This window comes from Pseudomonas sp. TMB3-21 (assembly GCF_054898145.1).
The window spans coordinates 4,579,657-4,636,001 of record NZ_CM142718.1 but is presented as its reverse complement, the minus strand read 5'-3'; the positions used below and the strand labels follow the sequence as shown (position 1 = coordinate 4,636,001).

At 59.1% G+C, this 56,345-nt stretch carries 48 protein-coding genes, 1 tRNA gene, 2 pseudogenes and 2 riboswitches (1 of these 53 running past the window's edge); of the genes and pseudogenes, 22 read left to right on the top strand and 29 right to left on the bottom strand.

What is annotated here, in order from left to right; translation table 11 throughout:
* Together ACYZTS_RS21020 and ACYZTS_RS21015 are read right to left on the bottom strand one after the other, a co-directional pair.
* Positions 1-1,214, bottom strand: the 5' portion of a protein-coding gene (locus tag ACYZTS_RS21020) for a PQQ-dependent sugar dehydrogenase (protein ID WP_028621327.1). 79 nt of this gene lie to the left of the window's left edge; 1,214 of the gene's 1,293 nt are visible here — the first part of the coding sequence; its start codon is at positions 1,212-1,214; its stop codon lies off the left edge, out of view.
* Positions 1,211-1,639, bottom strand: coding sequence for a DUF2231 domain-containing protein (locus tag ACYZTS_RS21015; RefSeq protein ID WP_028621328.1), 429 nt, complete (start codon positions 1,637-1,639; stop codon positions 1,211-1,213). The genes ACYZTS_RS21020 and ACYZTS_RS21015 overlap by 4 nt, the downstream gene beginning before the upstream one ends.
* A 377-nt stretch (positions 1,640-2,016) precedes the next feature.
* Here ACYZTS_RS21015 and ACYZTS_RS21010 point away from each other — a divergent pair, with 377 nt between their 5' ends.
* From ACYZTS_RS21010 to ACYZTS_RS21000, 3 genes and pseudogenes are all read left to right on the top strand, one after another.
* Positions 2,017-3,576, top strand: coding sequence for a diguanylate cyclase domain-containing protein (locus ACYZTS_RS21010; RefSeq protein WP_461991799.1), 1,560 nt, complete (start codon positions 2,017-2,019; stop codon positions 3,574-3,576).
* Between the two features lie 269 nt (positions 3,577-3,845).
* Positions 3,846-6,683 (top strand): PAS domain-containing hybrid sensor histidine kinase/response regulator, encoded by a 2,838-nt coding sequence (locus tag ACYZTS_RS21005; protein WP_461996505.1) that lies wholly within the window; start codon positions 3,846-3,848, stop codon positions 6,681-6,683.
* A 33-nt stretch (positions 6,684-6,716) separates the two neighbouring features.
* Positions 6,717-6,857 (top strand): annotated as a pseudogene (locus ACYZTS_RS21000) (MFS transporter); the annotation flags it as partial.
* A 98-nt stretch (positions 6,858-6,955) separates the two neighbouring features.
* Here ACYZTS_RS21000 and ACYZTS_RS20995 read toward each other — a convergent pair.
* Positions 6,956-7,210: a hypothetical protein gene (locus tag ACYZTS_RS20995; protein ID WP_461991798.1), complete on the bottom strand. Its 255-nt coding sequence runs from the start codon at positions 7,208-7,210 to the stop codon at positions 6,956-6,958.
* Between the two features lie 31 nt (positions 7,211-7,241).
* Positions 7,242-7,862, bottom strand: coding sequence for a TetR/AcrR family transcriptional regulator (locus tag ACYZTS_RS20990; RefSeq protein ID WP_461991796.1), 621 nt, complete (start codon positions 7,860-7,862; stop codon positions 7,242-7,244).
* Positions 7,863-8,007: 145 nt separating this feature from the next.
* On the opposite strand from ACYZTS_RS20990, the gene ACYZTS_RS20985 reads away from it, so the two are divergent.
* The 3 genes from ACYZTS_RS20985 (at position 8,008) to ACYZTS_RS20975 (ending at position 9,677) form a co-directional block, all read left to right on the top strand.
* Positions 8,008-8,448, top strand: a complete 441-nt coding sequence (locus ACYZTS_RS20985) for a hotdog fold domain-containing protein (RefSeq protein WP_461991794.1) — start codon at positions 8,008-8,010, stop codon at positions 8,446-8,448.
* 551 nt (positions 8,449-8,999) lie between these two features.
* On the top strand, positions 9,000-9,218 hold the full coding sequence (locus ACYZTS_RS20980; RefSeq protein ID WP_461991792.1) for a hypothetical protein: 219 nt from the start codon (positions 9,000-9,002) through the stop codon (positions 9,216-9,218).
* 213 nt (positions 9,219-9,431) lie between these two features.
* Complete coding sequence (locus ACYZTS_RS20975; protein WP_461991790.1) at positions 9,432-9,677, top strand: hypothetical protein; 246 nt, start codon at positions 9,432-9,434, stop codon at positions 9,675-9,677.
* 286 nt (positions 9,678-9,963) lie between these two features.
* Here ACYZTS_RS20975 and ACYZTS_RS20970 read toward each other — a convergent pair.
* Positions 9,964-10,051, bottom strand: a tRNA-Ser gene (locus ACYZTS_RS20970).
* A gap of 123 nt (positions 10,052-10,174) precedes the next feature.
* Between ACYZTS_RS20970 and ACYZTS_RS20965 the strand changes: the two genes are divergently transcribed.
* Positions 10,175-10,846, top strand: a complete 672-nt coding sequence (locus ACYZTS_RS20965; protein WP_028621336.1) for a Bax inhibitor-1/YccA family protein — start codon at positions 10,175-10,177, stop codon at positions 10,844-10,846.
* Between the two features lie 135 nt (positions 10,847-10,981).
* Here ACYZTS_RS20965 and ACYZTS_RS20960 read toward each other — a convergent pair whose 3' ends face one another.
* Complete coding sequence (locus ACYZTS_RS20960) at positions 10,982-11,422, bottom strand: Lrp/AsnC family transcriptional regulator (RefSeq protein ID WP_028621337.1); 441 nt, start codon at positions 11,420-11,422, stop codon at positions 10,982-10,984.
* Positions 11,423-11,557: 135 nt separating this feature from the next.
* Here ACYZTS_RS20960 and ACYZTS_RS20955 point away from each other — a divergent pair, with 135 nt between their 5' ends.
* Positions 11,558-12,454 (top strand): DMT family transporter, encoded by an 897-nt coding sequence (locus tag ACYZTS_RS20955; protein WP_461991788.1) that lies wholly within the window; start codon positions 11,558-11,560, stop codon positions 12,452-12,454.
* Positions 12,455-12,458: 4 nt separating this feature from the next.
* On the opposite strand, the gene ACYZTS_RS20950 is transcribed toward ACYZTS_RS20955, so the two are convergent.
* Together ACYZTS_RS20950 and ACYZTS_RS20945 are read right to left on the bottom strand one after the other, a co-directional pair.
* On the bottom strand, positions 12,459-13,499 hold the full coding sequence (locus tag ACYZTS_RS20950) for an FUSC family protein (protein ID WP_461996503.1): 1,041 nt from the start codon (positions 13,497-13,499) through the stop codon (positions 12,459-12,461).
* Positions 13,500-13,546: 47 nt separating this feature from the next.
* Positions 13,547-15,169 (bottom strand): NADP-dependent glyceraldehyde-3-phosphate dehydrogenase, encoded by a 1,623-nt coding sequence (locus ACYZTS_RS20945; protein WP_461991786.1) that lies wholly within the window; start codon positions 15,167-15,169, stop codon positions 13,547-13,549.
* Between the two features lie 185 nt (positions 15,170-15,354).
* On the opposite strand from ACYZTS_RS20945, the gene ACYZTS_RS20940 reads away from it, so the two are divergent.
* From ACYZTS_RS20940 to ACYZTS_RS20910, 7 genes are all read left to right on the top strand, one after another.
* On the top strand, positions 15,355-16,242 hold the full coding sequence (locus tag ACYZTS_RS20940) for a Dyp-type peroxidase (protein WP_461991784.1): 888 nt from the start codon (positions 15,355-15,357) through the stop codon (positions 16,240-16,242).
* Positions 16,243-16,406: 164 nt separating this feature from the next.
* Complete coding sequence (gene lexA, locus ACYZTS_RS20935; protein ID WP_028621342.1) at positions 16,407-17,024, top strand: transcriptional repressor LexA; 618 nt, start codon at positions 16,407-16,409, stop codon at positions 17,022-17,024.
* On the top strand, positions 17,024-17,641 hold the full coding sequence (imuA, locus tag ACYZTS_RS20930; RefSeq protein WP_028621343.1) for a translesion DNA synthesis-associated protein ImuA: 618 nt from the start codon (positions 17,024-17,026) through the stop codon (positions 17,639-17,641). Before lexA ends, imuA begins: the two co-directional genes overlap by 1 nt.
* A 7-nt stretch (positions 17,642-17,648) precedes the next feature.
* Positions 17,649-19,064 (top strand): Y-family DNA polymerase, encoded by a 1,416-nt coding sequence (locus ACYZTS_RS20925; protein WP_461991781.1) that lies wholly within the window; start codon positions 17,649-17,651, stop codon positions 19,062-19,064.
* Complete coding sequence (locus ACYZTS_RS20920) at positions 19,040-22,138, top strand: error-prone DNA polymerase (protein WP_461991779.1); 3,099 nt, start codon at positions 19,040-19,042, stop codon at positions 22,136-22,138. Before ACYZTS_RS20925 ends, ACYZTS_RS20920 begins: the two co-directional genes overlap by 25 nt.
* Positions 22,139-22,321: 183 nt before the next feature.
* Positions 22,322-24,433, top strand: a complete 2,112-nt coding sequence (locus ACYZTS_RS20915) for a hybrid sensor histidine kinase/response regulator (protein WP_461991777.1) — start codon at positions 22,322-22,324, stop codon at positions 24,431-24,433.
* Positions 24,434-24,586: 153 nt separating this feature from the next.
* Positions 24,587-27,217: an excinuclease ABC subunit UvrA gene (locus ACYZTS_RS20910; RefSeq protein ID WP_461991775.1), complete on the top strand. Its 2,631-nt coding sequence runs from the start codon at positions 24,587-24,589 to the stop codon at positions 27,215-27,217.
* A gap of 256 nt (positions 27,218-27,473) precedes the next feature.
* Here the strand turns inward: ACYZTS_RS20910 and ACYZTS_RS20905 are convergent, their stop codons facing one another.
* Genes ACYZTS_RS20905 through ACYZTS_RS20880 form a run of 6 tightly spaced genes read right to left on the bottom strand, consistent with a single transcriptional unit; the run spans position 27,474 to position 32,904 of the window.
* On the bottom strand, positions 27,474-29,420 hold the full coding sequence (locus ACYZTS_RS20905) for a response regulator (protein WP_461991773.1): 1,947 nt from the start codon (positions 29,418-29,420) through the stop codon (positions 27,474-27,476).
* Positions 29,410-30,285: a sensor histidine kinase gene (locus ACYZTS_RS20900; protein ID WP_461991771.1), complete on the bottom strand. Its 876-nt coding sequence runs from the start codon at positions 30,283-30,285 to the stop codon at positions 29,410-29,412. The genes ACYZTS_RS20905 and ACYZTS_RS20900 overlap by 11 nt, the downstream gene beginning before the upstream one ends.
* Complete coding sequence (locus tag ACYZTS_RS20895) at positions 30,278-31,288, bottom strand: ATP-binding protein (protein ID WP_461996501.1); 1,011 nt, start codon at positions 31,286-31,288, stop codon at positions 30,278-30,280. Before ACYZTS_RS20895 ends, ACYZTS_RS20900 begins: the two co-directional genes overlap by 8 nt.
* Complete coding sequence (locus tag ACYZTS_RS20890; RefSeq protein WP_461991769.1) at positions 31,285-31,689, bottom strand: anti-sigma regulatory factor; 405 nt, start codon at positions 31,687-31,689, stop codon at positions 31,285-31,287. The genes ACYZTS_RS20895 and ACYZTS_RS20890 overlap by 4 nt, the downstream gene beginning before the upstream one ends.
* Positions 31,686-32,048, bottom strand: a complete 363-nt coding sequence (locus ACYZTS_RS20885) for an STAS domain-containing protein (RefSeq protein ID WP_028621352.1) — start codon at positions 32,046-32,048, stop codon at positions 31,686-31,688. Before ACYZTS_RS20885 ends, ACYZTS_RS20890 begins: the two co-directional genes overlap by 4 nt.
* 4 nt (positions 32,049-32,052) lie before the next feature.
* Entirely contained in the window at positions 32,053-32,904 is an 852-nt protein-coding gene (locus tag ACYZTS_RS20880) for an STAS domain-containing protein (protein ID WP_028621353.1), read from the bottom strand.
* Between the two features lie 254 nt (positions 32,905-33,158).
* Between ACYZTS_RS20880 and ACYZTS_RS20875 the strand changes: the two genes are divergently transcribed.
* On the top strand, positions 33,159-33,434 hold the full coding sequence (locus ACYZTS_RS20875) for a hypothetical protein (RefSeq protein WP_461991767.1): 276 nt from the start codon (positions 33,159-33,161) through the stop codon (positions 33,432-33,434).
* A 61-nt stretch (positions 33,435-33,495) separates the two neighbouring features.
* On the opposite strand, the gene ACYZTS_RS20870 is transcribed toward ACYZTS_RS20875, so the two are convergent.
* Positions 33,496-34,017, bottom strand: a complete 522-nt coding sequence (locus ACYZTS_RS20870; protein ID WP_028621355.1) for a DUF4142 domain-containing protein — start codon at positions 34,015-34,017, stop codon at positions 33,496-33,498.
* A 218-nt stretch (positions 34,018-34,235) separates the two neighbouring features.
* Between ACYZTS_RS20870 and ACYZTS_RS20865 the strand changes: the two genes are divergently transcribed.
* Together ACYZTS_RS20865 and ACYZTS_RS20860 are read left to right on the top strand one after the other, a co-directional pair.
* On the top strand, positions 34,236-34,478 hold the full coding sequence (locus tag ACYZTS_RS20865; protein ID WP_461991765.1) for a hypothetical protein: 243 nt from the start codon (positions 34,236-34,238) through the stop codon (positions 34,476-34,478).
* A 106-nt stretch (positions 34,479-34,584) separates the two neighbouring features.
* Complete coding sequence (locus ACYZTS_RS20860) at positions 34,585-34,827, top strand: hypothetical protein (RefSeq protein WP_461991763.1); 243 nt, start codon at positions 34,585-34,587, stop codon at positions 34,825-34,827.
* A gap of 168 nt (positions 34,828-34,995) precedes the next feature.
* Here the strand turns inward: ACYZTS_RS20860 and ACYZTS_RS20855 are convergent, their stop codons facing one another.
* The 6 genes and pseudogenes from ACYZTS_RS20855 to ACYZTS_RS20830 form a co-directional block, all read right to left on the bottom strand.
* Positions 34,996-36,105 carry an SMP-30/gluconolactonase/LRE family protein gene (locus tag ACYZTS_RS20855; protein ID WP_028621358.1) on the bottom strand — a complete coding sequence of 370 codons (1,110 nt, stop codon included), beginning with the start codon at positions 36,103-36,105 and terminating at the stop codon, positions 34,996-34,998.
* A pseudogene (locus ACYZTS_RS20850) lies at positions 36,102-36,596 on the bottom strand (SRPBCC family protein); the annotation flags it as partial. The pseudogene ACYZTS_RS20850 and the gene ACYZTS_RS20855, both read right to left, overlap by 4 nt.
* Positions 36,597-36,699: 103 nt before the next feature.
* Positions 36,700-37,563, bottom strand: a complete 864-nt coding sequence (locus tag ACYZTS_RS20845; protein WP_028621359.1) for a LysR family transcriptional regulator — start codon at positions 37,561-37,563, stop codon at positions 36,700-36,702.
* A 133-nt stretch (positions 37,564-37,696) separates the two neighbouring features.
* Positions 37,697-39,544, bottom strand: a complete 1,848-nt coding sequence (locus ACYZTS_RS20840) for an amidohydrolase (protein WP_461996499.1) — start codon at positions 39,542-39,544, stop codon at positions 37,697-37,699.
* A gap of 300 nt (positions 39,545-39,844) precedes the next feature.
* Complete coding sequence (locus tag ACYZTS_RS20835) at positions 39,845-40,159, bottom strand: SCP2 sterol-binding domain-containing protein (RefSeq protein WP_028621361.1); 315 nt, start codon at positions 40,157-40,159, stop codon at positions 39,845-39,847.
* A gap of 65 nt (positions 40,160-40,224) precedes the next feature.
* Positions 40,225-40,935 (bottom strand): histidine phosphatase family protein, encoded by a 711-nt coding sequence (locus tag ACYZTS_RS20830; protein WP_461991760.1) that lies wholly within the window; start codon positions 40,933-40,935, stop codon positions 40,225-40,227.
* 202 nt (positions 40,936-41,137) lie between these two features.
* Between ACYZTS_RS20830 and sohB the strand changes: the two genes are divergently transcribed.
* Positions 41,138-42,166, top strand: a complete 1,029-nt coding sequence (gene sohB / locus ACYZTS_RS20825) for a protease SohB (protein WP_461991758.1) — start codon at positions 41,138-41,140, stop codon at positions 42,164-42,166.
* A gap of 68 nt (positions 42,167-42,234) precedes the next feature.
* On the opposite strand, the gene ACYZTS_RS20820 is transcribed toward sohB, so the two are convergent.
* The 4 genes from ACYZTS_RS20820 to metH form a co-directional block, all read right to left on the bottom strand.
* Positions 42,235-42,729 (bottom strand): DUF934 domain-containing protein, encoded by a 495-nt coding sequence (locus tag ACYZTS_RS20820; RefSeq protein WP_028621364.1) that lies wholly within the window; start codon positions 42,727-42,729, stop codon positions 42,235-42,237.
* Positions 42,713-44,371 (bottom strand): nitrite/sulfite reductase, encoded by a 1,659-nt coding sequence (locus ACYZTS_RS20815; protein WP_461991756.1) that lies wholly within the window; start codon positions 44,369-44,371, stop codon positions 42,713-42,715. The genes ACYZTS_RS20820 and ACYZTS_RS20815 overlap by 17 nt, the downstream gene beginning before the upstream one ends.
* A gap of 459 nt (positions 44,372-44,830) precedes the next feature.
* The gene (locus ACYZTS_RS20810) at positions 44,831-45,049 is read right to left on the bottom strand and encodes a DUF2970 domain-containing protein (RefSeq protein ID WP_461991754.1); all 219 of its coding nucleotides are present in this window, start codon (positions 45,047-45,049) and stop codon (positions 44,831-44,833) included.
* A gap of 67 nt (positions 45,050-45,116) precedes the next feature.
* Positions 45,117-48,827, bottom strand: a complete 3,711-nt coding sequence (gene metH, locus ACYZTS_RS20805; protein WP_461991752.1) for a methionine synthase — start codon at positions 48,825-48,827, stop codon at positions 45,117-45,119.
* Between the two features lie 155 nt (positions 48,828-48,982).
* Between metH and ACYZTS_RS20800 the strand changes: the two genes are divergently transcribed.
* From ACYZTS_RS20800 to nfuA, 3 genes are all read left to right on the top strand, one after another.
* Positions 48,983-51,277, top strand: a complete 2,295-nt coding sequence (locus ACYZTS_RS20800; RefSeq protein WP_461991751.1) for a fatty acid cis/trans isomerase — start codon at positions 48,983-48,985, stop codon at positions 51,275-51,277.
* Positions 51,278-51,449: 172 nt separating this feature from the next.
* Positions 51,450-52,484 carry an acyltransferase family protein gene (locus tag ACYZTS_RS20795; RefSeq protein WP_028621369.1) on the top strand — a complete coding sequence of 345 codons (1,035 nt, stop codon included), beginning with the start codon at positions 51,450-51,452 and terminating at the stop codon, positions 52,482-52,484.
* Positions 52,485-52,541: 57 nt separating this feature from the next.
* A complete protein-coding gene (gene nfuA / locus ACYZTS_RS20790) occupies positions 52,542-53,126 on the top strand; it encodes a Fe-S biogenesis protein NfuA (RefSeq protein ID WP_028621370.1) in 585 nt (194 codons plus the stop codon).
* A gap of 114 nt (positions 53,127-53,240) precedes the next feature.
* Here the strand turns inward: nfuA and cobM are convergent, their stop codons facing one another.
* The 4 genes from cobM to ACYZTS_RS20770 form a co-directional block, all read right to left on the bottom strand.
* Positions 53,241-53,987: a precorrin-4 C(11)-methyltransferase gene (gene cobM / locus ACYZTS_RS20785; protein WP_461991749.1), complete on the bottom strand. Its 747-nt coding sequence runs from the start codon at positions 53,985-53,987 to the stop codon at positions 53,241-53,243.
* A gap of 82 nt (positions 53,988-54,069) precedes the next feature.
* Complete coding sequence (locus tag ACYZTS_RS20780; protein WP_028621372.1) at positions 54,070-54,483, bottom strand: cobalamin biosynthesis protein; 414 nt, start codon at positions 54,481-54,483, stop codon at positions 54,070-54,072.
* A complete protein-coding gene (locus tag ACYZTS_RS20775; RefSeq protein ID WP_028621373.1) occupies positions 54,480-55,184 on the bottom strand; it encodes a CbtA family protein in 705 nt (234 codons plus the stop codon). The genes ACYZTS_RS20780 and ACYZTS_RS20775 overlap by 4 nt, the downstream gene beginning before the upstream one ends.
* Positions 55,185-55,195: 11 nt before the next feature.
* Complete coding sequence (locus tag ACYZTS_RS20770; protein WP_028621374.1) at positions 55,196-55,390, bottom strand: CbtB domain-containing protein; 195 nt, start codon at positions 55,388-55,390, stop codon at positions 55,196-55,198.
* Positions 55,391-55,508: 118 nt separating this feature from the next.
* Positions 55,509-55,735, bottom strand: a riboswitch (cobalamin riboswitch).
* 306 nt (positions 55,736-56,041) lie between these two features.
* Positions 56,042-56,255: riboswitch (cobalamin riboswitch) on the top strand.
* Positions 56,256-56,345 lie beyond the last annotated feature (90 nt).

The following is a 56,345-nucleotide window of genomic DNA, read 5'->3' as shown; positions in this document are numbered from 1 at the left end:
ACACCCACAGGCCGGCCGCGGGTCTTGCCGTCCGTGCCACGGAAGCCGGTGGCAAAGTCGACGGGCTCGCCCGCCGGCTTACCATTGCTGAACGGCACGAAAATGACCTTGTAGCCGACCGGGTCAGGACGGTTCCAGCTGCCGTGCTCACCGACGAAAACGCCATCGGCGAATTTCTCACCCATTTCCGGTATCGAGAAGTCGACGCCGAGCGCAGCCACGTGCGAGCCGAGGCTGTAATCCGGTTTGATCGCGGCCGCGACCTTCTCCGGATTCTGCGGTTGCGCACGTGAGTCGACGTTCTGGCCCCAATAGCTGTAAGGCCAGCCATAGAAGCTGCCTTCGCGCACGGAGGTCAGGTAGTCCGGTACCAGATCAGGCCCCAATTCATCGCGCTCGTTGACCACCGCCCACAGTTGCCCGGAATCAGGCTGGATGGTCAATGCAGTCGGGTTGCGCAAGCCGGTTGCGTACGGTTTGTGCGCACCGGTTTCGGCATCGATCTGCCAGACCATCGCCCGGTCGATCTCGACCTCCATGCCGCGCTCGGTCACGTTGCTGTTCGAACCGATGCCGACATACAGGAAGCGTCCGTCAGGGCTGACGGCCAGCGCCTTGGTCCAGTGGTGATTGATTTCGGCTGGCAGGTCAGTGACTTTGACGGGCGGTCCGCCGGCCTGAGTCTGGCCGTCGACATAGTCAAAGCGCACCAGCGCATCCTGGTTGGCCACGTACACTTTGTCATTGGCGAAAGCCAGGCCATACGGTGCGTTGAGATTTTCCGCAAACACGGTTTTGGTCTCGTACGTGCCGTCGCCGTCAGCATCGCGAAGCAGGGTCAGGCGATTGCCGCCCTTGACCTGAGTGTTGCCCTTGGCTTTGATGTAGCTGGCGATGACATCCTTGGGCTTGAGTTTCGCGGCGCTGCCGCCACGACCCTCCGCCACAAGAATATCGCCGTTGGGCAGCACCAGCGTCTGGCGCGGAATTTTCAGGTCGGTGGCGATGGCCGTAATGCTGTAGCCCTCGGGCACCGTGGGTTTTTGCTCACCCCAGGCCGCCGGTTCAGCAATCTTCATGCTCGGCAATAACGTGTGCTGCACTTCTGGCATTTTCGGGTCCGGCCCGCGTGCCTGGGTCTTGTCACCGTCGGCACCGCATGCGCTCAGCAACAGCGCCATACTCAAGGCAGTCAATGCGCCTGGATATCTCATCGCTCATCTCCCGAACGCAGATTGGTCAGCCCTGTCCATGCCGCGACGAAGGCCAGAAGAGTGACGATCACGGACAGCACCAGGCCCGAAGGCATGGCCGCCCAGGCGTCCTTGGCGTGTTCGAAGGCGTTCACCAGCCCCAACACCCAGGTCAGCAACAGCAGCAGAAAATACATGACCGGTCGCCCGGACTTGCGCTCCGCGCGAAACAGATTCGCCAGCGCAAACAACAGCGCCAAACCACAGAACAGCAAACCGCCGGCAATCAGCCACGAGGCAAAATTGCTCCACTGAATCTGGTAGCTCTTGTAATAAGCGATGTCGCTAAGCAAACCGCCGAGAAACAGCGGAACCGTGCCGGCGAGGAGGATGGCGTGAAGCGGGCCAGGCGTACTTCGGTAGGTCGGTTGGACGGTAACGGTCATGTCGACTCCTAATGGTTCTGCGACCCTGGGCTGAACCTCAGCGCTGATCGGGTCCATCAGTGGCGCGCAGGTTGCGCCTAGGGAATGATCGCCGCATGCGCGCGATAGTTCCCGCGGATTCTGACCGAGATGCTTGCAGGAGCTGGCTTGCCAGCGATGGCGCCGGCGAATCCATTCGCCTGAAACTCGACGCACCGCGCGCTACTCAATTAATCATCCCTATTCTTAACAGTGGCGCATTGCCTTAGAATCGGCCGCAAATATCCAGAAGCCGGGCACACCAGCCGCGTGAGACAGGGACGAGACGCTATGTGGAATCTGCATCCGGAAGTGGCTGGCCCGGGCATCCTGTTCGTTCCTGGCACGGGCACGTCGCAATGTTGACCAAGCGGCGCAATTCCCTGATTGGCTTCATTGTCCTCGCTGTCGGCCTGGTCGGGTTCTGCGCATTGCTGTTGCTGAAGTCCGAAACCCAGCGCAGGGAGACGCGGTTTTCGGAATACGTGCAGAATATTTCCGGCATCGTGCGCAACCAGCTCGACACCAACGAAGCGGTGCTGGCGGGGTTTTCCGCTTTCCTGCAAGCCGTCGATCAAAGCGATACGGAAGCCGCCGCCCGCTATGCCGCCGCTGTGTTATCCGCCTACCCGCACATTTACATGCTGGAAGCGGCGAGGGCAGTTCCCGTCGCCGAGCAAGCGGCGTTCGAAGCGTTGCTGCAACGCACCTGGCGAGCAGATTTCCAACTCAAGGATTTCCCGAGTCTGGCCGGACAGCCGGGTCACCCTCAGGTCTATCTGAAGGAAACATGGCCGGTGTTGTTCATGTACCCGTCGCTGCCGGAATCCAGTTCGATCTACGGCGTCCGGCTGGAAACCGTCGGCCACTTGTCGTACGCCCTCGCGTTGACCCGCCATCATCAAAAACCGGTTGTCTCGCCGGTTTTTTCGATGTTCGAGGGCGATAACGCTTACATCCTGATGCAGTCAGTCACACGGCCATCGCAGGCGCGAGAGCAGGCGCGGCCGAATTTCTTCGGCAGCACGATGATGTCGTTGCTTCTGGTTAAAACCGGAGCGCTGCTCGAGGCCGTGAACGATGCAAACATTGATCCGCTGGTGCGCATCGATGCCATTCTTAAAACGGCGTCCGGTACGCAAAGTCCGGTTTTTTCCACGCCACCGCTACAGGCCGGTGTGCTCGATCGTTTCTTCTTGCCGCGCTTGGCCGACCGGGTCGAAATTCGCAACAATTCCCAGCCCATGACACTGGTGTTCGAACGTCAGCTACGGTTCACAGACGTACTGACTGACGAAATGCTGATCATCCTGACCTTGCTCGGCGGAGTACTGATCTGCATGCCGGTGGTGTTAGTCAGGCACTTCAAGGCCATCGAGCGAGCCGACCTCGAGCATCAACGTTCTGCCTACCTTGCCACCCATGACGTGCTCACCCAATTACCCAATCGCTACCTGTTCGCCGATCGCTTTGATCAAGCCTGGTCAAATTGGCAGGAAAACGGAGTGCAGTTCGCCGTCTTGTTGATCGACATGGATCACTTCAAGGACATCAATGACCGGTATGGCCATGAAGCCGGTGATCAAGTGCTGCGGGCGGTGGCCAGCCGCATGCTGCAAGCCACTCGCTCATGTGACACGGTTGCCCGGTACGGGGGAGATGAATTCGTCATTCTGCTGTCCAGCCTGACCCCCCACGAGAGCGCCCAACTGTTGGCTGCGAGGGTATTTGAATCCATTGCGCAGACCGTTGTCACAAGCGCTGGTGAGCTATCCATTTCGTGCAGTATCGGCGTCTCGTTGTGCCCGGAACACGGGCAAACTCTCGACACGTTGCTCAAAGCGGCGGATCAGGCAATGTATGGCGTGAAACAAGTAGGGCGTAGCGGGGTCGCCATGACCGAACCTGCGACGCATTAAATCAACCTTGATATCCGCATGAAAAAGAGACGGTGCATCAGTTGGGGGACATCCTGAAACATTTATCCCGAGAGCAACTCGAAGCCGAGGTGGCGAGCCTTCGTCTGGCGCTTGAGGCTGCCAGACTCGAGGCGCAAACGCCGCCCTCCGGCCGGGATGATTCCCCGCGCAACGACGCCGGGTCTGCACCGCCATCCGCGGACACGGACGACGACGCAAACCAGCGACAGTCTGGCGCCGTGACGACCGAACGACTTGTTTCAGCGCAAATGCAGGCGGAGCTGGAGGCCAGTCGCTCGGCCCTCGCCAGCAGTGAGGCGCGTCAACGGGCAATCTTCGACAGTGCCATTGATTTTGCAATGATCCTGACCGACCCGGACGGCAAAATCACCGACTGGAACTCCGGCGCGACTCAGGTCACGGGCTGGACCGCAGCGCAAATGCGTGGCCGCAGCGCAGCGCGCTTTTTCACCCCGGAGGACCGCGCGGCCGGGCGGATCGAGCTGGAAATGGCCATTGCGCTACGCGATGGTCGTGCCTCCGATGAACGCTGGCATTTGCGCCAGGACGGGCAACGCTTCTGGGCCTCGGGGGAAATGATGCCGCTGTGGGGTGATCACGATGTTCACCTCGGTTTCGTCAAGATTTTGCGCGATCGCACCAATGAGCACCTCGCGGGCCGGGCGATCGAAGAAGCTCAGGCTCGCTACCGCTTGGCCGTCAAAGCCACCAATGATGCGATCTGGGATTGGGATTTGACCTCCAATCGTGTCCAGTGGAATGACGCGCTTGAGCAGGCTTATGGTCATCCTTTAGCCAATGTAGAGATGACCGGTGAATGGTGGATTGCGCAGATTCATCCTGACGACCAGCAGCGTATCTACGCTTCAATCCACGCGGTGATCGATGGCAACGGCACAGCGTGGAACGGGGAATACCGCTTCAGACGAATAGACGGCTCGTACGCCCAGATACTTGATCGAGGGCACATTATTCGCGACGAGGATGGCCGCGCCCTGCGCATGATTGGCGCGATGCTTGACCTGACCCGGGTGCGCAGCACAGAAGCCGCACTGCGCCAGAGCGAGGAGCGTTTCCGTACGATTCTGGAGACGATCGAGGCGGCGTTTGCCATCGTTCAGGTCAAGTTCGATGCCAACGACGAACCCGTGGACTACCGCTTTCTGGAAGCCAACCCGGCGTTCGAGCGTCAGGCAGGTGTCGACCTGCGCGGTCGATGGGTCACTGAATTCGCGCCCGATCTGGAGCGTTTCTGGTTTGAAACCTATGGCCGGGTGGCAAAAACCGGCGTGCCGGCCAACTTCGAGAGTTACGCAAAAGCATTCGGTCGCTGGTTTGACGTGCGCGCGGTGCCTGTGGGCGATCGCGCCGATCGGCAACTGGCGATTTTATTCAGTGACGTGACCGGACGCCGTGCTGCCGAAGAACGTCTGCGCCAGAGTGAAATGATTGCTCGGGCGAACGTCGAGCGGGTCCAGCTCGCACTCGCGGCGGGTGCAATCTTCGGCACGTGGCACTGGGATCTGACTAAAGACAGTTTCACCGTCGACGAAGCTTTCGCGCGCGCCTTTGGCCTCGATACGGCGTTGGGGCACGAAGGTTTGAGTCTCGAACAGGTGATCGCCACCGTTCATCCTGAAGATCGGTCCGGGCTGAAAGCGGCGATTGATGAAGTGATTGCACGTGGCGGCGCGTACGCCCACCAGTACCGGGTGCGCCGCGCAGACGGCAAGTATTACTGGATCGAAGCCAACGGCCGCGTCGATCACGCTGAAGACGGCACGCCGGTCAGTTTTCCAGGCGTAGTGATCGACGTAGAAGAGCGTCGCTCGGTCGAGGCGCAGCGTGACCGTGCCACCGCCGCATTGCGCTCGCTGAACGACCACCTCGAGCAGCGCGTCGCCGAGCGTACGGCCGAGTTGATGCAGGCCGAAGAGAAGTTGCGTCAGTCGCAGAAGATGGAAGCGGTAGGCCAACTGACAGGTGGCCTGGCCCATGACTTCAATAATCTTCTGGCCGGCATTTCCGGTGCTCTGGAACTGATGGCGACACGAATCGCTCAAGGGCGCTTGTCGGATGTCGATCGGTATTTGCTGACGGCTCAAGGGGCGACAAGGCGAGCTGCGGCGTTGACGCATCGATTGCTCGCGTTCTCCCGACGGCAGACCCTCGATCCGCGACCGACCAACGTCAACACACTGATCGAGGGCATGAGTGAGCTGATCCAGCGCACGGTCGGCCCCAGCATTTCATTGAAGACAGTCGGCGCCGACGATCTCTGGCCTGCATTGGTGGACCCCAGCCAACTGGAAAACGCATTGCTCAATCTGTGCATCAATTCCCGCGATGCCATGCTCAATGGTGGGCAGATCACCATCACCACCGCCAACCAGTGGGTAGGTGCGCAGGAGGCACCGGCGCTGGATTTGCCGGCCGGCCAGTACCTGACGCTGTGCGTCAGTGACACCGGAGCAGGCATGACGCCGGAAATCGTCGCAAAAGCGTTCGATCCTTTCTTCACTACCAAACCTATCGGGCAGGGCACAGGGCTCGGTCTTTCAATGATCTACGGATTCGCCAAACAGTCAGGCGGTCAGGCGCGCATTTCTTCCGAGGTCGGACGCGGGACCACGATGTGGATTTACCTGCCCCGGTACTTTGGTGACGCGAGCGTTCAGGAGCAGGCCGAAAGCGATATTGCACCTGATTTTGCAGCAGTCGGCGAGACGATCCTGGTAGTGGATGATGAGCACACCGTGCGCACGCTGCTGGTCGAAGTCCTGGACGAGTTGGGCTATCGCGTCATTGAAGCGGCGGACAGTGCCCAAGGGCTCAAGGTTCTACGATCAGGGGTACGTATCGATTTGCTTATCTCTGACGTGGGTTTGCCGGGCGGCATGAACGGGCGGCAGATGGCAGACGCAGGCCGAGAGGTTCGTCCCGGCCTGAAGACCTTGTTTATCACAGGCTATGCCGAGGCTGCTGCCATTGCCCAAGGTCATCTTGAGCCGGGGATGCATGTGCTGACCAAGCCGTTTGCAATCGATACGCTGGTTTCGCGGGTGCGCAGGCTGATGAGCGGATGAACCTGCCCGGCCGGGCAGCTCAATGTGCGGTTCTTCGCCATGGTCGTCTGGAAAAAATTGCCCGACCGTCCGAGCAAGGCGCCGTGGCTGAGCGCCGCTGAGGCCGAGCAGATCGAACGTACCCTGGCTGTAGAATCGGAGGAGGGTGCCGGTGCCAGTGGCCACTCGTTCAAGCAATGCACATCATCAACGTGCTGATATGACAAGGCCCTGAATATTCAGGGCCTTGTCATTTGAAGACAGAAATCGAGCATTGCTTGGCGATTTTGGCGCTAACTCGCTTCGGCTCGCGTAATCGTACCCGCTTTCACCTCGTCGGCGTAACCGCTGAGCTTGATTTGCTCAAGGCTCATCAGCTCGCAGATTTTCTTCAACGCCTGCGCCTTTGTGCTGTTGGCTTCGCTGCCAGCCATGTCGGACAGTTGAACCACTGCCCAGCCGATAATCGAGGCGGCATCCTCGAGGTCGTAAAACAGTTCTTGCCGGGCAGTTCGGGGGCCTTGGAGGCCGCGTATCAGATCAGTCATCTGTAGTCAGTCCTGATGGCGAGGGATAAGTTCAGGCCTGACCGCCCACTGCGCGCCAGGCCGCTTGCGCGAGCTGCTGCCTGTGAAGTTCAGGACTCCCTTTGACTCTTTGGGAGAGCCAGGCTCGGCAATAACTCTCTGCGCAACCGATGATGAGTGATGGCATTAATTCGAAGGGTAATTCCAATAGTTCCCGACGGTGGGCAGGGTCATTGAACCAGTCTTTCAGTTGAGCGTTTCGGCGCAGATTGGCTTCCTTCAGCTGATCATTAAAACTGCTTTGCGCGACGGCAAAGCGCGCCTGGTACTGAAAGCGCGCCCAGTCCGGCTGGCCAACTACCCAATCCACGTAGCTATAAACCAATGCTTGAACCCATTCCCTGGTCGTCGTGACCTCTGCCAGGTAGTTATCGCGAAGTCGTGCCTGGTCATCAAGAGCTGTCATATACAGCGCAGCTACTAAACCTTCCTTGTTCTGGAAATGATGATAGATGGCCCCCACGCTCATCTCGCTGGCGACCCGGATGTGGTCAATGGTGGTCGCTTCAATGCCCTGTTGGTTGAAGAGTGCGAGCGCGCATTTGAGGATGTGCCGCTTGGACTCGGCACGGCGCCCCGGATAGCAGCGCTCAAGGAGGTCATCAGGTTCCATTCTTCAGTCCAGGCAAAAAGGACAATGGTAATTCAAACGATGGTGGGGCACGAGCGATTGACTGACATGCTTTAACGGAATAATGTTCCGTAACAGAACAATATTCTGTTTGACGATATCGACTCATCCAAGCCAGAGGAATTCCATGAGCCAGACTCTCAGCATGTACCAAAGCGTTGGTTCGTCCGCGTTCAGCAGTATGGCCTGCCAGATGGCGCCGTACTTCAGCACCATCAATCCGGAGATTTCAGTTTTGACCCCCGGTCGCAGCGAAGTGAAAGTGCCGTTTCGCAAGGAAATCACCAACCACCTGGCTTCGGTCCACGCCATTGCGCTGTGCAACGCCGCAGAACTTGCGGGCGGCATGATGACTGAGGTGTCCGTACCGAGCGGCGCGCGCTGGATCCCGAAAGGCATGACCGTCGAATACCTGGCCAAAGCCAAGACGTCCATTCATGCGATCGCGGATGGCAGCGCAATCGATTGGGAAACGGCGGGTGACAAGGTGGTTCAGGTCGATATTTTTGATGAGGGTGAGGTAAAGGTGTTTACAGCGCGCATCACGATGAATGTCAAAATCACCTGAGCAGCTGCAGCCATTTGGCTGAACCGCTGATCCTGGATGCAATGGCGAGCCGTGGCGATTTCGACATGCGTGCGGCGTTTACCAGGAAAAATTTGCCAAACGGCAGAAACGAAAAAGCCCTGAATAATCAGGGCTTTTTCGTATAAAGATGGCGGCGGCGATGTTCTTTCACGGAGTCCATAAAAGAGCCCATCAATGTATCGGGAGGCCAGTTGTAGCATGACTTTTTGACACCTTGGCAGGCCCAGGTACCAATGAGGACGGAGACGGGTTGCGTTAGATGGTGAAGCCAAGTGTGCGAAATCCTGGATCTTGCGAATCCAACGGGCTGGAGTTCGCCGTGGGATGGGATAGGGAAAATTTCCTGACGTCTAATCAACGGCAACTCTTGAACAAAGAACTGACTGCTTTCCCAGGACAGGGGTGGAGACTCCTGCTGAATTTCTTCTCTTCCAGCTGAGGTGATTGAAATAAAACGCCATTCGTCGGCGTCTTTGGGCACTTTCGATAATTGGCAAAGTCGGTGTATTAGCCCAAAACAGTAGGTTTATATGCGATCCCTAATCCTCGATATGCCTAATGGGCGTGAGCTGATCGACGAGCTCGATTTAGCGACTGAGCTAATGATGTCTATCCCCGTCGACCAAGTAGATGGTCGGCAATGGCAGGATGCTTTCGATAGGCAGCAAAGGGCGTTTGCCGAATGGAGAAAATATCTCCTGCGGTTGGCAGATGGCCGTCTGGCGGACCTGGAGCTGCAAGTTGCATGACTCAAAGTAGTCGGCAGACTTCGCTCATTGACATCGGTTTGTTCCAGATGACGTGGTGTCGCAGATACCAGCCAGTGATCCATGAAGCTGTTTTGTACATTTTACTTGTACAAGTATTCTCTCGTTGTATAGGTTTTGTGCCAAACTTCAGGTATGGAGCATTAAGTCAGCAAAATCGGTCCATACCACAGCGCAAGTTAATCGAGCCTTACCATGATTGTTAAAGACGACTTCAGATTCCAATCACACGTTCTTCTTGTGGAGCTTGACGCTGCAACAACCCAGCTGATGATGCTGGTCGTTGCAGGCGAGCTGTCAGGAGTTCATTGGGATAAAGCGTTCGCACGACAGAGCGCTGCCTACTCGGCGTGGGTCAGCGCCGCAGCGGGCGTTCAAGTAGACCCCATGCCAGTACTTGATGGTCGTCCTGCTGACGGGTCGTTGACTCAGGAAACGTGAGCATCCATTGATGCGAGCCCTTGAGTTCAGGAAGGCCTGCACTTACAGGCGGTGGAGGGTAGATATTTTCCGCTATCTCGACAGCAGCGACAGCGTTCATGGCGCCGCAGACCTGATCAAGAACTTGATGTGCCCCAAGACAAGATCGACGTGGCGGCCCTGGGTGCTACTAAAACGCTTGCGCTGCGCGGATTGATTTTGTCGAGGTACGCAAATAAAACAGGTGGGAAACAGAAAGGCTTGAAAGCGAAAAGGCCCCATAAATGGGGCCTTTTCGATGCGAATATGGCGGAGGCGATGGGATTCGAACTCATGGACCTGTTACAGTCGACGGTTTTCAAGACCGTTGCCTTAAACCACTCGGCCACACCTCCGTTTGCGTTGCGGGCGCCATAATACCTGAATGAAACACACTGTCAAACTCTCTACGTAGCTTGTTACAGAGCGTCTGTTATGATCTTTGCGACTGAACGTTTCAAACCAACAGGAGTGTCGCCATGCGCGAACAGGATTACGCAGTTAATAACAGCGTGCAGGCTGGGCAGCTAGAGGTTAGCCGCGTCCTGCGCAACACTTATGGCTTACTGGCCCTGACCCTCGCATTCAGCGGCGTGATGGCGTATGTCGCCCAGCAGATGCGCGTTGGCTACCCGAATATTTTCGTGGTGCTGATCGGTTTCTACGGCCTTTTCTTCCTTACCAACAAACTCCGCGATTCCGCGTGGGGCCTGGTGTCGGCGTTTGCCTTGACCGGTTTCATGGGTTTCCTGCTCGGCCCGATCCTCAACCGTTACCTGGGTATGCAGGGCGGCGCTGAAGTCGTCAGTTCAGCCTTCGCCATGACCGCATTGGTATTCGGTGGTTTGTCGGCCTACGTGCTGATCTCCCGCAAGGACATGAGCTTCCTCGGTGGTTTCATCACTGCCGGTTTCTTCGTGTTGCTGGGTGCGGTGGTTGCGAGCTTCTTCTTCCAGATCAGCGGTCTGCAACTGGCGATCAGCGCAGGTTTCGTGCTGTTCTCCTCGGTCTGCATTCTTTATCAGACCAGCGCCATCATTCACGGCGGCGAGCGCAACTACATCATGGCAACCGTCAGCCTGTATGTATCGATCTACAACCTGTTCGTCAGCTTGTTGCAGCTGTTCGGCATCATGAGCCGCGATGATTGATCGCAGGCTTTAAGTAAAAAACCCGCTTCGGCGGGTTTTTTATTGTCTTCGTTTTCTGTGGGTGACAGATCTAAAGATCGCGGCCTCGCTTCGCTTGGCTGCTCCTGCAGTAGTCGGTCGTGCGGTTACCGCATATCACTGTGCCATCGGCGGCAACCGTCGCTTGACCGGAGTTTTCTTGACGATGGCGGTGTTGGTTTCGGCATGGCTGTTGAGACGGTCGAGGAGGGTGTCCAGCTGTTCCATCGACCGCACGTGCAAGCGGGCAATGAAACAATCGTCGCCGGTGACCTTGTCGCATTCGGTGAATTCGGGAATCGCCTGGATCTGCCGCTCGACCTCCTGCAACTGCCCCGGCAGCGGACGAATGCGCACAATGGCCTGCAACTGGTAGCCGAAGCACTTCGGATCAATCTCCACCGTGTATCCCTTGAGCACGCCGCGTTCCTCAAGCCGTCGCAAGCGCTCGGCGACACTTGGCGAAGATAAACCGCTGATGTGCGCGAGGGCCTTGAGTGAACGCCGCGAATCTTCCATCAGTGCAGCGATGAGCACTTGATCAATGTCGTCGGTCATTGCAAATCCCCGATAAGGTAATTGTTGGCATATGCCTTCATAAGAAAGGCAGATCTGAAGTTTAGCCTGATTTATACACTGGAGATGCCTGGAGGCGGATTGACATAATTTGCACTCAAACAGAGGAGTCAGATGATGGACAATTCGATTCGGCGCGGATCATTCGAGATGACCGCCGCCATGCTGATCTCCGGGACCATTGGCTGGTTTGTGCTGGTTTCCGGGCAACCGGTGCTGGACGTGGTGTTCTGGCGTTGCGTGTTCGGCGCCGTCACTCTGCTGCTGATTTGCGCGGCGTTCGGCTTCCTGCGCCCCGGCATTCTGACCCGCACCACCTTCTTGCTGGCGGTCATCAGCGGCGTGGCGATCGTCGGCAACTGGGTGCTGTTGTTTGCCTCTTATTCACGCGCCTCGATTGCTATTGGCACAGCGGTTTATAACGTTCAGCCGTTCATGCTGGTCGGATTGGCCGCGCTGTTTATCAACGAAAAAATCACCCTGCAAAAGCTGTTCTGGCTCGGCGTTTCTTTTTTGGGCATGCTCGCCATTGTCAGCGCCCATGGCCAACAGGGCGAAAGCGGCAGCGATTATCTGGTGGGCATTGCGCTCGCGCTGGGGGCTGCGTTTCTTTACGCCATTGCGGCGTTGATCATCAAACGTCTGACTGGCACGCCACCGCATTTGATTGCGCTGATCCAGGTCAGCACCGGCGTGCTCCTGCTCGCGCCATTCGCGCACTTTTCGGCGCTGCCACAAGCGCCGAGCGCTTGGGCCAGTCTGGTGACGCTGGGCATTGTGCACACCGGCGTGATGTACGTTTTGCTGTATGGCGCGATTCAAAAATTACCGACGGCACTGACCGGGGCCCTGTCCTTTATCTATCCGATTGCAGCGATTTTCGTCGACTGGTTCGCCTTCGGTCATCGACTGGAGTTTCTGCAATGGGTTGGGGTTGCCGCGATTCTGTTGGCAGCGGCCGGCATGCAACAAGGCTGGACTTTTAAATTTCGGCGCCCCGTCACGCAGTCATGAGGGCTCAGATATTCCAGCGCGGCGCGGTTTTGGCCAGGCGCTGGCGCAGCAGACTGATGTTGCTCGCCAGCTGCTGGACCAATAAGCGGTAGCCGTCGAGAGGGCTGAACACCGGCGCCTCCAGACTGGCTTCGGTTGACGCTTCCAGTGGTCGATTGAGTCGCTGCGAAGCACCGGTTTTCAACGCCCGCGCCATGCCAATCAGTTGCACGCGGACCAGTCGATGCTCTGCGTTCAGCGCTGCCTGCAGTTGCGCCATAGCGTCGATATCGCGGACATCCGGGCGGGTGTTGCCGAGGATTTCCAGGGTGCTGACACACATCCGCAAGTGCCGCTGAATTGCATCCAGTTCGGTCATGGAAATCTTTACCTCTTTGGACACCGACGGCATCAGCGAACGCAGCTGTATCATCGCCATGTTAAGACGATTCATGACTTTCACGTGCTCGTCATCGTTCACCGACTCGCCGTTGAGGATGCGCCCGTAAATCGTCGCGCAATCGCGCAAGGCATCCGCCAGGTTGTAGCGCCATGAATACACCGCGTACAACGGCAGGGCGAAGGAAAATGCCAGGGCCAGTGCGCAGCCAATCAAAATATCGACCCCGCGCCACAATCCATCGCTGACCGGATTGTCGCCATGCCCGGCAACAATGAACACGGTAATTGCCGCCAGCAGCGTGGTGTAGCCGCCCTTGCCGATGGCGTGATAGGAGAAAGCCCCGCACACCACCGACATGGCTAAATACGTCACCCACGGCATGCCCAGCCATGACTCCTGGGCCATCAACAGCAGACCGATGCCGGCGCCGAGCAATGTGCCCGTCGCTCGCTCGACGGCTTTTTTGCCGATGTTGCCGTGGTGCTGCAAGCCGCCGATCACCACCAGCATCGTCACCGACGCCCACTCGCCGTGGGGCAGGTTGATGCCGGTGGTCAGCAGTATCGAAGCGAGCAAGCCAAGCGACACACGCACCGCGTGAATCAGTTTGGCGTGCCGATAGCGCCGATAAGGGTCCAGTAACGGACGCAGTAATCGGCGCAGGAGCGGTGGCAGTCGGTGGCTGTTGAACGTGCTCAGGCGTGCTGTCCTCAGAAGATGTAATCGGTGGTCAGGAAACTCGAACTGCGGCCGCTGATGATCTCGCTGATGAGGTCTTTGTTGGTTTCCTGAAATTTGGTCGCGACCAGCGTGCGAATCGAAAATACCCGCAGCGCATCATGCACCGACAACGTCCCTTCAGCCGAGTTCTTGCGGCCGTTGAACGGGTAGGTGTCCGGGCCGCGCTGGCACTGGGCGTTAAGGTTGATGCGCCCGACCTGGTTGGCGAACGTGTCAACCAGTCGGCCGACCGCCACTGGGTTGGTGCCGAAGATGCTGAGCTGCTGGCCGAAGTCCGACTCAAGGACGTAATCAATCACCGTGTCCAGATGCCGGTACGGCACGATCGGCACCACCGGACCAAATTGCTCTTCCTGATAAACACGCATCTGCGGCGTCACCGGGTACAACACCGCCGGGTAGAAGAATGACGCGCGGGCTTCACCGCCGTTGGGGTTGACCACGGCAGCGCCTTTGCTTACTGCATCCGCCACCAGTGCGTGCAGGTAATCAACCTTGCCCGACTCCGGCAACGGCGTCAGCGCCACGCCACTGTCCCACGGCATGCCGGGTTTCAGTGTTGCCAGTTTGGCATTGAATTTTTCGATGAACGCCTCGACCACGTCTTCATGCACGAAAAGGATTTTCAACGCAGTGCAGCGCTGGCCGTTGAACGACAGCGACCCGGTGACCGCTTCGCTCACCGCATTGTCCAGGTCGACCTCGGGCAGGATGATGCCTGGGTTCTTCGCGTCCAGACCCAGGGCGGCGCGTAAACGGTGCGGTTTCGGGTGGAGTTTTTTCAGGTCGCTGGCGGCTTTGTTGGTGCCGATGAATGCAAAGATGTCGATCTTGCCGCTGGCCATCAAGGCGCTGACAGTTTCGCGGCCACTGCCGTAGATCACGTTGATCACCCCGGCCGGGAAGCTGTCGCGAAACGCCTCCAGCAATGGACGAATCAGCAACACACCTAGTTTGGCCGGTTTGAACACCACCGTGTTGCCCATGATCAACGCTGGAATTAGCGTGGTGAATGTTTCATTCAACGGGTAGTTGTAAGGTCCCATGCAAAGCGCGACGCCAAGCGGCACGCGACGGATCTGGCCGAGCGTGTCCTGTTCCAGCTCAAAGCGGCTGGAGCGGCGATCGAGTTCCTTCAGCGCGTTGATGGTGTCGACGATGTAGTCGCAGGTGCGGTCGAACTCCTTCTCCGAGTCCTTGAGGTTCTTGCCGATTTCCCACATCAGCAACTTCACCACCGCTTCACGTTGTTCGCGCATTCGCCGCAGGAAGGTTTCGACGTGCTGGATGCGCTCGGCCACGCGCATGGTCGGCCACAGGCCCTGACCGCGATCATAGGCGCGGACGGCGGCGTCGAGGGCAGTCAATGCGGTGTCGGCGTCGAGCAGCGGTGTGCTGCCGAGAATCACTTGTTCGTCGCCGGTTTCGCCGCTCAGGTAGACCGGGCTGCGGACTTGGGCGAGGGCACCGGCCCAGGTTTTCAGCTCGCCATCGACCAGGTATTCACGCTGTTCGGTGGGGCCGTCGAGGCGGTATTTTTCCGGAATGTCGCTGGAGTGTGGAAACAGGTTGCCAAGGATTGCTGTGGTCATTTCGCTACTCCATGTGAGGTAAGCCATGCATTGGCGGCTAGCCGTTCAGATTCACTTCAAAGGTTATACGCCTTATTGCTCGGACTTTTTAAGTGCCGATCCGTCGATCCCGCGATCTTTTGACCTGAGCACACACAACGGCCAGTGCTGCGGGTAAACTCCGCGCTCTTTCCAAAGGAGTTCATATGAGTCACTACCAGCCGGGCATTCTCGCCACCCCCGTTCCGCCTCATGCCCGTCATATGTTCTTCGCCCTGCAATCCATCGAGGCTCTGCCGGCCGCGCTCGACAAGCTGATGACGCTGGTGGACGGCAAGTCGGCGGTGGTGGGGTTTGGTGAGTCGCTGGTCAAGGCACTGCACGTGCAGATCGACGGCTTGCGGGTTTTCCCGGCGATGGCCGGCGTCGGCGTCGACAATCCCTCGACCCAGCAGGCGTTGTGGTGCTGGCTGCATGGTGTCGACCGTGGTGAGTTGCTCAACCGCAGCAATGCCCTCGAAGCCGCGCTCGATCCGGCGTTTCGCCGGGTGCAAATGAACGAAACCTTCCGCCACCAGACCGGCCATGACCTGACAGGCTACGAGGACGGTACTGAAAATCCTCATGACGACGCCGCGGTCGCAGCGGCCTTGTTGGGTGAAGGCGCTGAAGGTCTGGTCGGCGGCAGTTTCGCCGCGATCCAGCAGTGGCAGCACGACTTCAAAGGCTTCAACGCGATGTCCGCCCATGAGCGGGACCACATCATGGGCCGCCGTTTGAGCGATAACGAAGAGCTGGATGACGCGCCGGTTTCTGCCCACGTCAAACGCACTGCTCAGGAAAGCTTCGCCCCGCAAGCGTTTGTGGTGCGCCGTTCGATGCCGTGGATCGAAGGTGATCGCGCCGGTCTGATGTTCCTGGCGTTCGGGTTTTCCCTCGATGCGTTCGAAGCACAATTGCGCCGCATGAGTGGACTCGAGGATGGCATCACTGACGGCTTGTATCGCATGAGCCGTCCGGTGACAGGTGGCTATTACTGGTGCCCGCCGTTGAAGGACGGTTACCTGGATTTGCGGGCATTGCGTATCGGCTAATTGCCCGAACTCTGGTCGTAACAAAATCCCTGTAGCAGCTGCCGAGCACCGCGAGGCTGCGTCGATCAACCGAATCAACTCGTCAGCTCCTAAGGGTAAACATTCCATTGCACCTATAGAGCCTGACTAACGGCTCTTGCCGGAAAAAAAGCAAAAGAGTACAAATGTACTCCATGACTAATCTTACTCCTCGCCGTACCGCCATCCTGACCTTCATCCGTGATCGAATCGCGGAACACGGTCAGTCCCCGAGCCTCGCTGAAATCAGCGAGGCGTTTGGTTTTGCCTCTCGCAGCGTGGCGCGCAAGCATGTGCTGGCGTTAACGGAAGCCGGTTTTATCGAGGTCAATCCGCATCAGGCGCGGGGCATACGCTTGCGCGGCCAACCGGCGCGGGCAGGGTTGCTCGACATTGCGATTCTCGGCCGGGTGGCCGCCGGTGCGCCGATCGGCGCCGATGCCGAGGTGCACAGCCGTTTGCTGTTCGATCCCGCAATGTTCTCCCGTGTGCCGGATTACTTGCTGAGGGTTCAGGGCGACTCGATGATCGAAGACGGCATCCTCGATGGCGATCTGGTCGGTGTGCACCGTAATCCGGAGGCGCTCAATGGCCAGATCGTCGTGGCACGGCTCGATGGCGAAGTGACGATCAAACGCTTCCAACGCATTGGCGACAAAGTTCAACTGCTGCCGCGCAATCCGGCTTATCAGCCGATTCTTGTGCGCGCCGATCAGGATCTGGCGATTGAAGGCGTGTTCTGTGGCCTTGTGAGGCAAGGGTGATGGGCGCCGTCGTCGCGCTGGATACACTGTTCAATGGCGGTCAGGTCTGGAAGGGGCGACCTGCGCCACCGGCCGCCAGCCCACAACCGACCGGCCATACCGCGCTGGACGCGGCATTGCCCACGGGCGGTTGGCCGGAAGCGGCGCTAACCGAAATCCTCCTGGTCGGGCAGGGCGTTGGTGAGTTGCAACTGGTGTGGCCGGCGTTGGCGCGACTGTCGGCGGCCGGTGAGCGCATCGTGCTGGTAGCCCCGCCTTATGTGCCATACCCCATGGCGTGGGTTAATGCCGGCGTCGATCTGCGCCAGTTGTCGATCATCCAGGCCAGCGAGCGCGATGCCCTGTGGGCGGCGGAGCAATGCCTGCGTTCGGGCAGTTGCGGCGCGGTGCTGTGCTGGCCGCAAAAGGCTGACGACCGTGCTTTGCGCCGCCTGCAGGTGGCGGCGGAAACCGGTTCGACCCTGGCGTTTGCCTATCGCTCGATGCAAGAGGCGCTGAATCCTTCACCTGCCGCACTGCGCATTGCCATCGATGCCAGGCCCGCGCAGTTGCGGGTGCTCAAGTGCCGTGGCGGGCTGGCCCGATCCGCACCCATTGCCTACCCTGTGGGGCATTGAGGTTGCCATGCGCTGGGTTTGCATACTTTTCCCGCAATTGGCGCTGGACGCGGTGCTGCGTCAGCGTCCCGATCCCGAGCAGCCTCTGGCTTTATTGACTGGCCCGGCGCAGCGTCGGGTGTTGCAGGCAGTCAATGCATCGGCCCGCGCGCTGGGCTTGCGTCCGGGGCAGTCGATGACGGCTGCGCAAACCCTGAGCAAAGGCTTTGTCACGGCGGAATACGACAGCGCCGAGATCGAACACTGGCAGCAGTTTCTGGCCGCATGGGCCTATCGCTTCAGTTCCCAGGTCAGCGTGCACTACCCGCGAGCGGTGGTATTCGAAATCGAATCCAGCCTGGGCCTGTTCGGTGACTGGCCGCAATTCGAAGCGCGTTTGCGCAACGAACTCGGCGAACTGGGCTTTCGTCACCGGATCGTCGCCGCGCCAAACCCGGCAGCGGCGCGAATACTGGCCAATGCTTATGACGGTCTGGTGGTGCCCGACGATCGCGCCTTGCAGCATTATCTGGGGCAACTGCCTGTTGACCGCATCGGCTTGGAAGCAAGCGTCGCCACGGCCTTAACGCGCATGGGTTTGCGCACGCTGAATCAGGTACAGGCGTTGCCCCGGCAGAGTCTGGCCCGGCGTTTTGAAGTGCAGGTGCTCAAACACCTGGACACGTTACTCGGCGCAAGACGTCTCGCGCTTGCATTCTATTTGCCGCCAGACCGTTTCGACGTGCGCATCGAACTCAACTTCGACGTGCAATCGCATCAGGCACTGCTGTTTCCGTTGCGCCGCCTGACCGGTGATTTGTCGGCGTTTCTCTGTGGCCGCGACAGCGGTGTGCAGCGATTCGATCTGCACCTTGAGCATGCCGGGCTGGCGGACACTGTGATCAAAGTCGGCCTGCTCAGCGCTGAGCGCGATCCGGCCATGCTTTTCGAACTGGCTCGAGGGCGACTCGAACAGGTTCAGGTCGCGGCCCCGGTACGCGGTTTTCGTCTGCGCGCAGAAGACCTGCCGACCTTCATTCCGCAATACCAGGAGCTGTTTGACGATCGTCCCCAGCAGTCCTTGCCTTGGGAACAACTGCGCGAACGCTTGCGTGCTCGATTGGGGGATGAGGCAGTGCAGGGTTTACGCTTTCAGGCTGACCATCGCCCGGAATGTGCGTGGCAGGCGAGGGTCGACAACCAGCGCAATGAAGTGCTGCCGGGCGTGCAGCGTCCGGGATGGTTGCTGACCGAACCCCTGGCCGTTCACGAACATTCCACGCGTATTCTCATGGGGCCGGAGCGGATCGAGTCGGGCTGGTGGGATGGTGGCGATGTGCGTCGCGATTATTACCTGATCGAAACCCGTACCGGCCAACAAGGCTGGGCTTATCGTGCGGTAGGTGAGAATGGCCCGTTGTGGTTGCATGGCTGGTTCGCATGAACTTTGAATATGCCGAGCTGCATTGCCTGTCGAACTTCAGTTTCCAGCGGGGGGCTTCCAGTGCACTGGAACTCTTTCAACGGTCGAAAAAACTCGGCTATCAAGCATTGGCAATCACCGACGAATGCACCCTGGCCGGCATCGTCCGCGCCTGGCAAGCGGCCAAATCTGTGGAGCTGCCGCTGATCATCGGCAGCGAAATCAGGGTTGAAAATGGTCCGAAACTGGTCTTGCTGGTGGAAAACCTACAGGGTTATCAGAGTCTGTGTCGGCTTATCACTCTTGCACGCAGACGCACGCAGAAGGGTTTGTATCAGGTGCTGCGTGAGGATTTCAGAGAGTCAATGCCGGGGCTGTTGGCGTTATGGGTACCGGATGCACTCGATGATGTCGAGCAGGGCCAATGGCTCAGGCAAGTGTTCGCCGATCGTCTTTGGCTGGCCGTGCAATTGCATCGCGGGCAGGACGATCCGCGGCGGTTGAAAGGGTTGTTGATGCTGGCCAAAGAATTGCAAATCCCGGCCGTGGCCAGCGGCGATGTGCACATGCATTGCCGGGCCCGGCGGGCGTTGCAAGACACCATGACCGCGATCCGACATCACCTGCCGGTCGCGGAAGCGGGCATGCGCCTACACCCCAATGGCGAGCGGCATTTGCGCGGCCTCGATGCGTTGCAATCGATCTACCCGCAAGCCCTGCTCGACGAGACCATGACCATCGCCCGGCGTTGCACGTTCGACCTCTGCCAATTGCGTTATCACTACCCACGCGAGTTGGTCCCTGAAGGTCAGACTGCCACGTCCTGGCTGCGGGTGTTAACTGAACAGGGCATACAGTGGCGCTGGCCCGATGGGCCGAAAACCGAAGTGCTGACTCAGATCGGCAAAGAGCTGGAGCTGATCGCCGAGCTGGGCTACGAAAGCTACTTTCTGACGGTGCACGACATTGTGCGTTTTGCCCGTGAGCAGCAAATTCTCTGTCAGGGCCGGGGTTCGGCCGCCAACTCGGCGGTGTGTTTTGCATTGGGCATCACCGAAATCGATCCTGATCGCACCACGCTATTGTTCGAACGCTTTCTCTCCAAAGAGCGCAACGAGCCGCCAGACATTGATGTCGATTTCGAGCACGAACGCCGCGAAGAAGTCTTGCAGTATGTTTTCCAGCGCTATGGCCGCACTCGCGCGGCGCTGACGGCGGTGGTCAGCACTTATCACGCGGCGGGCGCCGTGCGCGACGTGGCCAAGGCCTTGGGTTTGCCGCCCGACCAGATCAATGCCCTGGCCGATTGCTGTGGTCACTGGAGCGATGAGACACCGCCGGTGGAGCGTCTGCGCGAAGGCGGTTTCGATCCCGAGAGCCCTGTGCTGCACAGGGTACTGAGCCTGACCGGGCAACTGATCGGTTTCCCTCGGCACCTGTCCCAGCACCCCGGAGGTTTCGTGATTTCCGAACAGCCGCTGGACACGCTGGTGCCGGTGGAAAACGCCGCGATGGCTGACCGCACGATCATCCAATGGGACAAGGATGATCTGGACGCCGTCGGCCTGCTCAAGGTCGACATCCTCGCCCTCGGCATGCTCAGTGCGATACGCCGATGCTTCGATCTGCTGCGTCGGCACCGTGATCTCGACCTTAGCCTGGCGACAATCCCGGCCGAGGACGCCGCCACTTACGAAATGATTACCCGCGCGGACACAGTCGGCGTGTTCCAGATCGAGTCGCGGGCACAGATGTCGATGTTGCCGCGACTCAAACCCAAGACCTTTTATGATTTGGTCATCGAGGTGGCCATCGTTCGCCCCGGGCCGATTCAGGGCGGGATGGTTCACCCTTATCTTCGCCGTAGAAATGGTCAGGAAGCCGAAACCTATCCCTCGCCGCAACTGAAAACAGTGCTCAAGCGCACCCTCGGCGTACCGTTGTTTCAGGAACAGGTGATGCAGATTGCGATTGTCGCGGCCGATTACAGCCCCGGCGAAGCCGATCAGTTACGCCGCTCAATGGCGGCCTGGAAACGCCACGGCGGGCTTGAGCCGCACAAGCTGCGTCTAGCGGCCGGGATGAAAAAAAACGGCTACACACCGGAGTTTGCCGCGCTGATTTTCGAACAGATAAAAGGCTTTGGCAGCTACGGATTTCCAGAGTCCCACGCTGCCAGTTTTGCCTTGTTGACCTACGCCAGTTGCTGGCTGAAATGCCATGAACCGGCGGCGTTCGCTTGCGCGCTGATCAATAGCTGGCCGATGGGGTTCTACAGCCCCGATCAGATTCTGCAAGACGCGCGCCGGCATCATCTGAAGATCCGTGCGGTGGATGTGCGAGCCAGTGACTGGGACTGCAGCCTTGAGAAAATCATTGGCGCACAACCGGCCATTCGTATGGGGTTGCGAATGATCAAAGGCTTTCGCGAGGACGATGCCCGACGCATTGAGTACGCCAGGGCGCAGGGGGCTTTCATCGACATCGCCGACCTCGGCGAACGGGCGCGCCTCGATGCCCGGGCCCAGGAGCAGCTCGCCGATGCCGGTGCATTGCGCGGGCTGGCCGGTGACCGGCACCAGGCACGCTGGGAAGTGGCGGGTGTACAGAAGCAGCTCGGCTTGTTCAGCGGGTTGCCCACTCAGGAAGAGCCCGCTGTCTACCTGCCCAAACCCTCCGTGGCCGAGGACCTGTTGGCTGATTACAACAGTGTGGGAACTACGCTTGGCCCGCATCCGCTGGCGTTGTTGCGCGGTGAATTAAAAGCCCGACGCTGCCGCAGTTCCAAAGAACTGCTGGAGGTCGAACATGGCCGGCCGGTGAGCATCGCCGGGCTGGTGACCGGTCGACAACGACCGGGAACTGCCAGTGGTGTCACTTTCGTTACCCTCGAAGACGAGTTCGGCAACGTCAACGTCATCGTTTGGCGCGACCTGGCCGAGCGACATCGGAAGGTTTTGGTGTGCTCACAGTTGCTCAAGGTCGATGGCCGCTGGGAGAGCGAGGGCAATGTCCGGCATTTGATAGCGGGGCGCTTGAGCGACCTGACGCCACTGCTGGATGGCATCAGTGTGCGCAGCCGGGATTTCCATTAAATCCCTGCGGCTGTGAACGGTTTGGTAGTGGCGACACACTCGGAGTCCAACAGGTCAGGCAATGCTCGGCTATAACTCTATGAAACCATTGGCAACCTTGGTGCTCGAAACAAACGGGCGCCCGCCGATGCCATAGGGTTAATATCGCGCCTGACAGCCACTTACAGGACACTGAGCCAGTCAATGCAGTTTCTATCCAATAACCACGGATGTGTGGGCTGGAATGGTGAAATGGCCGAACGCATCTGTGCGTTCGACTGGAGCCTGACCGATCTGGGAGACATCCAGCACTGGCCGAAAAGTCTGTGCTGCGCAGTGCAAATGTTGCTCGCTTCGCCGTTGCCGATGGTGATGCTCTGGGGCCGGGCCGGTTACATGATTTACAACGACGCCTACTCGGAGTTTGCCGGGGGCCGTCATCCGTATCTGCTTGGAGCTCCGGTGGAACTGGGTTGGCCGGAAGTCGCCGAGTTCAATCGCCATGTGGTCGACACCTGTCTGGCAGGCGGCACGTTGTCTTTTCGCAACAAGGAACTGGTGTTGCTCCGCGATGGCGTCCCCGAAGACGTCTGGATGGATCTCTATTACAGCCCTGTTGCCGATGACGAAGGGATCCCCGCTGGTGTTCTGGCGATGGTGGTCGAGACGACCGAGTACGTGATCTCCGAGCGGCGCCGGCGCGAAGCCGAAGATGCTTATCGGGCCGATAATGAGCGGGTGCGACTGGCACTCAATGCCGGGGCATTACTTGGCTCCTTTGTCTGGGACATCAAGGGCAATACGCTGTCCGGCGATGAACGTTTCGCCCGAACTTTTTCATATCCTGCCACGCGCAACCTCGCTGACCTGTCCTCCGAAATCGCACAAGCACTGATTCATCCGGATGACCGTCGCTGGGTCCAGGAACAAGTCGATCAATCCGTGGCCAGCGGCGCACCTTTCAACGCGGAATATCGGGTGCAGCGCCCTGATGGCGCTTACCTGTGGGTGCTGGCCAGTGGTTGCTGCGAGTTCGATGAACAGGGCGAACCGTTCCGCTTTCCGGGTGTGCTGATCGACATACACGAGCGTAAAACTGCCGAAGAATCATTGTTGCGATTCACTCGTAACCTTGAGCAACGGGTTGCCGATGAAGTGAAAGCCCGCCTGGACACCGAAGAACAACTGCGTCAGTCGCAGAAGCTTGAAGCCATCGGCGGCCTCACGGGCGGAGTGGCCCATGACTTCAATAATTTGCTGCAGGTCATTGCGGGCAACCTGCATCTGCTCGCGCGGCATGAGCCGGACAACGCCAACGTCCAGCGCCGGGTCAGCGCGTCGATCGCAGCGGTCGAGCGCGGCGCGAAACTGTCTTCTCAGCTACTCGCGTTTGCCCGCCGCCAGCCGCTGACGCCGGCCGTGTGCAATCCCTGGCAAATCTTCGATGACCTCGGCGAGCTGCTACAGCGCGCGCTGGGTGAAACGATCCAGATCAACGTGAACCTGCCCGACGAGCCATGGCGGATTTTCGTTGACCGCCATCAAATGGAGAATGCCATTCTCAATCTGGCGATCAATGCCCGAGACGCCATGAAAGGTGAGGGCGTAATTGTGCTCGGTGCGGATAATGTCTGCCTTGATCACGAATTTTGCGCAGGCAAGGGCATTTTGGCCGGCGACTATATTCGCGTAGAGGTGGTGGACTCGGGTGTGGGCATGGCGCCGGAAGTGCTCGCCCAGGCGTTTGAACCGTTTTTTACCACCAAGGCTGATGGTCAAGGGACGGGGCTGGGCTTGAGCATGGTGTTTGGTTTCGTCAAACAAAGCGGGGGCCACATCGAAATGTCCAGCGAGGTCGGGCAGGGCACTCGCGTGCAGCTGTATTTTCCACGAAGCCTGCGTCCGGTGCCCAGTGAAACTACGACTCAGGATTCACCGCAACGCGGTGGACACGAGACCATTCTGGTGGTGGAAGACAACGAAGCCGTGCGTACGTCGGCGGTGGAATTGCTGCTCGAGGAGGGTTATCAGATTCTCACCGCTGCCAACGGTGACGCAGCGATGCAGCTGTTGCTGGAAGGCGTAGAGGTTGACTTGATTTTTACCGATGTGGTCATGCCAGGCCTGATCAAAAGTTCTGAACTGGCCGCCTGGGCCAAGGTGCAAACACCGCCCGTTGCGGTGCTGTTCACTTCGGGTCACACCCGCGACATTATCTCGCGCAACCATCAGCTCAGCGCCGACACCTGGCTGCTGAGCAAACCTTATGGTCCCGAAGCGCTGCTGAGCATGATTCGCGATGTGCTGGGCGGCTGAGTTTTCACCGGCTGCGCGACACGTATGCTCGTCGCCTGTAGGAGCAAGCTTGCTCGCGATAGCTATGGACCTGATAAGTCGCCATCGCGAGCAAGCTTGCTCCTACAAGCAAAGTCCCGGGCAATTCATGAACCTTTCAATCAAGGTCTACCAATGACTTCCAAGCGCACCTCGAACCCTCCTTCCGGCATGGTCAGAGTGCGTGGCGCTCGGGAACACAACCTCAAGAACGTCGATGTCGATATTCCCCGCGATGCCCTCGTGGTGTTCACCGGAGTCTCCGGTTCGGGTAAATCCTCACTCGCATTCTCGACCCTGTACGCCGAAGCGCAGCGTCGTTATTTCGAATCCGTTGCGCCTTATGCGCGACGCTTGATCGATCAGGTCGGCGTGCCTGACGTTGATTCCATCGAAGGCTTGCCGCCTGCGGTTGCATTGCAACAGCAGCGAGGCACGCCGAGCACGCGGTCTTCGGTGGGCAGCGTGACCACTCTGTCCAGCCTGATTCGTATGCTGTATTCCCGCGCCGGCAGTTACCCGGCGGGTCAGCCGATGCTCTACGCCGAAGATTTTTCGCCCAACACGCCGCAAGGTGCCTGCCCGGAATGCCACGGACTGGGTCGGGTTTATGAGGTCACCGAAACGTTGATGGTGCCGGATCCGAGCCTGACCATCCGCCAGCGCGCAGTTGCTTCGTGGCCTACAGCGTGGCAGGGGCAGAACTTGCGCGACATCCTCGTGACCCTCGGTTACGACGTCGATAAACCCTGGCGCGACCTGCCGAAAAAGCAGCGCGACTGGATTCTGTTCACTGAAGAAACCCCGACGGTGCCGGTGTACGCCGGGTTCACACCGGAGGAAACCAAAGTCGCGCTCAAACGCAAGATGGAGCCGAGTTATCAGGGCACCTTCACCGGTGCGCGGCGTTACATCCTGCACACCTTCAGCCATTCGCAAAGTGCGCTGATGAAAAAGCGCGTTTCGCAATTCATGCTCGGCAGCCCATGTCCGCTGTGCGATGGCAAACGGCTCAAGCGCGAAGCGTTGTCGGTGACGTTCGCCGGCTACGACATCGGTGAGTTGTCGCAGATGCCCTTGCTGCAGGTCGCTGAAGTGCTGAGACCGGTCGCCGCACGCAGCTACCTCGAACAGGCTGAAGAAGCCGGCGAGGTGTTGACCCATGATCAGACCCGCGAAGCGCGCCAGCAACGCGTGACCCATGGCGCCAGTGCCCATGCCAATGCACCTGACGTGCGCCACACACCCAACCTGTCGGTGGAAAAACGCCTGGCCGCGCAACGCATCGCTCAGGATTTGCTGGAGCGAGTCAGCACACTGACCGATCTTGGCCTCGGTTATCTCGCGCTGGAGCGCAGCACACCGACACTGTCGTCCGGTGAGTTGCAGCGGTTGCGTCTGGCGACACAACTGGGTTCGCAGTTGTTCGGGGTGATTTATGTGCTGGACGAGCCGTCGGCCGGTTTGCATCCGGCGGACGGCGAGGCGTTGTTTGAATCGTTGCAACGGCTGAAGGCTGCCGGCAATACCTTGTTTGTCGTCGAGCATGATCTGGAAACCATGCGCCGCGCTGACTGGCTGATCGACGTCGGCCCCGCAGCCGGCGAGCACGGCGGTCGTATCCTCTACAGCGGGCCGCCATCCGGATTGGCGCAGGTAGCAGACTCGCAGACGCGTGCCTACCTGTTCGCCGATCAGGTCACGTCACCGCGCGCCCCTCGCAAGGCGACCGATTGGCTGCGTCTGGAGGGCATCACCCGCAATAATCTGAATAACCTCAGTGCAGAGTTTCCGTTGGGCTGTTTTACGTCGGTAACGGGTGTGTCGGGTTCCGGCAAATCGAGCCTGGTCAGTCAGGCCTTGCTAGAGTTGGTGGGTGCGCACCTTGGGCGGGCGAGCCGTGAGAGCGAGGCCGAGGAGCTGAGCCTTGAAGACGATGCACCGCAAGTCAGCGGTGGTCAGGTGACGGCCGGGCTGGAATCGATCAAGCGCCTGGTCCAGGTTGATCAGAAACCCATCGGCCGTACACCGCGCTCTAACCTGGCGACCTACACCGGACTGTTCGACAGCGTGCGCAAGTTGTACGCCGCTACGCCGCAGGCGCAGGCCGAGGGCTACGACGCAGGGCAATTTTCGTTCAACGTCGCCAAGGGGCGTTGCCCGACGTGCGAAGGCGAGGGTTTTGTCAGCGTCGAATTGTTGTTCATGCCGAGCGTCTATGCGCCATGTCCGACCTGTCACGGCGCGCGCTACAACCCGCAAACACTGGCGATCAGTTGGCAAGGCCTGAATATCGCGCAGGTTTTGCAACTGACCGTAGAAGAGGCCGTAGAGGTGTTCGACGGGCAAGCGGGCATCCGTCGGTCTCTGGAGGTGCTGCGTGACATCGGGCTGGGTTATTTGCGTCTAGGCCAACCGGCCACAGAGTTGTCCGGCGGCGAAGCCCAGCGCATCAAACTGGCGACCGAGCTGCAACGCAATCAACGTGGCGCAACCCTGTATGTGCTGGATGAACCCACCACCGGATTGCACCCGCGTGATGTTGATCGCCTGCTCGAACAGTTGAATACGCTGGTGACGGCAGGGCACACGGTGATCGTCGTTGAACACGAAATGCGCGTGGTGGCCCAGAGCGATTGGGTGATCGACATCGGACCGGGGGCAGGGGATCAAGGTGGCCGCATCGTCGTCGCCGGCACACCGCAGAAAGTCGCGAAAACCAAAAAAAGCCGAACCGCGCCGTTTCTGGCGAGGACATTGGGGTGAGTGAGCCTACACAATGCGCCCTTGTAGGAGCAAAGCTTGCTCGCGAAGGCGATTTCAAATCCAGCATCAATGTCGCCTGACGCACCGCCATCGCGAGCAAGCTCTGCTCCCACAGTTAACCGAGTTAGGTCTTGAGGATCGAGCATTATCAAGTCCGCCTTCGCGAGCAAGCTCTGCTCCCACAATTAACCGGGTTGGCCGCTGGACCAGTGGTCGACATAAAACTTTGTAGGAGCCAGCCTGCTGGCGATTCGGGTTAAGCAGCGCCGTCGAGCGAGCGGCGGACTTTGTCCAGCAGTTCGCTGATCTGAAAAGGTTTGATCAGCATGTCCATGCCGTCGCCGAGGAACACCTGGCGATTGACGGCGTTTTCGGCATAGCCGGTCATGAACAGAATCGGCAAGCTTGCACGCCAGCAGCGCGCGACATCCGCCAGTTCACGCCCGTTCATGCGGGGCAGGCCGACGTCGGTGAGCATCAGGTCGATGCTGGTGTCGTTCTGCAGGCGGTCGAGTGCGCTTTCGATATCGCCGACCTGCGTACACCGGTAACCGGCATCCAGCAGCACTTCTGTGACGAACATGCGCACCGCCGCCATGTCTTCGACGATCAGCACATGTTCCCCCGACCCCTGCGGATCTACCGCGCTCGGCGTTTCCTCAACCGGAGTCGGATCGGCAGTGGCCGGCAGCATAATGGTCACTTCCGTGCCGCGCCGGGCGACGCTGCGAATGTTCGCATCACCACCCGATTGCCGGGCGAATCCGTAAATGCTCGACAGCCCCAACCCGGTGCCCTGACCCAACGGTTTGGTGGTGAAGAACGGATCGAACACCTTGTCGATCACGCTGTGTTCAATGCCCGTCCCGTCGTCACGAACCGACAAGGCGACATAGGCGCCGTCCGCAATCTTCAGGTCGCCGTGTGAGTACGCGGCATAGGTGGTGACCCAGATATTGCCGCCGTGCGGCAGCGCATCGCGGGCGTTGATCACCAGGTTGAGCACGGCACTTTCCAGCTGAATCGGATCGACCAGCGCGATGGCCGCTTTGGACGTCAGTTCGAGCTTGAGCGCAATGTGTTCGCCGATCGTTCGCACCAGCAACTCTTCCAGCGAGCGAATGTGCTCGTTGATATCGACCGGGCGTGTATTCAGCGGTTGCTGACGGGCGAACGCCAGCAGACGATGGGTCAGGGAAGCGGCGCTCATGGCTGAATTCAGCGCCGCATCCGCGTAAAACTGAACCTTGTCTGTGCGCGAGTCCGCGATACGTTTCTGGATCAATTCCAGACTGGTGATGATGCCTGTCAGCAGGTTATTGAAATCGTGAGCGATGCCGCCGGTCAACTTGCCCAACGCATCCATTTTCTGCACTTGCAGCAGCTGGGCTTCGGTGCGTACCCGCTCGGCGATCTCACGTTCGAGCTGCGACGTCGCATCATCAAGTTGCGCAAGGTGCGAGCGCTCACGGCGGCGATGCTCGGTCACATCCTCGACGAACACCAGGCTCAACTCGGGCGTATGGTACGGCGAGATCTGCCATTCGGTTTCCCGCAGTTCGCCCTCCACGCGCATATTCAACGTGCCTTTCCAGCGCTCGCCAGCCGTCAGGCGCAGGCGCAGCTCACCAAGAATCGAGTCTTGCTGATCGGCGAAACATTCGCGCAAGGCATCAGGGTCAAGGTTGTCGTGAATCAGTTGAGCGAACGCATGGTTGCACTCGTGCACCTTGAACTGGGCGTCGAGCACCGCGATCGGCGCCGATACATTGACAAAAATCTCGCGGAACCGCGCCTCACTTTCGCGCAGCGCGTTTTCCGTGTCGCGAACTCGCAGCAGGGTGCGCAGAGTCGCGAGCAGCACGTCCGGGTCAACGGGATGAATCAGGTAAGCGTCGGCACCGGCGTTCAGGCCAGTAATGATGTCGCCGGTCTGGATCGACGCGGCTGAAACGTGGATCACCGGGAGCAAGGCAGTGGCCGTTTCGGAGCGCAGTTTGCGCACAATGTCGAAGCCGCTCACGTCCGGCAGATTGACGTCGAGGATCAGCGCATCGATCGCTTCGCTGTCGATCAGCGCGAGGCCTTCGCCACCGGTACCGGCTTCGAGCACGATGTAGTCATGGCGCTCCAGACGTCGACGCAGGGCGTAGCGCGTGGCGACGTTGTCATCGACGATCAGCAAGCGGATGTCACGTTTCATCAGCAGATTCCGTTGCGATGGCCAGCGGGATGATTACAAAGAAGGTCGAGCCAACGCCCGGAATACTTTCCACCCCGACTTCGCCTCCGAGCAGCTCCGCAAAGCGTTTGCACAAGGACAATCCGAGCCCGGTTCCGCGCAGACGCTTTTGCAGAGGCGAGTCGACCTGGGAAAAGTCCTCGAACAATGCCCCATGCAGCTCGGGAGCGATACCAATACCTGTATCACTGACGGCAAAGCGCACATGATCCGCGCCTTCAAGCCGGGTGCTGACGCGCACTTCACCGCGAGTGGTGAACTTCAGCGAGTTGGAAATGAAATTACGCAGGATCTGCCCCAGCTTCTTGTCGTCGGTATAAAGCCTTGGCAAACCGACAGGCTCTTCGAAGATAAGATCCACGGCGCTGGCATCGACGATTGGCCGGAACATGCCCCGCAGCGCAGCGAACAGATCGAACATGTCGAACCACGCCGGCGAAATGCTGATACGACCGGCTTCGATTTTCGCCAGGTCCAGCAGGTCGTCGACCATATCGCTGAGCTCGCGTGCAGCGGTGCTGACGAAGGCGACCTGCTTGTGCTGCTCTACGCTTAGAGGACCGTCGAGTTCATCGGTCAGCAGACTGGCGATGCTCAGAATCGACCCCAGCGGTGTGCGGAATTCGTGACTCATGTACGACAGGAAGCGGCTTTTCAGATCCGAGGCCTGGCGCAACTCGTCAGCCTGATTGTCGAGCTCGGCATACAGGGCCAACACGCCCTGGTTGGTTTCATCGAGCTCTTCGCGCAGGGCCGTTGCTTCGCTTTGCAACCTGGCAATCAGCGCAGCCTGCTCGTCCAGCTGGCTCACAGGAACCTCAGGCATGACCTGCCTCCAGATCAATGGCGAGTACGGTGACATCGTCCCGGCCGCGACAGAAATCGCGATGCAGGAGGGTGGCTATCACCGCGGGATGGCGGTGCACCAGGCCTGGATAATCCTGCAGGTTCCAACGGGATTGAAGGCCGTCGCTGTACATGATCAATAGCTGTCCATTCACATTAGCGTAGTCAAAAGATTGTGCTTTGCGGTACTGCCCGCCAACGATGCCGGGGTGGGAAGCCATTCCGCGGGATTTGTCCGGGGCAATCAGGCTGGCGCCAATGTTGCCGATGCCGACGAATCGCAACGCATCATCGTGGCCATCGAACTGCGTGATGGCCAGTGCGCCACCACGGGTGCCGATCATGGCGTGATGGATGTCTTCAAGCAATAGCGTGGCCGACGTGAATGGGGTGAGGGCGAAGACTTCTTCGCCCGCCCGGGCTCCACGTTCTGCCTCCTCGCCATGCCCCAAGCCATCAATGAGCAGCGCACTGATCCGAGCGCCATCGAACGCAACGTGCCACACGTCGCCGCAGGCGGGATCGTTGTGTAAGGAATGCTGGCTGACGCCCATGCGGCAGTCGGCGGTCTTGTCCTGTCGCGGATAGAAACGCGTCAGCAACACCGTGCCGCGTGCATCGGCGTAGACATCGAACACTTGCGCCTGCCGCGCCACGGCGCCAAGGCCAATGCCTTGGGTGCCACGGGTGGAGAAGCCATCGGTCAGGCACGCGTGCACATCAAAGCCTTTGCCGTGATCTACCGCGAGTATTTCAATGCCGTCGCCCGATGGCCGCGGCAATACGCGCAGGTGCAGCTCGCCTCGAACGGCATGCTTGAGAATATTGCTCGCCAGTTCGGTGGCCACGAGCGCAACGCGACCTGCATCGGTGGCATCGAAGCCGTGTTCTTCGGCGAGTTTTTGCGCGGTGCGGCGTGCATGACCGATCTGACTGCTGTCCTCGATCGGTAGCACCTGCGTCAGCGTGCCTCGAATATTCATGTCCATCGGGTGATCGTTATGCGGGTGCCTTTGCCAGGCTCGGTTTCGAGTTCGAATTCTTCAACCAGCCGTTTGGCCCCCGTCAATCCAAGGCCGAGGCCGCCACCGGAGGTCCAGCCGTCGGTCATCGCCAGCTTGAGGTCCGGAATGCCGGGACCTTCATCGCGAAAGACCATACGCAAGCCTTTGCGTGAGCCTTCCTCGAGTATTTGCCAATCCATGTCGCCGCCACCGCCGTAGACCATGGTGTTGCGCGCCAGCTCGCTGACCGCCGTGACAAATTTGGTCAGGTCGATCAGGCGCATCCCGCATTCCTGTGCGAGCTTGCGCGCCAACTGCCGGGCGAGCACCACGTCCTGCTCGATAGCAATTGGTTGAGTGCCGTTGCTGAGCACGTTCATGTGGATTGCACTCGGTCTCGCAATAGTTTCATACCGCGCTCGACATTCAACGCGGTGCTTACGCCCGGCAATGTCATGCCCAACTCGACCAACGTGATGGCGACCGCGGGCTGCATGCCAACCAGCACGGTTTCGGCGTCCATGATTTTCGACAAACCGGAAATGGTACCGATCATTCGGCCAATGAACGAGTCGACCATGTCCAGTGCGGAAATATCGATCAGCACGCCACGCGCCGATGTTTTGCTGATGCGCTCGGACAGATCGTCCTGCAGCGTCAGGGCCAACTGGTCATGCATGTCGACCTGTATGGTCACCAGCAGGAAGTGGCCCATCTGTAAAATCGGTATGCGGTCCATTGGCTTAGTCCGCCTTGTTGACGGTAAGTCCCAGACGGGTCAGGGCCAGTTTCAATGCGTCCGCCAGGTTGGCTTTGGTCACTACGCCTTGTAGATCCAGTCCCAGGTGCACGATGGTTTGCGCAATCTGCGGACGCACGCCGCTGATGATGCAATCGGCACCCATCAGGCGAATCGCAGTAACGGTTTTCAGCAAGTGCTGAGCAACCAGGGTATCGACTGTCGGTACGCCGGTGATGTCGATAATGGCGATTTCGGAGCCGGTGTCGACGATCCGCTGCAGCAGCGATTCCATGACCACTTGAGTACGCTGCGAGTCGAGGGTGCCGATCATCGGCAACGCCAACACGCCATCCCACAGCTTGACCACCGGGGTCGACAGTTCCAGCAACTCTTCCTGCTGGCGCTTGATCACGGCCTCGCGGGATTTCTGGAAGGTGCGGATGGTGTGCATGCCCAGTGCGTCGAGCAGTTCGGACACTTCCCAGAGTTGCTCGGCCAGCAGTGCCGGGTTGTCCTGGTAGTGGTTTTGCAGCAATGCAAACAGCGGGCCTTTCAACGCGAAGATAAAGCTGGCGGTCTGGTGTGAGTCCTGGCCGAGCAGGGCGCGGCTGTGGGAGAGTTTTTCCAGGTATTGACGGATTTCATCCCAGCCTGGCAACGCGACATTCTGGCCGTTGCCTTTTTCCAGGCCGGAGATAATCAGATGCAGGAATTCTGCAGTCTGCTGCTTCAGGTCATGTTCTTTGAGATTGCGCGTGGCACCACTGGCCTCGAGGCCTTTTGACCATTCGGCGAGCAATTGCGCCTGGTTGTTCTTCAATGCGTCGAGTGTGGTGGTTTGCAGTGCTGCCATGTGCTGTAACTCCCAGGATAGTATGTGCCGGCTCCCTAAAATCAACCGACGCAATTCAATGACATTTGCGCTATGAAATAGTTGTTCGAGTCGCCAGGATTTTTCCGGCGTCACATTACTCTAGTTCGTGCCTGCCAACACTGCGCTATTTGCGCCGGGTTCGTTGTTCGGATGGAACCCTGTCCTCTGTGAAGCTTCGAAACTTCAAGGCCGATTATTTCAGCCGTGCCCAGACAGCTAAACACGAGGTGACTATGACAGACGAATCGAAGCCGCAGGGGCAGGATCCGCAAGGTTCGCCATCCGATCGCAATGACCCGGCGATTGGCCCGACGACTGATCCGCAGACCCCGGGGCAGACGGGCGGGCAAGTTCAGACGGGTGAGCCGGAGATTGCTGATCAAGCGGTGGATCAGAAGAATCACCATGATGACAATGACAACGAATTCAGCCCGGGCTTCAAACCCAATCCCGATCGCCCGGCTCCCAGTGATGACACCGACGCCGATATTGATACCGATGGCGGCTAATAAAAACCGCTCAAATAAAAAGGCCGCATCTTCAGATGCGGCCTTTTTTATGGCGGCGAGATTATGTGCTCGGATGAGCGGCTTGCAGCTTTTTAGCCATCTCCAGATGCTTTTTCAAATCTGGCAGCATTTTCTGCGCAAAACCTTTCAACTCAGTGGCGCCTTTGGTTTTGTCGTCGGTGACGGTGTTGGCTTGTTTCTCGAACAGTTTGATGGTTTCTTCATGCGCCATAACCTGGTTGTTGGCGTAGGCAGCGTCAAACGATTCGTCACGTACCTCGAGGATTTTCTCTTTGGCCTGCTTCACCAGCGTCGTGGTGTCCGGCACTTCGATGTCGTTCTTTTTGGCAATGGCAGCGAGTTCATCATTCGCCTTGGAATGATCGGTGATCATCATGTTGGCGAAGGCCTTGATGTCAGCCGACTGGCTTTTTTCCAGAGCAAGACGGCTGGTCTCGATTTCTGCGATGCCGCCGGCCGCTGCGTTATCGACAAAATCGTTGTCGGTGGCGGCGAACGCGGTGCCCATGCTGGTGCTCAGTGCTACAGCCATAGCGAGGTGGCGCAGGTTAAATCGGTCCATTGGTCAATCTCCACACAGGTTTTTTGTATGCGATCCAGATGATCGTTAATTAATTGAGGGCCGGAGGGCGGCAAAGGTTTTATCGCATTTCCCGGAGGACGACGAACGGCACCGCTGGTCTGATTGGCAGTCGACGAACGCGACCCTGGAGGCCATTCTGAGGATTGGTGAGCGCAATTGATCGCGTTCGCTACCGATCAACCAAACGGAGGTGTTCCATGCCGGTGACCCACGATCTTTATCAGGATTTGCAACTGTCAAAGGAAGAGATCCAGCAAAAACGCACCAAGGATCCGTTACTGGATTCATTGATCAATAAATATTCGCTGGCGGACGCCGACGTGGTCAAGGCGGAAAGCGCCCAGTCGGACGCACCGAGTGATGACGCACTCAAAAAACTCAAGGAGAAACGTCTGCAGTTCAAGAATAAGATCGTTGACCAACTTCAGACGCCTTCCTGACATTTATCCCGCCACCGATGACCGGTGCGTGAATCATTGAACGGCGTCGAATCCCGGCACCTCGAATGATCAGAATCCGAATCAACGGATGCCTGCGAGGTGCCACATGTCTGAACCCAAATTCCCCAGTGAAGAGCAGGGCGCATTCGACCCGATTCCTGCCCATCCGGAACCGTTGAGCCCTGGACGCACCACGGTTAATCCCGAGGAAGAGCCAGGCATCGATGAGCTGCCGAATAATGAAGGCGCGATACCGATGGACCAGGATGACGGCACGGACATCGATCGAGATCGAATCCGTGAAGAAACAAACAACGCCGATAGGGACGACGTGATCAACCCTCGCTGAACCCGATCCCTGTAGCAGCTGGCGCAGCCTGCGTTCGGCTGCGCAGCAGTGGTCAATCATGCGACGCGGTCGTAACGTGAACTCCATTGATAGAATTTACGAGTACGGCGTCCGATCGCGGTACGGCCGGACGCAGGCTGCGCCAGCTGCTACAAGGGGGCAGGTCATTCAGTTCAGCGCATTCAAAGGTTTTTGCAGCGCCGTACTCAGCGGCAATCTCGCCATGTGTGAAGCTTTCAGCGAGCCGAAATACAGCCAGTCGCCATACTCGCGTACCGTGGTGATCGGCGAGTAATTACCGTCGCTGGCGTCCTGCAAGTTGGCGATCACCTTGCCCTCAAGGTCCAGTCCCAGAACAAATGCACGTTTCTCCACCGGCGTCGGTAACACGGTCAGCGCTCGCACGATGATCTTGCGCAGCACCGGGTGCTGCGCCGTGGCGTCGAGCAGGGCACTACGCGGTGAGTACAGCGCCACCCAGAAACGGTCTTTGCCGTTGTATGAGAGGTTGTCCGGCAACCCCGGCAGGTTATCGATGAACACATCGCGGGTGCCGGCCTGCGGGCCGGTCAGCCAGTAACGGCTGATGCGATAGGCGCCGGTTTCGTTGACCAGCACAAAAGCCTCGTCGGGACCCAGCGCGACTCCGTTGGCAAACTCCAGTTTATCCAGCAGCAGCTCGGTCTTGCCGGTCTGGAAGTCATAGCGCAGCAAACGACCATCGCCGCCGTGCTCAATGATGGCCTCGCCGTCATGGCCATAACCAAAGCGGCTGGACGCATCGCTGAAGTATGCAAAGTGCCCGGAGTCGTCGATCACCACATCGTCGGTGAAGCCGAACGGCACACCATTTGCTTCGGTGCTCAAGGCAACCACCTGACCCTGCGAGTCCAGCGACAGCAAACCCTTGATGCCGTCGGCGATCACCAGCAAACCGCTGGGATGGCGCGCCAGGCCCAGCGGCCTTCCACCGGTATCGGCCAACACGCTGGTGGTGTTGCCGTCGAGACTGGTGCGCAATATGCGGCCGTCATGCAGGCCGGTAATCAGCACGTTTTCCTCCAGCAACAAGGCCTCTGGGCCGTCGATGCTGTCGGCGCCCACAGATTCGATATTTTTTAAATGCTCATTGTCAGCATAGAGGCCGCTGGTCAGCGAGGGCGCCGGCGCCGGTGACCAGGCCACCGGTTGCACTTTGGTCGGCATCAACAGCAAAAAGGCGCCACCCGCCACCAGGATAGCCAGCACGCCGTGACGAAACCGGAAAGACCGGCTCACGTCAGGGCTCCTTTCGCTGCCAGGTAACGGTGTGACATCACCCGCAACGCCTCCATCGACGCAGCCGATTCGTGATCGATGCGACGCTTGAGCAACAGTAGATTGGCAATACGCAGCGCCAGACCGCTGAACTGATAGTCCAGCGTGCGAGTGAACCGGGTGCCTTCGCCCTCGGCCGCACATTCGTAGATCAGCTTCAAAGACAACCCGTTGTCGCCCTCGGCGCGCGCGCACCAGCGCAGGCCAGGCAGGTACTCATCAACCCTCCAGCGCAAATGCCCGTCGCGGCCACCGGCGCGGATGTCTTCCTCGAACCGCGCGCCGGCATGCAGGGCGCCAGCCGGACCGTCAATGTTGAGAGACGAGGGGTGCCACTCAGGCCAGCGAGTTACGGTGCTGGCATAGGCGAGCACGTCAACCGGGTTGCCGGCAATGTCGATCTGATGCTGCATGCGGGTCATGGGCGTTCTCGTCGGGTGCAGATGGGTCGGCCACGATCCGTGGTGTCGCCGTGCCAGCAGAGTAGCTGATTGCGCGTGTCCATGCGGGGTTTACCTGGGTGTCACAAACGCCATGATCCGGTGCAAATCGAAATCAGGTGAGCGGGTTCCAGCGCTGCGACCAGTCATCGTCGGATTTGATCACTTCGCGCAGCAGGTCAAACGCTCGCTGCAGGGTGGCCGAGTCACGATCGCGGGAGTAGACGAGATAGGTCGGGTAACTGAATTCCGGAGCTTTAGGTACCGGCTCCAGCACGCCGCTTTCAAGGTAACTCTGGACCACTCGCGTACGAAAATAGCCGCTGCCGCCGTTCTCCAGAATGTACTGCAGGGCCAGCGGGCCGAGGTTGAAACTCAGCGCGGCCTTGGCTTTTTCCGGCAGTGCGGCATCGTGCTGACGACGAAAGTCCGGGCCCCAATCGATGTATACGTAGGGCTCGGGATTCCCCGCAAGACGCACCAGGATCAGCTTTTCTTCCAATACCTGCTCGACTTGCAGGCGCGGCCAGTATTCCGGTTGATAAACCAGTGCTGCATCAAGCACGCCCAGTTCCAGCTGGCGCAGCAGGTTTTCGCCATCACGAATTTCCATGCGCAGGGCATGCCCGGGAATTTTCTCGCGTAACTCGCCGGCCCAGCTGAGCATCAGTGGATTGCACAAACTCACCTCGCCACCGATGTGCAGCACATCGTGGTATCCCTCTGGCAAAGGCAAGTCCCGGCGCGCCGCCTCCCAGGTTTCCACCAATTGATTGGCGTACACCACAAACGCTTCACCGTTGGGCGTCAGGCGTGCACCGGCACGGTTGCGCACAAACAGTGTGCTGCCGAGCTGGCTCTCGAGTTTTTGCACCCGCGCCGTGATCGCAGTCTGGGTGACATGGAGTTTTTCGGCAGCGGCAGCGAGGCTGCCGTGGCGAACGATTTCGAGAAAAGTGCGGGCGAGGTCGATGTCCATGGGGCAGCCGGTGCGAGAGGTGCGCCATTGTAATCGCATACGTACCTTGTAGCAGCTGCGCAGCCTGCGTCAGGCTCGGCCTTGGCCAGGCCGCGATCGGACGCAGGCTGCGCCAGCTGCTACAAAAGCCCGATCAAAAGGCGAAACAGGAACAGCCGAATGCGCCCCAGAACGCGCGGAAATCACTCACCGGTGCGGACGACAATCGCGCCCGTTCATGGTTGTGCGCGTGTACCGCACAGGCGCCGACGCATTGATGCACTTGCGCGGTCAGCGGCGTCAGATTTTTCCAGTGCCCCGGCACCTTGGTCACAGGCGACCATTCAGGTACGACGGGAATGGCTGGCGGTCCGAGCTTCTCGAATTCGGCGGTGCCATAGACGATCTTGCCATCGACGATTGTCAGTACGGATTCGATCCATTTCACTGCCTCGTCTTCAATGTGGAAATAATCGGCGGACAGCGCAATCAAGTCCGCCAGTTGACCGACCTTGATCTGGCCTTTCTTGCCTTGCTCTGACGAGAACCAGGCGCTGCCATGGGTGAACAACTCCAGCGCCGTATCGCGGCTCAACCTTTGCGGGTACAACTCAAGACCGCCGACCGTGCGGCCGCTGACCAGCCAGTACAGCGATGTCCACGGGTTGTAGCTGGACACCCGCGTGGCGTCAGTGCCGGCGCCGACGGGCACACCTTCGGCGAGCATGCGCGCAATCGGCGGCGTGTGTTCGGCGGCCTTGGCGCCATAACGGTCGACGAAATATTCACCCTGGAAAGCCATCCGGTCCTGGATCGCAATGCCGCCGCCCAAGGCTTTCACCCGTTCGATATTTTGCGGTGTGATGGTTTCGGCATGGTCAAAAAACCACGGCAAGCCGTTGAACGGAATGTCGCGATTGACCTTCTCGAACACATCGAGCATGCGGCTGATGGATTCGTTGTAGGTCGCGTGCAACCGAAACGGCCAGCGTTGCTCAACGAGGTGGCGCACCACCGGCTCCAGATCCTGTTCCATGGTGGCCGGCAGGTCGGGCCGGGGTTCGAGGAAATCTTCGAAATCCGCAGCCGAAAACACCAGCATTTCCCCGGCGCCGTTGTGCCGCAGAAAATCGTCACCCTGGCCGTACTGCGAGGTGCTGGTCCAGTTCTTGAAATCGGTCAGTTCTTCTTTGGGCTTTTGCGTGAACAGGTTGTAGGCGATGCGCACCGTGAGCTGCTGATCGCGGGCCAATTGCTGGATGACCTGATAATCGTCCGGATAATTCTGGTAGCCGCCGCCAGCATCAATGGCGCTGGTGACGCCGAGGCGATTGAGTTCGCGCATGAACTGGCGAGTTGAATTGACCTGGTATTCCGGCGGCAGTTTCGGCCCCTTGGCCAGGGTCGAATACAGAATCATCGCGTTGGGCCGGGCGATCAGCATGCCGGTCGGGTCGCCATTGGCGTCGCGCTGAATCTCGCCGCCCGGCGGGTTCGGCGTGTCGCGGGTATAACCCACGACTTTCAGCGCCGCGCGGTTGAGCAGGGCACGGTCATAGAGGTGCAGCACAAAAACCGGTGTATCCGGCGCGGCTTTATTCAGTTCGTCCAGCGTCGGCAGACGTTTCTCGGCAAACTGGAATTCGTTCCAGCCACCGACCACCCGCACCCATTGCGGCGTGGGCGTGCGATCGGCCTGTTCCTTGAGCAGGCGCAACGCGTCGACCAGTGACGGCACGCCTTCCCAGCGCAGTTCGAGGTTATAGTTCAGTCCCCCTCGGATCAGGTGCAAGTGCGAGTCATTGAGGCCGGGAATCACCGTGCGGCCATGCAGATCGATGATTTGTGTGCCGGGCCCCTGCAGCGCCATGGCCTGAGCGTCGCTGCCGACCACGACAAAACGTCCGTCCTTGATCGCCACCGCACTGGCCTGGGGTTTCTTGCGGTCAACAGTGTGCAGGCGGCCGTTGTAGAGAATGAGGTCGGCGGGGGCATCGGGCATGGTTTTACTCCCTGCGAACAGCGGGCTGATCCAGGCACCGACGGCGCCTGCCGAGAGGCCTTGCAGTACACGGCGGCGGTTGAATCCATCGTGATCGTCAGGTGCGCTCATGGCAATGCACTCCGTTCAGTCGTTCCAAAATAAGGGATGGAATGCCGATGACTGACGCCTGCGGCCAAAGGAAATATAGTCCGCAAAATCGCAAAGGGCCTTTTTCGCAACCTCGAAACGACGAATCCCGCCTCAAGGGGCGGGATTCGTTTGCAGCCAGACGTGCGCCCTGGAAAGGGCGCGACGTGCTTACGCCGGGAACAGCTCGGACAATTTCATGGCCAACATCATGTCGCCTTCAGCGCGCAATTTGCCGCCCATGAACGCTTGCATGCCATCGGTCTCGCCGCTGACGATGCCTTGCAGGGTTTCGCCGTCCATCACCAGGGTGACCTGTGCGTCCGGGTTTTCGCCTTCTTGCAGCTCGCAGGTGCTGTCCTTGACGATCAGCGAGAAGTTTTTGGTTTCGTCGATGCGGAAACCGAAGACCAGGTCCAGGCCGGCAGCGGCCGCTGGGTTGAACTTGGCTTTCATTGCTTGTACAGCGTCAGCTACGGAGGTCATGGTTCGATCCTTTTGTTTGGGAATTACAGCTGGGTGATTACAGCCAGGGTCACAATAGTCCGGCCTCAGCGAAAAGTGATGAGGTCCGGGGCCTTCAGCAGTTGCAGGTGCGCGTAACTGTTGAAGGAAGCCAGGGACACCTCACGACCACGAAATTTCAGTTGGTTGAGCGAGGTGTTGACGATTTGCCAGTTCAATTCAAAAGCCTGTCTGGCAGGCATTTGCGTGATGAGGTGGAGCAGGGCAGTGATGGTACCGCCGGACGTGAACACCGCGATTTTCTGCGTACTGTTGGCCTGCTCGAGGATACGATGAAGGCCACCCTGAACCCGCTCGACAAACCCCAGCCAGCTTTCCAGGCCAGGCGTGTCATACGTACCGGCGAGCCAGCGTTCGATGATCAAGGCGAAGATACGCTGGAACTCGGCGCGGTTCTGCGCGGCATTGCGCAAGATGTCGAGGGCTTCGGGTTCATCGTCCAGCATGGCCGGCAGCAGCGCGCGGATCACCGCGTCGGCGTCGAATTCGTTGAAGGCGGGATCGGTTTCCAGGGTCGGCACCGCAATGCCGACGGCAGCGTATTGTTCCAGTGCGCTGTTGGCCGTGTGTTGCTGGCGGCGCAGGTCGCCGGCAAGGCAGCGGTCGAAGCTGATGCCGAGGCCCGCGAGGTGCTGGCCAAGGATTTCTGCCTGGCGGATACCGGTCGGCGACAGAACGTCATAGTCGTCTGCACCAAAGGAGGCCTGGCCATGTCGAATCAGATAGATGCTGCCCACGTCCGCGTCATCCCGGTACGTTGAAGGTTTGGCGAGGTTATGAGGATGGCGGTGAGCTGTCAATTAAAAAACATACGCTTGTTTGAAATGCCTGTTACAGCTCTGTTGCCAGAGGTTTCCCAGCTGGTCGCCAACGCGGCGCATGGGTATGCTGGCGTCATCCCGCGCAGTTTGTGTTGCGCATTGTAGTGAAGGAGTCCCTGTGGAGTTTTTGTCCGAGTACGCCATCTTCCTGGCGAAGACGGTGACATTGGTGATTGCGATTCTGGTAGTCCTGGCCAGTTTTGCCGCGTTGCGCAGCAAAGGCCGGCGCAAATCCAGTGGCCAGTTGCAGGTCAGCAAGCTCAATGATTTCTACAAAGGTTTGCGCGAGCGCCTGGAGCAGACCTTGCTCGACAAGGATCAGTTGAAGGCGCTGCGCAAATCCGAAGTCAAATCCGAGAAGAAACACAAGAAGAAGCCCGACGCCAAGGCCAAGGCGCGGGTATTCGTGCTGGATTTCGACGGCGACATCAAGGCCTCGGCGACTGAAAGCCTGCGTCACGAAATCACCGCACTGCTGACCCTTGCCACTCCCAAGGACGAAGTGGTGCTGCGTCTGGAAAGCGGCGGCGGCATGGTCCACAGCTATGGCCTGGCCTCGTCGCAACTGGCGCGCATCCGTGACGCCGGCGTCCCGTTGACCGTGTGCATCGACAAGGTCGCGGCCAGCGGCGGCTACATGATGGCGTGCATCGGCGAGAAGATTATCAGTGCCCCGTTCGCGATTCTTGGCTCGATCGGCGTGGTCGCGCAGCTGCCCAACGTCAATCGACTGCTGAAGAAGCACGACATCGATTTCGAAGTGCTGACCGCCGGCGAGTACAAGCGCACGTTGACCGTGTTCGGCGAAAACACCGAGAAGGGGCGCGAGAAGTTTCAGGAAGACCTCGACGTCACTCACGAACTGTTCAAAAACTTCGTCGCACGTTATCGCCCGCAACTGGCGATCGATGAAGTGGCCACCGGCGAAATCTGGCTCGGCATTGCTGCGTTGAACCGCCAGTTGGTGGACGAACTCAAGACCAGCGACGAATACCTCGCCGAACGGGCGAAGACAGCCGAGCTCTTCCACTTGCACTATGCCGAACGCAAAAGCTTGCAAGAGCGCATCGGCATGGCGGCCAGTGGTTCGGTTGATCGCGTGCTATTGACCTGGTGGAGCCGCTTGACCCAGCAACGCTTCTGGTAAGCCTGGCAAGCTGATACAAAAAAGCCCTGAGCCGGATGTCCGGTTCAGGGCTTTTTCATGGGCAGCGATTAACGGCGACGGAACAGTGGCAACGGTTCGTCCGTGGCAGCCTGATAAGTCACCGAGAAGTCCTTGAGGCCTTCGAGCGCCTCGTACGGATCTTTGTCTGGACGAATGGCAAACGCATCGAAGCCGCATCGACGCAGATAGAACAACTGATCACGCAGCACATCGCCGATGGCCCGTAGCTCGCCCGTAAAACCGTAACGGTCGCGCAGCAGCCGAGCATTGGAGTAGTTGCGGCCGTCGGTGAACGCCGGAAAATTCAAGGCGATAACCTTGAACTCATTGACTTCGTCACCGATTTCTTCCGCTTCTTCGTCAGCGTCCAGCCATACACCCAGGCCGCCATCACGGGCCTTGAGCATGCGGCTGTGTTCGCGCCACAGCTGCAGCGGAACGATGTAATCGTCGCAGTTGGTGATTTCGTCGATGTTGAAATCTTTCGGCAGCAGGTGCCAGGTTTCGTCGACGACTTCGTTGTTCTTAATGATTCGCTGCATAGACGCGCTCCTTGAAGAGGTCGATGCCAATACGCTGATAAGTGTCGATGAAGCGCTCGTCTTCAGTACGTTGTTCGACGTACACGTTGATCAGCTTCTCGATCACGTCAGGCATGGCTTCCTGGGCGAAGGACGGGCCGAGGATCTTGCCCAGGCTTGCATCACGGCTGGCACTGCCGCCGAGGGACACCTGGTAGAACTCTTCGCCTTTTTTGTCGACACCGAGAATACCGATGTGGCCGACGTGGTGATGACCGCAGGCGTTCATGCAACCGGAGATGTTCAGGTCCAGCTCGCCAATGTCGAACAGGTAGTCCAGATTGTCGAAACGGCGCTGGATGGATTCGGCGATCGGGATCGATTTGGCGTTGGCCAGCGAGCAGAAATCGCCACCCGGGCAGCAGATGATATCGGTCAGCAAGCCGATGTTCGGCGTGGCAAAACCTTGCTCGCGCAACTCGCCCCACATGGCGAACAACTGGCTCTGCTCGACGTCGGCCAGAATGATGTTCTGTTCATGGGAGGTGCGCAGTTGGCCGAATGAGTAGCGGTCTGCCAGGTCGGCCACGGCGTCGAGTTGCTTGTCGGTGATGTCACCTGGGGCAACCCCGGTCGGCTTCAGCGACAGGGTTACGGCCACATAACCCGGCTTCTTGTGCGCGAGAGTGTTGCGGCTGCGCCAGCGGGCAAAACCCGGATGCTGCTGATCGAGTTCAGCGAGCTGTGCGTCCTGGCTGTCCAGCGCCTTGTAGTCCGGGTCGACGAAGTGCTTGGCAACGCGCTGCACTTCGGCTTCGGTCAATGTGGTCTGGCCACCGCGCAGGTGTTCCATTTCCGCGTCGACTTTCTGTGCGAACACTTCAGGCGTGAGGGCTTTGACCAGAATCTTGATCCGCGCCTTGTACTTGTTGTCGCGACGGCCATAACGGTTGTAAACACGCAGGATGGCGTCGAGGTAGCTCAACAGGTCTTGCCACGGCAGGAATTCATTGATGAACGCGCCCACCACCGGCGTACGGCCGAGACCGCCACCCACCAGCACACGGAAACCCAGTTCGCCAGCGGCGTTGTGCACCGGCTCGAGACCGATGTCATGGACTTCGATGGCGGCACGGTCGGAGGTCGAACCGTTGACGGCAATCTTGAACTTGCGCGGAAGGTAGGCAAATTCCGGGTGGAACGTGGTCCACTGGCGGACAATCTCGCACCAGGGGCGCGGGTCGATCAGTTCGTCGGCGGCGACACCCGCGAATTGGTCGGTGGTCACGTTGCGCAGGCAGTTGCCGCTGGTCTGGATCGCGTGCATCTGCACAGTCGCCAGTTCAGCGAGGATGTCCGGAATATCTTCCAATGCCGGCCAGTTGAACTGCACGTTCTGCCGGGTACTGATGTGGGCGTACCCCTTGTCGTAGTCGCGGGCAACCTTGGCCATCATTCGCGTCTGTCGCGAAGTCAGTTGGCCGTAGGGCACCGCCACGCGCAACATCGGCGCGAAACGCTGGATATAAAGCCCGTTTTGCAGGCGCAGAGGGCGGAATTCTTCTTCGCTCAGCTCGCCTGCCAGATAGCGTCGGGTCTGATCACGGAACTGCTTGACGCGGTCCTCGATGATCCGCTGATCGTACTCGTCGTATACGTACATATAAGTCCTGTTCTCAGGCTTGGGCCGGTCGGATCCAGTGGCGTTTTTCGCTTGCTGAAGTTTCCGATACTGCCTCGGCAATTCTGCGCGCACGGCCGCGCACTCCCTACGGAGCCGGGGCAAGATACCAGTTTGGAGTTATGCGCAAAAGTGATGTTTGAATATATGTAAAGAACCAAAAGAACTAACGATATTCAATGTTGCTAAACCCACATTTGTGATGCGGGCAAACCTCGTCTTTACTGTGGTCGAGTCTTTATGCAATCACCGATAAAACCGACAAGAGGCGATGCAATGAGCAACCCTATCAAAGCTACAAAATCTGACAGTAAGGTCGATGCCTGGGCCATATTGTTTTTGATCATTCTGGTGGTGGGCACGGCGGTATTCTGGGTCAGTCATCAATAAACGACAGCATCCGGGCGACGGCCATGAGGTCGCCGCCGGGCTGGGTTAAATCTAAATTCCTGCCAGATGCAGAATCAGCTTCACCACGCCGAACAGTGTCACCGCAAATATGGCCGTGAACAGCACCCCCAGGATGACAAAGTGGATAGGCTTGCCATGAGTGAAATCCCGCTCGCGATTTTTTCCGCTTTGCACCCCGAGCGCCGCCGCCAGCACGCTGTGCACCATTTGCCACAGGGTAGGCGGTTTGTGGTTGGCCGGATCGTCCATACATCCCTCGTCACTGAGTGGTGAACAGCAAGCATAGACAACCGCAGCAAGGCCGGCGAATAAGGGCTTAGTTGTCGTAACCCAGGTTCGGCGCCAGCCAGCGCTCGGTAACGCTCAGCTCCTGGCTTTTGCGCGAGGTGTAACTCTGCACCTGGTCCTTGTCGATTTTGCCCACGGCGAAATATTGCGCCTGCGGGTGCGCGAAGTACCAGCCACTGACCGCCGCCGCCGGGAACATCGCGTAATGCTCGGTGAGGAACACGCCGCTGCGGCCGGCTTTCATTTCGCTCGCCTCAGGGTCGAGCAAGGCAAACAGCGTCGACTTCTCGGTGTGATCCGGGCACGCGGGGTAGCCCGGGGCAGGGCGGATGCCGGTGTATTGCTCCTTGATCAGCGCTTCGTTATCGAGCGTTTCATCCTTGGCGTAACCCCAGTAATCCTTGCGCACCTGCTGGTGCAGCCACTCGGCGCACGCTTCGGCCAACCGGTCGGCGAGGGCCTTGACCATGATCGAGTTGTAATCGTCGCCAGCGTCCTGATAAGCCTTGGCCACTTCTTCTGCGCCGATACCGGCGGTGGTGATGAAGCCGCCAACGTAGTCGGTGATTTCGCTGTCTTTCGGTGCCACGAAATCGGCCAGAGAGAAGTTGGGCTTGCCGTCAGTCTTGATGATCTGTTGACGCAAATGGTGCAGCTTGGCGAGCGGCTTACCGTCGTCGCCATACACTTCGATATCGTCGTCGCGCACTTGGTTGGCCGGCCAGAAACCGAACACCGCGCGGGCGCTGATTAACTTCTCGTCAATCAGTTTGGCGAGCATTTCCTGCGCGTCGGCGTACAGCGCGGTGGCGGCTTCACCGACCACTTCGTCCTGCAGGATGCGCGGGAATTTGCCGGCCAGGTCCCAGGAAATGAAGAATGGCGTCCAGTCGATGTATTCAGCGAGAACCTTCAGGTCGATGTTGTCGAGCACTTTCGAGCCGGTAAATGTCGGTTTGACCGGCGCGTAAGTGCTCCAGTCGAACTGCGGTTTCTTGGCGATCGCCACCGGGTAGCTCAGACGCTCGGTGCGGGCGCTGCGGTTGGCGGTGCGTTCACGTACGTCGATGTAATCCAGGCGGGTTTTTTCGACGAAACCTGCCTTCAATTCTTTCGACAGCAACTGCGTCGCCACGCCCACGGCACGGGAAGCATCGGTGACATAAATCACTGCGTCGTTGCTGTACTTGGGCTCGATCTTCACCGCCGTGTGCGCTTTGGAGGTGGTCGCGCCACCGATCATCAACGGCAGATGGAAATCCTGACGCTGCATCTCGCGCGCCACGTGAACCATTTCATCCAGCGACGGTGTGATTAGCCCGGACAGGCCGATGATGTCGCACTTCTGCTCCTTGGCCACCTGGAGGATTTTCTCCGCCGGCACCATCACGCCAAGGTCGACGATGTCGTAGCCGTTGCATCCCAGGACCACGCCAACAATGTTCTTGCCAATGTCGTGTACGTCGCCTTTCACCGTGGCCATGAGGATCTTGCCCTTGGCTTCCGGCTTGTCACCTTTTTCCAGCTCGATGAACGGGATCAAATGCGCCACTGCCTGCTTCATCACTCGGGCGGATTTGACTACTTGCGGCAGGAACATTTTGCCGGCGCCGAACAGGTCGCCGACGATATTCATGCCGGACATCAGCGGGCCCTCGATCACTTCGATCGGGCGAGCGAACGACTGGCGCGATTCCTCGGTGTCTTCGACGATGTGCGTGGTGATGCCTTTGACCAGCGCATGCTCAAGGCGCTTGTTGACCTCCCAGTTGCGCCACTCTTCGGTCTCGGCTTCCTTGACGCTGCCATCTCCCTTGTATTTGTCGGCGATGGCGAGGAGGGCGTCGGTGCCGTTTGGGGTGCGATTGAGCACCACGTCTTCAACGGCATCGCGCAGTTCCGCCGGGATCTGGTCGTAGATCTCCAGCTGGCCGGCGTTGACGATGCCCATGGTCAGGCCGTTGCGGATCGCGTACAGCAGGAATACCGAGTGAATCGCCTCGCGCACCGGGTTGTTGCCACGGAACGAGAACGATACGTTGGACACGCCACCGGAGGTCAGCGCATACGGCAATTCATCGCGGATGTAGGCACAGGCGTTGATGAAGTCCACGGCGTAATTGTTGTGTTCTTCGATGCCGGTGGCCACGGCGAAGATGTTCGGGTCGAAAATGATGTCTTCCGGCGGGAAACCGACTTCGTTGACCAGAATGTCATAGGAGCGTTTGCAGATTTCTTTCTTGCGCGCCTCGGTGTCGGCCTGCCCGGCTTCGTCGAACGCCATCACCACCACGGCGGCGCCGTAACGCTTGCACAATTTGGCGTGATGGATGAACTGTTCGACACCTTCTTTCATGCTGATCGAGTTGACGATCCCCTTGCCCTGAATGCACTTGAGACCGGCTTCGATCACTTCCCATTTCGAGGAGTCGATCATGATCGGCACGCGGGAGATGTCTGGTTCACCGGCGATCAGATTGAGGAAGGTCACCATGGCCTTCTTCGAATCGAGCATCCCTTCGTCCATGTTGATGTCGATGATCTGCGCGCCGGCTTCGACCTGCTGCAGCGCGACTTCGAGGGCTTCGGTGTAATTGTCTTCGCGGATCAGGCGGGCGAATTTCGCCGAACCGGTAATGTTGGTGCGCTCGCCGACGTTAACGAACAACGAGCTGCGATCGATGGTGAACGGCTCCAGACCGGAGAGGCGGCAGGCCTTGGGGATGTCCGGGATTTCCCGCGGCGCATAACCGGCCACGGCTTTGGCGATTGCTTCAATGTGGCCGGGGGTGGTGCCGCAGCAACCGCCGACGATATTGAGGAAGCCGCTTTGGGCGAATTCTTCGATGACCTTGGCGGTTTCCGACGGCAATTCGTCGTACTCGCCGAATTCGTTCGGCAAGCCGGCGTTAGGGTGCGCGGAAACGTGGGTGCTGGCCTTGTTCGACAGCTCTTCCAGGTATGGGCGCAGCTCGCTGGCGCCGAGGGCGCAGTTCAAACCGACCGAAATCGGTTTGGCGTGAGCCACGGAGTTCCAGAAGGCTTCGGTGGTCTGGCCCGACAAGGTCCGGCCGGAGGCATCGGTGATGGTTCCGGAAATCATGATCGGCAATTCGATGCCCAGTTCTTCGAACACGCCCTGCACGGCGAAGATCGCCGCTTTCGCGTTCAAGGTGTCGAAAATGGTTTCGATCAGAATCAGGTCGGCGCCGCCTTCGATCAGGCCTTTGGTGGCCTCGGTGTAGTTCTCCACCAGCTCATCGAAAGTGACGTTGCGATAGCCGGGGTTGTTGACGTCCGGCGACAGCGAGCAAGTGCGACTGGTCGGCCCGATGACGCCGGCAACGAAGCGCGGCTTGTCCGGGGTTTCCAGGGTCTTGGCGTCGGCCACCTTGCGCGCCAGGCGGGCGCCTTCTACGTTTAACTCGTAGGCGAGACCCTGCATGCCGTAATCGGCCAGGGAGACCTGGGTGGCGTTGAAGGTGTTGGTTTCGAGAATGTCGGCGCCGGCATCCAGGTAGGCTTTTTCGATCGCGCCAATCACGTCCGGGCGAGTCAGTACCAGCAAGTCGTTGTTGCCCTTGACGTCGCTCGGCCAGTCAGCGAAGCGTTTGCCACGGTAATCCTGCTCTTCAAGCTTGTAGCTCTGGATCATCGTACCCATGCCGCCGTCGAGAATCAGGATGCGCTTTTTGAGGGCGTGCTTGAGAGCTTGAAGGCGAACACTGCGATCGGACATTGGGACTACTCGGAAAGACCATGACGAAGGGGCGGGATCATAACAAACCTGTGCGGTTTTAGAGCATGTCAGGTTTTTGCATGAATATCGCTCATGTTGGCAGGTGCGCCGGGTCGGTAGAATTGCCGGGTTTTTACCTCACCAGGACCAGGGATATGGCATCGCGCTTCATCAGCATTTTATTGCTGTTTATTAGCTGGAGCGCCGTAGCGCAGGATCCGGCCACGTCCCCCGTCATTTCCTACAGCCGTGACATCCAGCCGATCTTCACGGAAAAGTGCGTCGCCTGCCACGCCTGTTACGACTCTGCTTGCCAGCTGAATCTGGGCAGCGGAGAAGGGGCGGCGCGCGGTGCCACGAAAACCCCTGTGTACGACGGCGAACGCCGCAGCGCCGCAGACCCGAGCCGCTTGTTTTACGACGCCTTCGGCAAACGTGCGTGGCAGCAAAAGGGCTTTTATTCGGTGCTTGATGCTCAGGGCAGTCAGGCTGCCTTGATGGCGCGCATGCTGGAGCTGGGCCACAAAACGCCGCTGCAACCCAATGCCAAACTCCCGGAAGGCATGATGCTGGGTTTGAACCGCAACAACGTGTGCGCCATGCCGGGCGAATTTGACGGTTACGCCGGTGCACATCCGCGCGAAGGCATGCCGCTGGCCGTTACGGGTTTAACCGATCAGCAATACCAGACGCTGCAACGCTGGCTGGCGTCCGGCGCGCCGATCGATGAGCAGGGCCTGGTGCCGTCCGCCCGTGAGGCGTTGCAAGTGCTGCAGTGGGAGAACCTGCTGAATGCCCCGGGCGCTCGGCAGAGTCTGGTCGGTCGCTGGTTGTTCGAGCACTGGTTTCTCGCCCATCACTATTTTCAGGACGGTGAGCCCGGGCATTATTTTCAATGGGTGCGATCACGCACGCCGACCGGCCAGCCGATCGATCTGATTAGCACACGCCGCCCGAATGACGATCCGGGAACGAAGATCTACTACCGCTTGTGGCCGGTGCAAGGCGTGATCGTGCAGAAAACTCACATCACCTATCCGCTGAGTGCGGCGAAGATGGCGCGGGTCAAAAGTCTTTTTTACAGCGGCAACTGGCAGGTCAACGCATTGCCCGGTTACGGACCGCAAACCCGGGCCAATCCGTTCAGCACCTTCGAAGCGATCCCGGCCGGCGCGCGTTACCAGTTTATGCTCGATAACGCCGAGTATTTCGTGCGCACGTTCATTCGCGGGCCGGTGTGTCGTGGCGAAATCGCTACCGATGTGATCCGCGATCATTTCTGGGCGCTGTTCCAGGCGCCGGAACATGACCTGTACATCACCGATCCAAATTATCGCGGTCAGGCCACGCCTTTACTGGCGATGCCGGGGCAGAACGATGACGTCGGCAGCGTCCTCAGTCTGTGGCACGACTACCGCGACAAACGGAATGAGTACGAAGCGTTGCGCCGCGACAGTTACGCCGATCTGCCGGCACCGAGCTGGTCGACATTGTGGGCCGGTAACGACAACGCGCTGCTGTCGATCTTCCGCCATTACGACAGCGCTTCGGTAACCAAAGGCCTGATCGGCGATGTACCGACAACCCTGTGGCTGTTCGACTATCCATTGCTTGAGCGCAATTATTATCAGCTGGCGGTCAACTTCGATGTGTTCGGTAATGTCTCCCATCAGGCGCAGACGCGTTTGTACTTCGACCTGATCCGCAACGGCGCCGAGCAGAACTTCCTGCGGCTAATGCCCGCTGACTCACGTGAGGATTATCTGGACGAGTGGTACCAGAACGGCGGCAGGGTGAAGATGTGGCTGGACTATGAAGCGATCGACGACGATAAGCCGACCGGTTTAAAGCTCGACGAAAAAGACCCGAAGCGCGATTTCGCCGCGCAGTTGCTCAATCGATACGGCGATCTCAACGCTAAGCCTGACCCGATCAACCGCTGCAGCGGCGCCTATTGCTCGCGGCCCGCTATCGATCCGCCGCTGCAGAGTGCCGAGCAGGCGCTGAGTCGCCTGACCTCGCGCCCGGCGGCGGGCCTGAAGGTGATTGATCATTTGCCGGAAGCAACGCTGTTGCGCATCGAAACGCAAAGCGGCAAGCGCGAGGTGTACAGCCTGTTGCGCAATCGGGCCCACAGCAATGTGGCGTTCCTGCTGGGTGAGTCGTTGCGCTACCAGCCGGGGCTGGACACCGTGACGATTTACCCCGGTGTGCTCACCAGCTATCCGAACTTCATGTTCAATATTCCCGCCGAGCAAGTGCCGGCGTTCGTCGACGCGATGGAGAACGCCAAGGATGCGAGTCGCTTCGAGAAAATTGTCGACCGTTGGGGCGTTCGTCGTAGTCATCCGCAGTTTTGGTTTTACTTCCACGACCTGAGCCGTTACCTGCACGAAACCGATCCGGTGGAAGAGGGCGTGCTGGACATGAATCGCTACGAGAATCTTTGAATCGACTTTTGACGGTGAGCCGGTGTCCCACTCTCATGGATACCCCGATCTTCTGTAGGAGCCGGCTTGCTGGCGATGGTGGGTCAGCCACGCGGCGTTGATTGACACACATCGCCAGCAAGCCGGCTCCTACAAAATGGGGTTGCTTGGGTATTGTGGACGGGAACACGACATGTTGATTTCAGTACAGGCATTGCGCGCGCTCGCAGCCTGGACGGTGGTTTGCCACCATTTCATGCAGATTTTTTTCGATTTTAAGGCTCGCGGCCCGATTGGTCAGCTGTTTATCGACAAGGGCGCGGTGGGCGTGGACATCTTCTTCGTCATCAGCGGTTTAGTGATTTTTCTCTCTACCGAAGGAAAGTCACTGCCGCCCGGACGTTTTCTGCTGTACCGCTTGTTTCGCATCGTGCCGGCGTATTGGTTGTACACGGCGCTGATGGCTTTGCTGGTAGTTTTCGCGCAACCGATGGTGCCGGATCAGACGATTGACTGGTCGCATTTCCTGCAGTCGCTGTTGTTCATTCCTACCGCAAACCCAGGCGGCTACGGGATTTATCCGACACTCAATGTCGGCTGGACCCTCAACTACGAAATCCTTTTCTACGTGCTGTTTGCCTGGGCATTGCTGTTCCGCCTGCAGCTGCGGCTGCTGATTGTGGCGGCTTTGCTGTTTGCCGTTTGCCAGGCGTGGACCGGCTACGGCTGGATCAGCCAGTTCTATCGCTCGGACATCGTTTACGAATTCCTGCTGGGCATCGCTATCGGCATGATTTACCGGCGCGGCTGGATCAAACCCGGTTTATGGCTGCCCCTGCTGGGCGTGGCTGGCGCACTGCTGGCGATTTACCACCTGCCGCCACAGCCACGATTCGTCACGTGGGGAATGCCGAGCGCGGTGCTGGTGATGGCCTGTATGTCGCTCGAACGTTTTTTCGAGCACAGTCGATTGTTCAAGCTGCTGGGTGATTGTTCCTACTCGGTGTACCTGATGCACGTGCTGGTGCTGTCCGCCGGTGGATTCATCGCACAGCGTTACGGTGTGAATCCTTACGTGATGTTCGCCGTGTGCGTCGCGACGATTGGTCTGGGGTCGTGGGCAAGCTATATCTGGGTGGAAAAGAGCAGCTATCGGTGGCTTAAAGCCAGAATCGACGACGAATCCTCCAGGGATAGCGAGCTGGCTCTTTCCCGACAAAAATACTAGGACTTTGTCCGGCGCGATGATTGGCGTAAACTGCGCCCAAGCCTGCGAGGAGTTTCCATGACCGCTATTACTATTACTGACGCCGCCCACGATTACCTGGCTGATCTGCTCTCCAAGCAGAATACCCCGGGCATCGGCATCCGCGTTTTCATTACCCAGCCTGGCACCCAGTACGCAGAAACCTGCATTGCCTACTGCAAGCCAGGCGAAGAAAAACCTGAAGACACCGCACTGGGGCTGAAAAGCTTTACTGCTTACATCGATTCGTTCAGCGAAGCTTTCCTGGACGACGCGGTCGTCGACTACGCCACTGACCGCATGGGCGGCCAACTGACCATCAAGGCGCCGAATGCCAAAGTGCCGATGGTCAACGCCGACAGCCCGGTCAACGAGCGTATCAACTATTATCTGCAGACCGAGATCAACCCGGGGCTGGCGAGCCATGGCGGTCAGGTCAGCTTGATCGACGTGGTTGACGACGGCATCGCCGTATTGAAGTTCGGCGGCGGTTGCCAGGGCTGCGGTCAGGCCGACGTGACCCTTCGCGAAGGCATCGAGCGGACCTTGCTCGAGCGCATTCCCGAATTGAAGGGTGTGCGTGACGTGACAGACCATACGCAGAAAGAAAACGCCTACTACTAAGGTGTTCGCTGCAGAAACAAAAAAACGGCACCCGTGAGTGCCGTTTTTTTATGGGTGATCGTGTCACTGCGCAGTGCTTGATCGTTCCCACGCGTGGGAACGAGTGGCAAGCGCTCAGGGGCGATATAGATGCGCATGCCCGGCACGGTACAGCGAGGACTCGCTGAACTGATCACTGCCCAATACCCGGCCTACCAGAATCAACGCTGTGCGGCGAAATCCCTTGGCTGCAACTTTCTCGGCAATATCCGCCAGCGTGCCCACCACCCAATCCTGATCCGGCCACGTCGCCCGGTGGATCACTGCGATAGGGCAGTCAGCGCCGTAATGCGGCAGCAATTCCAGCAAAATTTTATCAAGGTGATTGACCCCCAGATGGATCGCCATGGTCGCGCCATGCTGCGCAAGATTGCCCAGTTCTTCACCGGCGGGCATCGCGGTCTTGTCGGCATACCGCGTCAGAATCACGCTTTGCGAGACGTTCGGCAGCGTCAGTTCAGCCCCCAACAGCGCCGCGCACGCTGCTGTCGCGGTCACGCCGGGAATGATTTCAAACGGGATGTCGTGCTCGCGCAGGTAGCGAATCTGCTCGCCGATGGCGCCGTACAGGCTTGGGTCGCCGGAATGCACGCGCGCCACATTCTGACCCTTGGCATGCGCGCTCTTGATCAGTTCGATGATCTGTTCTAGATGCAACTCGGCGCTGTTTATCACGTGTTCCGCCTGATGGCCTTCGAGGACAGCGGCCGGGACCAGCGAGCCGGCGTAGATGATCACCGGGCAACTGCGGATCAGCCGTTGGCCCTTGACCGTGATCAATTCCGGATCGCCGGGACCTGCGCCAATGAAGTAGACGGTCATCGTCGGTTCCTGTCAGAAAGAAGGCTGGGCAACGCTTCAGATGAAGTTTGCTCATGATCAAAGATGGAAGTAATCGGGGTTACTACGCTGTGGAGGCCAAAGCGAGTGTGGCTTGGGCGTATTTCTGCCGACATATCAGCAATTTCGCCGGCGCCTGGTTCAACTGCTCGGCCAGCGCCAGCGCTGCGCTTTCCGCTACGCCATAACAGCCGGTGCGCTCGAACGCGATGTCTGAGCGGTGGCTGAGTTGCAGCTGATAACCGGCCAGTTGTTCGCTGCTGAAATACGTCAAGGGCAACGCCAGCTGTTCAGCCAGTTCTGTCAGGCCCGCTTCCTCACGCTTCAAATCGATACTGGCCAGGGCCTTGATCTGATGAAGCCCGATCTGATGCGCTTGCAGGGCCTGATCGAGCAGGGCCCGCAACGTGCTGGCCGGGCAGCCGCGCTGGCAGCCCAGGCCGATCACTAATGTCGGCGCTGCGCTGGCATCTGTCATGCGTCGTATTGACCAGCGCTTTTACGGCGGAACAACCATGCACTGATCAGGCCCAGGGCCAGCCAGAAGGCGATGTTGGTCAACTGCGAAGCGATTTTGAACTGTGATTCCAGCGCTTGCGGGGCGAGCATCGAATGTACTTCCGGCTGCGGTGCGCCGATCACGTGCGGGACGGCGAGGATTGCCACGCCCAGAACCTTCATCAACCAATGACGGCTGAACACGATCAAGGCGATGCCGACTGCGGTGGAAGCGGCCGTGCAGATCCACCAGACCTGGCGCTGGGCCAGATCGGCGGCGGCCGTGCCCGGCAACTCAGGTGGCAGGCCCAGTGTCGGCGCCAGCACGAAGGTCGCGTAACCGGCCAGACCCCAGAGCAGGCCCTGAGCGGTTTTGGTCGGCGCGCGCAGGGTGTAAAGACCGGCGAGCATCAAGGCGAAACCGACGGCCACTACGAGGTTGCCACCGGTGGTGGCCAGCACGCGCTGCCAGCCATCTTGCGGTTCCCATGCTTCGCCATCGTGGCTGTGTGCGGCCGCACCGGCAGCGTGCTCGTGAAGTTCAACGGCAGCCGGTTCGGATTTTTCGTAGGTCTCGGCCTGGGTAATCAGCGGCGAAACCCAGAAGCTTTGTAGCAGTGTCAGCAACAGGGCGGCCAGCAGCCCGGAGAAACCTGCGGTTTGCGCGATACGCTTGATCATGTCGGCAGGTCTCAATGGCACGGGAAGGCAGCGCTGTGACGGGTATCGTGCGCGGCGTTGTGGACCGCTTCAATGTGCGAGAAACCGGCGAAATACACCAGGGACACACCAAGGATCGATGCACATACGGCAGCAGTCAGGCGTTGGGTCAGGGTTGTGGTGGTGCTTTTATCGGCAGTGCTGCCGGTGCTGCTGATGGTCGACATGGCGCTTCCCTCTGGTCTGTCAGCGGGTGAATAGAGCGCATGAAATCCCTGCGGATCAGGCACGCAGAGGTTCGAACAGCGCCCGCCCACCGCGGGTTTGTCATTCAGCGAACGAAACGATCACTGTGTGTTGCGGGCCGGTCTCCGGGCTCACGAGGGGTTTGGCGTCAGCCGAAACCTGCAAGCACCACCTTCCCATGTCGATAACCCGACACAGTGGATCTGACGCTTCGCTCGCTTACCGTTGCGGGGGCAGCACCGGACTGACATGGCCTTGAGTAAAGCACATGATTCACCGGTTTCCCGTTTCACCCTGTGAAGGGCACCCGTAACAAAGCGTGTAGGAGAGCATGGGCGGGGGTTTGGCGTCAATTAGCATGGGTTCTCATCTTTGTGCCGAGGGGGCTTGCCTGTGGTAAGGAGATTTGCCTGTGGCGAGGGGGCTTGCCCCCGTTGGGTTGCGAAGCGACCCCATCATTCTTCCAGAAATACCGCGCGAGCAGGTCTGACGACGGCTTCGCCGCCGAACGGGGGCAAGCCCCCTCGCCACAGGAAAATCCTCATCACAGGCAAGCCCTTCAATAAAAGCAAGTCCCCTGACCACAATCGTCGGCGACGACTCCCGGACATTGACCCGCTCCCACGCGATGCGTAGCCTTGCGCCTTCGAGGTTCTTCGGCACTTGCCGAAGCTAAGAAGGGAACGCGGTCAATGCCGCGGCTGCCCCCGCAACTGTGAACGGTGCTGTTTGCTGCCACGCCACTGCAGATCCTGTCCTACGGATCCGCGGGAAGGCGCAGCGAATGCCAGGCCCAACGGCCGGCACACCGTCAGCCAGGAGACCTGCCTCGACACAGATTCTCACTACAACCGGGCGGGGTGATCCGGTGGCGAACTCTTCCGCGCGCGTCTGTCGCAGCGATTGTCGTCCCGTATGCCCGCCACCTTGCGATAG

What these genes read in the sequence shown, in the direction of transcription:
- ACYZTS_RS21015 (WP_028621328.1), bottom strand. Translation starts at nt 1,639, where the DNA reads ATGACCGTTACCGTCCAACCGACCTACCGAAGTACGCCTGGCCCGCTT.
- ACYZTS_RS21010 (WP_461991799.1), top strand. Translation starts at nt 2,017, where the DNA reads ATGTTGACCAAGCGGCGCAATTCCCTGATTGGCTTCATTGTCCTCGCT.
- ACYZTS_RS21005 (WP_461996505.1), top strand. Translation starts at nt 3,846, where the DNA reads ATGCAGGCGGAGCTGGAGGCCAGTCGCTCGGCCCTCGCCAGCAGTGAG.
- ACYZTS_RS20995 (WP_461991798.1), bottom strand. Translation starts at nt 7,210, where the DNA reads ATGACTGATCTGATACGCGGCCTCCAAGGCCCCCGAACTGCCCGGCAA.
- ACYZTS_RS20990 (WP_461991796.1), bottom strand. Translation starts at nt 7,862, where the DNA reads ATGGAACCTGATGACCTCCTTGAGCGCTGCTATCCGGGGCGCCGTGCC.
- ACYZTS_RS20985 (WP_461991794.1), top strand. Translation starts at nt 8,008, where the DNA reads ATGAGCCAGACTCTCAGCATGTACCAAAGCGTTGGTTCGTCCGCGTTC.
- ACYZTS_RS20980 (WP_461991792.1), top strand. Translation starts at nt 9,000, where the DNA reads ATGCGATCCCTAATCCTCGATATGCCTAATGGGCGTGAGCTGATCGAC.
- ACYZTS_RS20975 (WP_461991790.1), top strand. Translation starts at nt 9,432, where the DNA reads ATGATTGTTAAAGACGACTTCAGATTCCAATCACACGTTCTTCTTGTG.
- ACYZTS_RS20965 (WP_028621336.1), top strand. Translation starts at nt 10,175, where the DNA reads ATGCGCGAACAGGATTACGCAGTTAATAACAGCGTGCAGGCTGGGCAG.
- ACYZTS_RS20960 (WP_028621337.1), bottom strand. Translation starts at nt 11,422, where the DNA reads ATGACCGACGACATTGATCAAGTGCTCATCGCTGCACTGATGGAAGAT.
- ACYZTS_RS20955 (WP_461991788.1), top strand. Translation starts at nt 11,558, where the DNA reads ATGGACAATTCGATTCGGCGCGGATCATTCGAGATGACCGCCGCCATG.
- ACYZTS_RS20945 (WP_461991786.1), bottom strand. Translation starts at nt 15,169, where the DNA reads ATGACCACAGCAATCCTTGGCAACCTGTTTCCACACTCCAGCGACATT.
- ACYZTS_RS20940 (WP_461991784.1), top strand. Translation starts at nt 15,355, where the DNA reads ATGAGTCACTACCAGCCGGGCATTCTCGCCACCCCCGTTCCGCCTCAT.
- lexA (WP_028621342.1), top strand. Translation starts at nt 16,407, where the DNA reads ATGTACTCCATGACTAATCTTACTCCTCGCCGTACCGCCATCCTGACC.
- imuA (WP_028621343.1), top strand. Translation starts at nt 17,024, where the DNA reads ATGGGCGCCGTCGTCGCGCTGGATACACTGTTCAATGGCGGTCAGGTC.
- ACYZTS_RS20925 (WP_461991781.1), top strand. Translation starts at nt 17,649, where the DNA reads ATGCGCTGGGTTTGCATACTTTTCCCGCAATTGGCGCTGGACGCGGTG.
- ACYZTS_RS20915 (WP_461991777.1), top strand. Translation starts at nt 22,322, where the DNA reads ATGCAGTTTCTATCCAATAACCACGGATGTGTGGGCTGGAATGGTGAA.
- ACYZTS_RS20910 (WP_461991775.1), top strand. Translation starts at nt 24,587, where the DNA reads ATGACTTCCAAGCGCACCTCGAACCCTCCTTCCGGCATGGTCAGAGTG.
- ACYZTS_RS20905 (WP_461991773.1), bottom strand. Translation starts at nt 29,420, where the DNA reads ATGAAACGTGACATCCGCTTGCTGATCGTCGATGACAACGTCGCCACG.
- ACYZTS_RS20900 (WP_461991771.1), bottom strand. Translation starts at nt 30,285, where the DNA reads ATGCCTGAGGTTCCTGTGAGCCAGCTGGACGAGCAGGCTGCGCTGATT.
- ACYZTS_RS20895 (WP_461996501.1), bottom strand. Translation starts at nt 31,288, where the DNA reads ATGAATATTCGAGGCACGCTGACGCAGGTGCTACCGATCGAGGACAGC.
- ACYZTS_RS20890 (WP_461991769.1), bottom strand. Translation starts at nt 31,689, where the DNA reads ATGAACGTGCTCAGCAACGGCACTCAACCAATTGCTATCGAGCAGGAC.
- ACYZTS_RS20885 (WP_028621352.1), bottom strand. Translation starts at nt 32,048, where the DNA reads ATGGACCGCATACCGATTTTACAGATGGGCCACTTCCTGCTGGTGACC.
- ACYZTS_RS20880 (WP_028621353.1), bottom strand. Translation starts at nt 32,904, where the DNA reads ATGGCAGCACTGCAAACCACCACACTCGACGCATTGAAGAACAACCAG.
- ACYZTS_RS20875 (WP_461991767.1), top strand. Translation starts at nt 33,159, where the DNA reads ATGACAGACGAATCGAAGCCGCAGGGGCAGGATCCGCAAGGTTCGCCA.
- ACYZTS_RS20870 (WP_028621355.1), bottom strand. Translation starts at nt 34,017, where the DNA reads ATGGACCGATTTAACCTGCGCCACCTCGCTATGGCTGTAGCACTGAGC.
- ACYZTS_RS20865 (WP_461991765.1), top strand. Translation starts at nt 34,236, where the DNA reads ATGCCGGTGACCCACGATCTTTATCAGGATTTGCAACTGTCAAAGGAA.
- ACYZTS_RS20860 (WP_461991763.1), top strand. Translation starts at nt 34,585, where the DNA reads ATGTCTGAACCCAAATTCCCCAGTGAAGAGCAGGGCGCATTCGACCCG.
- ACYZTS_RS20845 (WP_028621359.1), bottom strand. Translation starts at nt 37,563, where the DNA reads ATGGACATCGACCTCGCCCGCACTTTTCTCGAAATCGTTCGCCACGGC.
- ACYZTS_RS20840 (WP_461996499.1), bottom strand. Translation starts at nt 39,544, where the DNA reads ATGCCCGATGCCCCCGCCGACCTCATTCTCTACAACGGCCGCCTGCAC.
- ACYZTS_RS20835 (WP_028621361.1), bottom strand. Translation starts at nt 40,159, where the DNA reads ATGACCTCCGTAGCTGACGCTGTACAAGCAATGAAAGCCAAGTTCAAC.
- ACYZTS_RS20820 (WP_028621364.1), bottom strand. Translation starts at nt 42,729, where the DNA reads ATGCAGCGAATCATTAAGAACAACGAAGTCGTCGACGAAACCTGGCAC.
- ACYZTS_RS20815 (WP_461991756.1), bottom strand. Translation starts at nt 44,371, where the DNA reads ATGTACGTATACGACGAGTACGATCAGCGGATCATCGAGGACCGCGTC.
- ACYZTS_RS20810 (WP_461991754.1), bottom strand. Translation starts at nt 45,049, where the DNA reads ATGGACGATCCGGCCAACCACAAACCGCCTACCCTGTGGCAAATGGTG.
- metH (WP_461991752.1), bottom strand. Translation starts at nt 48,827, where the DNA reads ATGTCCGATCGCAGTGTTCGCCTTCAAGCTCTCAAGCACGCCCTCAAA.
- ACYZTS_RS20800 (WP_461991751.1), top strand. Translation starts at nt 48,983, where the DNA reads ATGGCATCGCGCTTCATCAGCATTTTATTGCTGTTTATTAGCTGGAGC.
- ACYZTS_RS20795 (WP_028621369.1), top strand. Translation starts at nt 51,450, where the DNA reads ATGTTGATTTCAGTACAGGCATTGCGCGCGCTCGCAGCCTGGACGGTG.
- nfuA (WP_028621370.1), top strand. Translation starts at nt 52,542, where the DNA reads ATGACCGCTATTACTATTACTGACGCCGCCCACGATTACCTGGCTGAT.
- cobM (WP_461991749.1), bottom strand. Translation starts at nt 53,987, where the DNA reads ATGACCGTCTACTTCATTGGCGCAGGTCCCGGCGATCCGGAATTGATC.
- ACYZTS_RS20780 (WP_028621372.1), bottom strand. Translation starts at nt 54,483, where the DNA reads ATGACAGATGCCAGCGCAGCGCCGACATTAGTGATCGGCCTGGGCTGC.
- ACYZTS_RS20775 (WP_028621373.1), bottom strand. Translation starts at nt 55,184, where the DNA reads ATGATCAAGCGTATCGCGCAAACCGCAGGTTTCTCCGGGCTGCTGGCC.
- ACYZTS_RS20770 (WP_028621374.1), bottom strand. Translation starts at nt 55,390, where the DNA reads ATGTCGACCATCAGCAGCACCGGCAGCACTGCCGATAAAAGCACCACC.